This is a genomic window from Rahnella perminowiae (assembly GCF_019049695.1).
Lineage (GTDB): Bacteria > Pseudomonadota > Gammaproteobacteria > Enterobacterales > Enterobacteriaceae > Rahnella > Rahnella perminowiae.
On sequence record NZ_JAFMOT010000165.1, the window covers coordinates 1 to 57,671 of the forward strand.

At 52.1% G+C, this 57,671-nt stretch carries 53 protein-coding genes (1 of these 53 running past the window's edge); 23 read left to right on the forward strand and 30 right to left on the reverse strand.

Features of this window, described 5'->3' with window-relative positions; translation table 11 throughout:
- Positions 1 to 956: hypothetical protein (locus tag J1781_RS07215; RefSeq protein WP_217233393.1), on the forward strand; the 956-nt coding region annotated here is incomplete at its 5' end.
- Positions 957 to 1,021: 65 nt separating this feature from the next.
- Here J1781_RS07215 and glyS read toward each other — a convergent pair.
- The 5 genes from glyS to J1781_RS07240 form a co-directional block, all read right to left on the reverse strand.
- Positions 1,022 to 3,091, reverse strand: a complete 2,070-nt coding sequence (gene glyS, locus J1781_RS07220) for a glycine--tRNA ligase subunit beta (RefSeq protein WP_129954047.1) — start codon at positions 3,089 to 3,091, stop codon at positions 1,022 to 1,024.
- Positions 3,092 to 3,100: 9 nt separating this feature from the next.
- Positions 3,101 to 4,015 (reverse strand): glycine--tRNA ligase subunit alpha, encoded by a 915-nt coding sequence (gene glyQ / locus J1781_RS07225; protein WP_014333298.1) that lies wholly within the window; start codon positions 4,013 to 4,015, stop codon positions 3,101 to 3,103.
- 245 nt (positions 4,016 to 4,260) lie between these two features.
- Entirely contained in the window at positions 4,261 to 4,545 is a 285-nt protein-coding gene (locus J1781_RS07230) for a type II toxin-antitoxin system RelE family toxin (protein ID WP_129954049.1), read from the reverse strand.
- A complete protein-coding gene (locus tag J1781_RS07235; protein WP_129991539.1) occupies positions 4,535 to 4,783 on the reverse strand; it encodes a type II toxin-antitoxin system Phd/YefM family antitoxin in 249 nt (82 codons plus the stop codon). The genes J1781_RS07230 and J1781_RS07235 overlap by 11 nt, the downstream gene beginning before the upstream one ends.
- A 75-nt stretch (positions 4,784 to 4,858) precedes the next feature.
- Positions 4,859 to 6,865: an autotransporter outer membrane beta-barrel domain-containing protein gene (locus J1781_RS07240; protein WP_217233394.1), complete on the reverse strand. Its 2,007-nt coding sequence runs from the start codon at positions 6,863 to 6,865 to the stop codon at positions 4,859 to 4,861.
- Between the two features lie 191 nt (positions 6,866 to 7,056).
- Between J1781_RS07240 and J1781_RS07245 the strand changes: the two genes are divergently transcribed.
- The 10 genes from J1781_RS07245 (at position 7,057) to ghrB (ending at position 18,053) form a co-directional block, all read left to right on the forward strand.
- On the forward strand, positions 7,057 to 7,629 hold the full coding sequence (locus J1781_RS07245; protein WP_129954052.1) for a DNA-3-methyladenine glycosylase I: 573 nt from the start codon (positions 7,057 to 7,059) through the stop codon (positions 7,627 to 7,629).
- Entirely contained in the window at positions 7,626 to 8,069 is a 444-nt protein-coding gene (locus tag J1781_RS07250; RefSeq protein WP_129954054.1) for an N-acetyltransferase, read from the forward strand. Before J1781_RS07245 ends, J1781_RS07250 begins: the two co-directional genes overlap by 4 nt.
- A 221-nt stretch (positions 8,070 to 8,290) precedes the next feature.
- Positions 8,291 to 8,953, forward strand: a complete 663-nt coding sequence (locus J1781_RS07255; RefSeq protein ID WP_129991541.1) for an OmpA family lipoprotein — start codon at positions 8,291 to 8,293, stop codon at positions 8,951 to 8,953.
- Between the two features lie 103 nt (positions 8,954 to 9,056).
- Complete coding sequence (locus J1781_RS07260) at positions 9,057 to 10,064, forward strand: LacI family DNA-binding transcriptional regulator (RefSeq protein WP_129954058.1); 1,008 nt, start codon at positions 9,057 to 9,059, stop codon at positions 10,062 to 10,064.
- A gap of 141 nt (positions 10,065 to 10,205) precedes the next feature.
- Positions 10,206 to 12,332: an alpha-galactosidase gene (locus J1781_RS07265; RefSeq protein WP_217233395.1), complete on the forward strand. Its 2,127-nt coding sequence runs from the start codon at positions 10,206 to 10,208 to the stop codon at positions 12,330 to 12,332.
- Positions 12,333 to 12,391: 59 nt separating this feature from the next.
- Positions 12,392 to 13,678, forward strand: coding sequence for an MFS transporter (locus J1781_RS07270; protein WP_129954062.1), 1,287 nt, complete (start codon positions 12,392 to 12,394; stop codon positions 13,676 to 13,678).
- A gap of 67 nt (positions 13,679 to 13,745) precedes the next feature.
- On the forward strand, positions 13,746 to 14,780 hold the full coding sequence (locus tag J1781_RS07275; RefSeq protein ID WP_217138539.1) for a LacI family DNA-binding transcriptional regulator: 1,035 nt from the start codon (positions 13,746 to 13,748) through the stop codon (positions 14,778 to 14,780).
- Between the two features lie 213 nt (positions 14,781 to 14,993).
- Complete coding sequence (locus J1781_RS07280; RefSeq protein WP_217233396.1) at positions 14,994 to 15,743, forward strand: sugar phosphate isomerase/epimerase family protein; 750 nt, start codon at positions 14,994 to 14,996, stop codon at positions 15,741 to 15,743.
- A gap of 43 nt (positions 15,744 to 15,786) precedes the next feature.
- The gene (locus J1781_RS07285) at positions 15,787 to 17,079 is read left to right on the forward strand and encodes an MFS transporter (protein ID WP_129954068.1); all 1,293 of its coding nucleotides are present in this window, start codon (positions 15,787 to 15,789) and stop codon (positions 17,077 to 17,079) included.
- Positions 17,076 to 18,053, forward strand: a complete 978-nt coding sequence (gene ghrB / locus J1781_RS07290) for a glyoxylate/hydroxypyruvate reductase GhrB (protein WP_129991545.1) — start codon at positions 17,076 to 17,078, stop codon at positions 18,051 to 18,053. Before J1781_RS07285 ends, ghrB begins: the two co-directional genes overlap by 4 nt.
- Before the next feature lie 67 nt (positions 18,054 to 18,120).
- Here ghrB and J1781_RS07295 read toward each other — a convergent pair whose 3' ends face one another.
- Positions 18,121 to 19,332 carry a hypothetical protein gene (locus J1781_RS07295; RefSeq protein ID WP_217233397.1) on the reverse strand — a complete coding sequence of 404 codons (1,212 nt, stop codon included), beginning with the start codon at positions 19,330 to 19,332 and terminating at the stop codon, positions 18,121 to 18,123.
- 260 nt (positions 19,333 to 19,592) lie between these two features.
- Between J1781_RS07295 and J1781_RS07300 the strand changes: the two genes are divergently transcribed.
- On the forward strand, positions 19,593 to 20,846 hold the full coding sequence (locus J1781_RS07300; protein ID WP_129954074.1) for a valine--pyruvate transaminase: 1,254 nt from the start codon (positions 19,593 to 19,595) through the stop codon (positions 20,844 to 20,846).
- 89 nt (positions 20,847 to 20,935) lie between these two features.
- Here J1781_RS07300 and ibpB read toward each other — a convergent pair whose 3' ends face one another.
- Complete coding sequence (gene ibpB / locus J1781_RS07305; protein ID WP_129954076.1) at positions 20,936 to 21,370, reverse strand: small heat shock chaperone IbpB; 435 nt, start codon at positions 21,368 to 21,370, stop codon at positions 20,936 to 20,938.
- Between the two features lie 143 nt (positions 21,371 to 21,513).
- Positions 21,514 to 21,924 (reverse strand): small heat shock chaperone IbpA, encoded by a 411-nt coding sequence (gene ibpA / locus J1781_RS07310; RefSeq protein WP_014333282.1) that lies wholly within the window; start codon positions 21,922 to 21,924, stop codon positions 21,514 to 21,516.
- A gap of 380 nt (positions 21,925 to 22,304) precedes the next feature.
- Between ibpA and J1781_RS07315 the strand changes: the two genes are divergently transcribed.
- On the forward strand, positions 22,305 to 22,682 hold the full coding sequence (locus J1781_RS07315; protein WP_129954078.1) for a YceK/YidQ family lipoprotein: 378 nt from the start codon (positions 22,305 to 22,307) through the stop codon (positions 22,680 to 22,682).
- Positions 22,683 to 22,744: 62 nt separating this feature from the next.
- Here the strand turns inward: J1781_RS07315 and J1781_RS07320 are convergent, their stop codons facing one another.
- The 6 genes from J1781_RS07320 to dnaA all read right to left on the reverse strand — a co-directional run bounded on the left by J1781_RS07320 (position 22,745) and on the right by dnaA (position 31,145).
- On the reverse strand, positions 22,745 to 24,007 hold the full coding sequence (locus J1781_RS07320) for a YidR family protein (RefSeq protein WP_217233398.1): 1,263 nt from the start codon (positions 24,005 to 24,007) through the stop codon (positions 22,745 to 22,747).
- Positions 24,008 to 24,036: 29 nt separating this feature from the next.
- Positions 24,037 to 24,852 (reverse strand): sugar-phosphatase, encoded by an 816-nt coding sequence (gene yidA / locus J1781_RS07325; protein WP_129954082.1) that lies wholly within the window; start codon positions 24,850 to 24,852, stop codon positions 24,037 to 24,039.
- Between the two features lie 142 nt (positions 24,853 to 24,994).
- Positions 24,995 to 27,409: a DNA topoisomerase (ATP-hydrolyzing) subunit B gene (gene gyrB, locus J1781_RS07330; protein WP_129954084.1), complete on the reverse strand. Its 2,415-nt coding sequence runs from the start codon at positions 27,407 to 27,409 to the stop codon at positions 24,995 to 24,997.
- A gap of 19 nt (positions 27,410 to 27,428) precedes the next feature.
- Positions 27,429 to 28,517, reverse strand: coding sequence for a DNA replication/repair protein RecF (recF, locus tag J1781_RS07335; protein WP_129954086.1), 1,089 nt, complete (start codon positions 28,515 to 28,517; stop codon positions 27,429 to 27,431).
- 131 nt (positions 28,518 to 28,648) lie between these two features.
- On the reverse strand, positions 28,649 to 29,749 hold the full coding sequence (dnaN, locus tag J1781_RS07340; RefSeq protein ID WP_129954088.1) for a DNA polymerase III subunit beta: 1,101 nt from the start codon (positions 29,747 to 29,749) through the stop codon (positions 28,649 to 28,651).
- Positions 29,750 to 29,753: 4 nt separating this feature from the next.
- A complete protein-coding gene (dnaA, locus tag J1781_RS07345) occupies positions 29,754 to 31,145 on the reverse strand; it encodes a chromosomal replication initiator protein DnaA (RefSeq protein ID WP_129954089.1) in 1,392 nt (463 codons plus the stop codon).
- A 685-nt stretch (positions 31,146 to 31,830) separates the two neighbouring features.
- Between dnaA and rpmH the strand changes: the two genes are divergently transcribed.
- The 5 genes from rpmH (at position 31,831) to mnmE (ending at position 35,681) form a co-directional block, all read left to right on the forward strand.
- Positions 31,831 to 31,971, forward strand: a complete 141-nt coding sequence (gene rpmH, locus J1781_RS07350) for a 50S ribosomal protein L34 (protein WP_009637487.1) — start codon at positions 31,831 to 31,833, stop codon at positions 31,969 to 31,971.
- An 18-nt stretch (positions 31,972 to 31,989) separates the two neighbouring features.
- On the forward strand, positions 31,990 to 32,349 hold the full coding sequence (gene rnpA / locus J1781_RS07355) for a ribonuclease P protein component (protein WP_071823635.1): 360 nt from the start codon (positions 31,990 to 31,992) through the stop codon (positions 32,347 to 32,349).
- Positions 32,313 to 32,570: a membrane protein insertion efficiency factor YidD gene (yidD, locus tag J1781_RS07360; RefSeq protein ID WP_095924029.1), complete on the forward strand. Its 258-nt coding sequence runs from the start codon at positions 32,313 to 32,315 to the stop codon at positions 32,568 to 32,570. Before rnpA ends, yidD begins: the two co-directional genes overlap by 37 nt.
- 2 nt (positions 32,571 to 32,572) lie before the next feature.
- Entirely contained in the window at positions 32,573 to 34,207 is a 1,635-nt protein-coding gene (gene yidC, locus J1781_RS07365; RefSeq protein ID WP_129954093.1) for a membrane protein insertase YidC, read from the forward strand.
- A 109-nt stretch (positions 34,208 to 34,316) separates the two neighbouring features.
- Entirely contained in the window at positions 34,317 to 35,681 is a 1,365-nt protein-coding gene (gene mnmE / locus J1781_RS07370; RefSeq protein WP_129954095.1) for a tRNA uridine-5-carboxymethylaminomethyl(34) synthesis GTPase MnmE, read from the forward strand.
- Between the two features lie 67 nt (positions 35,682 to 35,748).
- On the opposite strand, the gene J1781_RS07375 is transcribed toward mnmE, so the two are convergent.
- Entirely contained in the window at positions 35,749 to 36,348 is a 600-nt protein-coding gene (locus J1781_RS07375; RefSeq protein WP_217233399.1) for a short chain dehydrogenase, read from the reverse strand.
- Between the two features lie 100 nt (positions 36,349 to 36,448).
- Between J1781_RS07375 and J1781_RS07380 the strand changes: the two genes are divergently transcribed.
- Complete coding sequence (locus J1781_RS07380) at positions 36,449 to 37,336, forward strand: LysR substrate-binding domain-containing protein (RefSeq protein ID WP_217138543.1); 888 nt, start codon at positions 36,449 to 36,451, stop codon at positions 37,334 to 37,336.
- A 74-nt stretch (positions 37,337 to 37,410) separates the two neighbouring features.
- Here the strand turns inward: J1781_RS07380 and J1781_RS07385 are convergent, their stop codons facing one another.
- The gene (locus J1781_RS07385) at positions 37,411 to 39,306 is read right to left on the reverse strand and encodes a methyl-accepting chemotaxis protein (RefSeq protein WP_217138544.1); all 1,896 of its coding nucleotides are present in this window, start codon (positions 39,304 to 39,306) and stop codon (positions 37,411 to 37,413) included.
- 323 nt (positions 39,307 to 39,629) lie between these two features.
- Here J1781_RS07385 and J1781_RS07390 point away from each other — a divergent pair, with 323 nt between their 5' ends.
- Together J1781_RS07390 and J1781_RS07395 are read left to right on the forward strand one after the other, a co-directional pair.
- Positions 39,630 to 40,355: a 4'-phosphopantetheinyl transferase family protein gene (locus J1781_RS07390; RefSeq protein ID WP_129954103.1), complete on the forward strand. Its 726-nt coding sequence runs from the start codon at positions 39,630 to 39,632 to the stop codon at positions 40,353 to 40,355.
- Positions 40,356 to 40,445: 90 nt separating this feature from the next.
- Complete coding sequence (locus tag J1781_RS07395) at positions 40,446 to 41,015, forward strand: NADPH-dependent FMN reductase (protein ID WP_217233400.1); 570 nt, start codon at positions 40,446 to 40,448, stop codon at positions 41,013 to 41,015.
- Between the two features lie 66 nt (positions 41,016 to 41,081).
- Here J1781_RS07395 and J1781_RS07400 read toward each other — a convergent pair whose 3' ends face one another.
- Complete coding sequence (locus tag J1781_RS07400; RefSeq protein WP_047609954.1) at positions 41,082 to 42,419, reverse strand: NCS2 family permease; 1,338 nt, start codon at positions 42,417 to 42,419, stop codon at positions 41,082 to 41,084.
- A gap of 151 nt (positions 42,420 to 42,570) precedes the next feature.
- Here J1781_RS07400 and yieH point away from each other — a divergent pair, with 151 nt between their 5' ends.
- The gene (gene yieH, locus J1781_RS07405) at positions 42,571 to 43,236 is read left to right on the forward strand and encodes a 6-phosphogluconate phosphatase (RefSeq protein ID WP_217220951.1); all 666 of its coding nucleotides are present in this window, start codon (positions 42,571 to 42,573) and stop codon (positions 43,234 to 43,236) included.
- Here the strand turns inward: yieH and J1781_RS07410 are convergent.
- The 5 genes from J1781_RS07410 to J1781_RS07430 form a co-directional block, all read right to left on the reverse strand.
- Complete coding sequence (locus tag J1781_RS07410) at positions 43,226 to 44,893, reverse strand: PTS sugar transporter subunit IIA (RefSeq protein ID WP_217233401.1); 1,668 nt, start codon at positions 44,891 to 44,893, stop codon at positions 43,226 to 43,228. The genes yieH and J1781_RS07410 overlap by 11 nt on opposite strands.
- Before the next feature lie 21 nt (positions 44,894 to 44,914).
- On the reverse strand, positions 44,915 to 45,994 hold the full coding sequence (locus J1781_RS07415; protein WP_129991551.1) for a zinc-binding metallopeptidase family protein: 1,080 nt from the start codon (positions 45,992 to 45,994) through the stop codon (positions 44,915 to 44,917).
- Positions 45,984 to 47,429, reverse strand: a complete 1,446-nt coding sequence (locus J1781_RS07420) for a PTS fructose-like transporter subunit IIBC (protein ID WP_217220954.1) — start codon at positions 47,427 to 47,429, stop codon at positions 45,984 to 45,986. The genes J1781_RS07415 and J1781_RS07420 overlap by 11 nt, the downstream gene beginning before the upstream one ends.
- Before the next feature lie 13 nt (positions 47,430 to 47,442).
- Entirely contained in the window at positions 47,443 to 47,886 is a 444-nt protein-coding gene (locus tag J1781_RS07425) for a fructose PTS transporter subunit IIA (protein WP_217220955.1), read from the reverse strand.
- A gap of 102 nt (positions 47,887 to 47,988) precedes the next feature.
- Positions 47,989 to 48,768: a sugar phosphate isomerase/epimerase family protein gene (locus tag J1781_RS07430; protein WP_238483487.1), complete on the reverse strand. Its 780-nt coding sequence runs from the start codon at positions 48,766 to 48,768 to the stop codon at positions 47,989 to 47,991.
- A gap of 164 nt (positions 48,769 to 48,932) precedes the next feature.
- Here J1781_RS07430 and J1781_RS07435 point away from each other — a divergent pair, with 164 nt between their 5' ends.
- Entirely contained in the window at positions 48,933 to 49,625 is a 693-nt protein-coding gene (locus J1781_RS07435; RefSeq protein ID WP_129954119.1) for a TetR/AcrR family transcriptional regulator, read from the forward strand.
- A gap of 84 nt (positions 49,626 to 49,709) precedes the next feature.
- Here the strand turns inward: J1781_RS07435 and phoU are convergent, their stop codons facing one another.
- The 8 genes from phoU to glmU form a co-directional block, all read right to left on the reverse strand.
- On the reverse strand, positions 49,710 to 50,441 hold the full coding sequence (phoU, locus tag J1781_RS07440; RefSeq protein WP_112290873.1) for a phosphate signaling complex protein PhoU: 732 nt from the start codon (positions 50,439 to 50,441) through the stop codon (positions 49,710 to 49,712).
- 10 nt (positions 50,442 to 50,451) lie between these two features.
- Positions 50,452 to 51,219, reverse strand: a complete 768-nt coding sequence (gene pstB / locus J1781_RS07445; protein WP_013577692.1) for a phosphate ABC transporter ATP-binding protein PstB — start codon at positions 51,217 to 51,219, stop codon at positions 50,452 to 50,454.
- Between the two features lie 99 nt (positions 51,220 to 51,318).
- Complete coding sequence (pstA, locus tag J1781_RS07450) at positions 51,319 to 52,206, reverse strand: phosphate ABC transporter permease PstA (RefSeq protein ID WP_129991556.1); 888 nt, start codon at positions 52,204 to 52,206, stop codon at positions 51,319 to 51,321.
- 1 nt (position 52,207) lies between these two features.
- The gene (gene pstC, locus J1781_RS07455; protein WP_129954123.1) at positions 52,208 to 53,164 is read right to left on the reverse strand and encodes a phosphate ABC transporter permease PstC; all 957 of its coding nucleotides are present in this window, start codon (positions 53,162 to 53,164) and stop codon (positions 52,208 to 52,210) included.
- Between the two features lie 192 nt (positions 53,165 to 53,356).
- Positions 53,357 to 54,397 carry a phosphate ABC transporter substrate-binding protein PstS gene (gene pstS, locus J1781_RS07460; RefSeq protein WP_129954125.1) on the reverse strand — a complete coding sequence of 347 codons (1,041 nt, stop codon included), beginning with the start codon at positions 54,395 to 54,397 and terminating at the stop codon, positions 53,357 to 53,359.
- Between the two features lie 216 nt (positions 54,398 to 54,613).
- Entirely contained in the window at positions 54,614 to 55,501 is an 888-nt protein-coding gene (gene rluF, locus J1781_RS07465) for a 23S rRNA pseudouridine(2604) synthase RluF (protein WP_217233402.1), read from the reverse strand.
- A 178-nt stretch (positions 55,502 to 55,679) separates the two neighbouring features.
- A complete protein-coding gene (glmS, locus tag J1781_RS07470) occupies positions 55,680 to 57,509 on the reverse strand; it encodes a glutamine--fructose-6-phosphate transaminase (isomerizing) (RefSeq protein WP_217220958.1) in 1,830 nt (609 codons plus the stop codon).
- Between the two features lie 132 nt (positions 57,510 to 57,641).
- Positions 57,642 to 57,671, reverse strand: the final stretch of a protein-coding gene (glmU, locus tag J1781_RS07475) for a bifunctional UDP-N-acetylglucosamine diphosphorylase/glucosamine-1-phosphate N-acetyltransferase GlmU (protein ID WP_129954131.1). Its footprint extends 1,341 nt past the window's final position; only the last 30 of its 1,371 coding nucleotides appear in the window; the start codon falls outside the window, past its right edge; the stop codon is at positions 57,642 to 57,644.

Below are 57,671 nucleotides of genomic sequence, written 5' to 3' on the forward strand. Positions count from 1 at the left end.
ATAAAAATGCAGAATTACGATTAAAAGGTCAAAAAATTAAAGCAAGTCAACCTAAAAGCGGGTTAAAAAAACTCTTTTACCAGGGGCGTTATGAGAGAGAAACTCAGGCATTGAATTATGCTTTATCTTGTTACGATATAAAACCTGCAGGCGAAAATTTCACACTCAATGACGCACATACTATTAATGAAAAAATAGATGATTTCCGCCATTTCAGCACACAACTTGATCAGCTTCATGAAGAAATAAAGAAATTCGGCTCAAAATATACACTTGCATTAATGAGTTTATCATCAGTAGCCAGATCTATTTCCGATAACCCTGCCTATTTAAAAATGAAAGAACTGTTCCTTGGATATAAAACTCTTTCCTGTATTTATTCAAGTAACAGAGGATCCAGCGAGATTAACAAAGCCCTTCGCGCAAAAAGAGATCCCCACCTCAGTGCAAATGATGTGATCGAAGGCATGCGTAAATTCAATCACGATATTGAACACCGAAGCCTGAAAGAAGAAAGAGACAAAATTAAGTTCTATTGCAAAAAAATGTCTTACGCCACACTGTGTAAGATGGAAAAATTTATGTATCAACCTAAAGGAGTTAAGGGGACTTATTATCGTGGACAGGATCTGAATTCCAAATTGGCAATTAGCCAGTTTCAAAGTTATATGGACAATGGCACCACCGTAAGCCCGACGTCATTTTTCTCCACTTCCGGCACCCGATCCGTTGCTGAAAAATTCGCCAGAGGTGGTGTTAAGGTACTCTTCAAAATATCCGGGTTCTCCTGCGTGAGGATGAGCGGGGAGTATGCAGATCCTTCAGAAAATGAATTCGTTTTTACCCGTCTGGCAAAATTTAGCGTTAAGGAAGTCAGCGAAGACAGCTCCGGCATGTATCACATCAGCCTCCAAGAAGTCACCGTAGGCAACAATAATAAAGAAATGCCTTATTAAGATCAGAAAACAAAAAGCCAGTTCAAATACGATTTTGAACTGGCTTTTTCATTACCGAACTACCCTTACTGAAGCAGCGAAATATCCGCGACCTGCAGGAACAGCTCACGCAGTTTGGACAGCAGTGTCAGACGGTTGATACGCACCGCTTCGTTCTCGTCCATCACCATGACGGTGTCAAAGAACGTATCGACGGTTTCACGCAATGCAGCCAGCTCCACCAGCGCTTCTTTGTACTGACCAGCCGCAAACAGCGGTTCCAGTTTGTCGCGCAACACCACCAGATGCGTTGCCAGTTTCAGCTCAGCAGGTTCTTTCAGCACCGATGCGTGGACGTGATCGAACAGGACATCCGTGGATTTGGCCAGAATGTTGGAGACACGCTTGTTGGCCGCAGCCAGCGTTGCCGCTTCGTCCAGCGTACGGAAGTAACTCACCGCTTTCACACGGGCATCGAAATCAGCCGGTTTGGTCGGACGGCGTGCCAGCACAGCCTGAATAGTATCGACCGCATGACCTTCTTCCTGATACCACGCACGGAAACGCCCGAGCATAAAATCAACCACATCATCAACAACCCTGGTGTTGGTCAGCTTGTCGCCATACAGACGCACCGCTTCTTCAGTCAGGGTTTGCAGATCGAGCGACAGGTTTTTTTCAACAAGAATACGCAGAACGCCCAGCGCGGCACGACGCAGCGCGAACGGGTCTTTGTCGCCTTTCGGATGTTGACCGATACCAAAGATACCGGCCAGAGTGTCCATCTTGTCAGCGATAGCCAGCGCGCATGCCACCTGCGAAGCCGGTAATTCGTCGCCCGCAAAGCGTGGCTGATACTGTTCGTTCAGCGCAACGGCGACTTCTTCCTGCTCGCCGTCGTGACGTGCATAGTGCATGCCCATCACGCCCTGCGTGTCGGTGAACTCGAAGACCATGTTGGTCATCAGGTCGCATTTTGACAGCAGACCGGCGCGTTTTGCGTTCTCAACGTTGGCACCGATTTTCTCAGCGATCCAGCCAGACAGCGCCTGAATACGGTCGGTTTTGTCGCGCAGCGTCCCCAGCTGTTTCTGGAACAGTACGGTTTCCAGACGCGGCAGGTTGTCTTCGAGACGTTTTTTACGGTCAGTATTGAAGAAAAACTCGGCATCAGCCAGGCGCGGGCGCACCACCTTCTCGTTACCGGAGATGATTTGCTGCGGATCTTTCGATTCGATGTTAGCCACGAAGATGAAGTTCGGCAGAAGTTTACCTGCGGCGTCATACACCGGGAAATACTTCTGGTCACCTTTCATGGTGTAAACCAGCGCTTCTGCCGGCACCGCCAGGAATTTCTCTTCGAATTTAGCCGTCAGTACCACCGGCCATTCCACCAGAGATGCGACTTCTTCCAGCAGGCTTTCGCTCAGATCAGCGATACCGCCAATCTCTTTCGCTGCTTTTTCAGCATCACGTTTGATCAGTGCTTTACGCTCTTCGTAATCAGCAATGACTTTGCCGCGTTCCAGCAGAATTTGCGGATACTGATCGGCATTATCAATCGTGAACTCCGGCTCACCCATGAAGCGGTGACCGCGAATAGTGCGGGCGGAATCAATACCGAGGATTTTCGCCGGGATCAGTTCATCGCCTAACAATAGGGTGACGGTATGCACCGGACGCACGAACTGCACGTCGGAATCGCCCCAGCGCATCAGTTTAGGGATCGGCAATTTGGACAATGAAGTTGCAATCATCGCAGGCAGCAGCTGTTGCGCGCTTTCGCCTTTGACGTGCGCACGGTAAACCAGCCATTCACCTTTGTCAGTGACCAGACGATCGGCCTGATCCACCGTGATACCGCAACCGCGAGCCCAGCCTTCAGCGGCTTTGCCCGGTTTGCCTTCAGCATCAAACGCCTGCGCCACAGCCGGACCGCGTTTTTCAACTTCGCGGTCAGCCTGTGATTCGTGCAGTCCGGAGACTTTCAGCGCCAGACGGCGCGGTGCTGCAAACCATTTTACATCGCCGTGTGGCAGATTCGCCGCATCCAGCTCCGCAGTCAGGTTGGCCGCAAATGATTCAGCAAGGCTGCGCAGAGCCTTCGGTGGCAGTTCTTCCGTGCCGATTTCCACCAGAAATGTTTTTTCAGTCATGGACTTATCTCACTTCTCGTTCTTTTTGCACATCGGGAAGCCCAGCACTTCGCGGGAAGCGTAATACGCCTCAGCTACCGCTTTAGTCAGGGTACGGATGCGCAGAATGTAGCGCTGACGTTCAGTCACAGAAATCGCTTTACGGGCGTCAAGCAGGTTGAAGCAATGTGCCGCTTTCAGGATGCGCTCGTAAGCAGGCAGCGCCAGTGGCTTTTCGAGAGCCAGCAGGGTTTGCGCTTCTTTCTCGTGCTGTTCAAAACAGGTGAAGAGGAAATCAACATCGGCGTATTCGAAGTTGTAAGTAGATTGTTCTACTTCATTCTGATGGAACACGTCACCGTACGTCGTTTTGCCCAGCGGACCGTTGCTCCACACCAGATCGTAAACGCTGTCCACGCCCTGGATATACATCGCCAGACGTTCCAGACCGTAAGTGATTTCACCGGTCACCGGTTTACATTCCAGGCCACCGACCTGCTGGAAGTAAGTGAACTGTGTCACTTCCATGCCGTTCAGCCACACTTCCCAGCCGAGGCCCCAGGCACCGAGCGTCGGGTTTTCCCAGTTGTCTTCAACAAAGCGAATATCGTGGATCAGCGGGTCGAGGCCCAGCTCTTTCAGCGAGCCGAGGTACAGCTCCTGAATGTTTTCCGGTGAAGGTTTGATCATCACCTGGAACTGATAATAGTGCTGCAGGCGGTTCGGGTTTTCGCCGTAGCGACCGTCAGTCGGACGGCGTGATGGCTGAACATAGGCTGCCGCAAAAGGCTCAGGGCCGAGTGCGCGCAGGCTGGTCATCGGGTGCGAGGTGCCCGCGCCGACTTCCATATCCAGTGGTTGAACAATGGTGCAGCCCTGCTGCGCCCAATAATCCTGCAGTGTCAGGATCAGGCCCTGAAATGTCTTGGTATCAAACTTTTGCATGTTGGTTTCGCACGCGAGAAAGTGGGTGTATACACAAAATACTTCGAGTTGCAGGAAGGCGACAAGCTCGTGAATCCCCGGGAGCTTAGATAACTAAGTGACCGGGGTGAGCGAGCGCAGTCAACGCATCTGCAACTTGAAATATGACGTGTATTAGAGAGTGCGACAGTATACCCGCTGAACGGAAGATAATCAGCCAGAATGACACATCCGTTCTGCCGGATTGGCTTTGGAGACGCAAGTATTTACCGCTTCTCAGCCAGTTTGTACGCTTCGTTGCCTTCGCGTTTACCCACGGCGACAACGGTCACCACGATTTCCTGCTCCTCTACCTGATAAACCAGCCGGTAACCAAGACTCTTTAATTTGATTTTATAGCGGTTGTTTTTAGGGCCGCATAAGCGGGCAGAAGCCACGTGGGGATTCTCCAGCCGCTCAGCCAGTTTCTTTTTAAATTGTTCCTTGATCGTTGGGGCAAGTGCTTTCCATTCTTTTAAAGCTGATTTGAAAAAGTTGAGTTTATAGGTCATCCAGTGTCAGCCCTATCCTTTCTTCACCCTGCCGCGCATCCATTATGCGGTTCAATTCGACGTCTTCTGCAAGACTCAGAAAATAGGCGTAAACATCGGGTGGAACACAATAAAAAGCGGGCTCGTTACGGTTAAGGATGGCCACCGCTTCGCCCTCACCTGCGCTAAACGTTCCCATCGGGTCACGTTTTAGCTCAGTGATACTTGCAGCTGAGGAAGTGAGTATTTCAAATGGCATCGTTTTTCTCCTTTCATGTTATGCCATCAGTATAGCTTTTAAAGACACCTTTTAAAGCACTCTTAAAGATATGTTTTAAAACCGTGCGCTCAGCCCGGCGTTGTAGGAGGTTTGTTCGCCGGAATCCAGTCCGGTAGTTTGTGAGATAGCGGCAAAGGCTGAAATGCTGTGGGTGATTTGCACGTTTAAGCCCGCCGTCATATCCACCCAGTCGTCATCCTGCTCGCCGGTGGTACGGCTGAACCGGGTGCGGGTGGATTTAATCGCGCCGGTGGTGGTGTAAGTATTATCCCCAAACTGGCGGTCATACGTGACCTGCGCATACGGATTGACGATGCCGAGTTCGGCATTGACACGCCAGCCGAGCGCACCGACTTGTGAATGGGAAGTCTGATCACCAAAACGCATTGATGTGCTGTTGTTACCCTTCTCGCTGTAGCCGTCGACGCTGCTGTAATCCCAGCTATATTGCGCCACCGGCCCGGTTTTCAGCACCGGCAAAACCGGGAAATCCCAGCCCGCCGTAACGCGCCCGCCGATCTGTTTGCCATCCGTTTCGCCACGCTCGGTACGGGTGGCGGGCCCGAGTGTAATGCGGCGTTTGATGTCGTCATAATTAAGCGAGCCGTAATGCACGTCCCCGTTGATCCAGCCATTTTCGGCGATTTTGATACCGGTGAATGCGGTCGCCATCCAGCCGCGCGTGCGGTAGCTGTAATGATCGGTCGGATCATCCTTATCATCGGAACCGGAAATCATCAGCCCCATCATCCAGCGATCGGTCATCTGATAATCCATGCCGATATTCAGCGAGTGAGACGTCAGATCGCCATCACCCAACCCCATCGACGGGCTGAATTTACTGTCCGCACTTTGTCCGGCATAACCGCCGAACATGCCGAATGTCCCGGCGTCGTTATCCTGGGTGCGCAGTTGCTGATAACGGCTGTCGAGCAATCCCTGAGTATTTCGTGCCAGCGACAGCGATCCCTGACTCAGTGCGGAGGCTTCGAGCGGACCATCGATAACCGACTGCATATACTGAGCCATCAGCGCGTGAGCCTGCGGGGTCGGGTGGAAATGGTCAGAAAACAGGAAGGCTTTGCTGCTGTCGAAACCCGGCAAATTCGAGGTGCATTCCGAGGCTGATGTGCCGACCGGGCAGGCCGTTCCGGCGGTATTGGCGAAACCGTACAACGCCGGATCAGCCACCACTTCGTTGAACAGTCCGTTGATATCCACACGCACAATGTTGCCGCCGGTTCTGGCCAGTGCGATATCTTCGGTGGTGTTATAGGTATCGGTCAGCCCGCCCGCCACGTCTTTCAGCGCGTCGTAAGCCGCTGCCAGTCCTTTAGCAAGAATGTCTTGCACCAGCGGAATATTCGAACCTTCTGCCGCAGCGGCCGCCAGCGCACTATGAATAGCCCCGGTGCGGGCGTCAGCGTTTGGCGTGTTTTGCGCATTCAGATACTGGTATGCGGCTTCCAGCGCCTGTTGCTGCACCGGCAGCAGTCCGACCTGAACAATACCTTCCATCAGCACAGGTGTCAGGCCAATGTTTGGCACCGTCGGTACCACCACTGTGCCGGCACCGGCTTTGAGTAAATCATTCACCTGTGAGGCAGCCTGCGTCGCGCTGTTCGTCGCAATCTCTGCCGCGGTGACCGGGTTCAGGCTGAGCGCTGCCGCCGCCAGATCATTGCCGCCAATCCAGTGAAGATACAGGCCGTTAGGATCGGCTTTACCGCCGGTCGAAGCCAGATAGCTTTTCACCTGATCCTGGGTGGTGTAATCGGAATCCAGCCCCGGCACCGCCACGCCACCGCCTTCGGCATAGTTCAGACCCCCTTTTGAAGACGGGGTTAACGTGGTGCCGATATTGTTCGCCAGGATCTCGTCATAGAGCTGATGGGAACTGCTGTCGAAGGTCCAGCGGCCGATGTTACCCGTGTCGCTCAGGCTGTCACCAAAAACATAAAGCTGATCAAACGCCTGCGCGGGCATCTGTAAGCCGAGACACAGCGCTACCGCGAGTGCCCCCCGGGAGAGTCGTAAAATGGATGTATTTCTGTCTGCCATAACGGTAATTTCCCTAAAATAATGGCGTTCAACGCAAGGATTAAACGTAAGGATTGCGTAATGATTGGCTTTAAATATTGTTCAGATCCGACCAGCGTCAAGGCGGGAGTTTAGAAATTGCGACGTTGCAGAGTTATCCGAGAAGCCACACACTGACGCCACACATTTAGGCCCCTTATAAGGACGACAGAATGGCAACCACCCGATGCAGCTGGGTTTCGAAAGAACCGATTTACCTCGAGTATCACGACAAAGAATGGGGCGTGCCGGTGAAAGACGGCCGTGAATTGTTTGAAATGTTGTGTCTGGAAGGTCAGCAGGCCGGGCTGTCGTGGATCACCGTGCTGAGAAAGCGCGACAACTATCGCCAGAATTTCCATCACTTTGACCCGGTACGCATTGCAAAAATGACCGATGATGACGTCGAGCAGTTGGTGCTCGACGCCGGCATCATCCGCCATCGCGGCAAAATCAAAGCCATTATCGTCAACGCACAGGCGTATCTGGCGATGCAGGCCAATGGTGAAGACTTCTCTGAATTCATCTGGAATTTTGTTGGCGGCCAACCGGTCATCAATAATCCGCTGGGCCCGGAAGGTATTCCGGCCACCACCGCCGTGTCAGACGCCATGTCCAGGGCACTGAAAAAGAAAGGCTTTAAGTTTACCGGCCCGACAATTTGTTATGCCTTTATGCAGGCGGCAGGGCTGGTGAACGATCATCAGTCCTATTGCTTCTGCCACCCTGCGAATCAGCCGTCATGATCCGCGCTGCGCGGCCCGCCGATACCGAAGCCATTCTGATGCTCTGGCTGCGCAGTTCATTGCTTTCCCACGCATTTATCGCCGAGTCCTACTGGATTGAAAGCCTGCAAATGGTCAGGGAAGATTTTCTGCCCAAAGCCAGAACCTGGGTTGATTGCGACGAAAATGATCAGGTTTGCGGCTTCATCAGTGTGCTGAATCAGCAGTTTATCGGCGCACTGTTTGTCGAAGCCTCACACTACGGAGATGGCACCGCCCGGCGTCTGATGGCGGCGGCAAAAGAGGCATATCCGGTGCTGTTACTGGAGGTTTACCAGCAGAATCATCGCGCCGTCTCGTTCTACCGTAAGGAAAATTTTGAGATAACTGCCAACACCCGCCATCCCGGGACTGATCTGCCAACGTATATTCTGCGCTGGTATTGTCCCCTTTCAGAATAAGTTCCTAAAATACGAAAAAATACAAAAACGGATATCCGGAATTCTCCTACTGCTTAACCTGCCAAAATTGCGCATAAAGAGCGCCGGAACGCCGCAGGACTGATGTCCTCCCGTTGCATTTGTTTATGTTTTGACACCTTTTTTTGTGCAACTTGTTGGAAAGCAGGTAGTCATAATGCAGCGGTAAAGTTCTAAATAATAAACATCCTGAAGGAAATAAGATGAGCAAAAGATTACTTGTGGTTGCGGGCGTACTTTGCGTCACCCTGGGCCTGTCAGCCTGTACCACTAACCCTTACACCGGCGAATCAGAAGCAGGGAAATCCGGCATTGGCGCAGGTCTTGGTGCCGCGCTTGGCGCCGGTGTCGGGATGCTGTCTTCCTCTAAACATGATCGCGGCAAAGGCGCCCTGATCGGTGCCGCAGCGGGTGCCGCACTGGGTGGCGGTGCAGGTTATTACATGGATGTGCAGGAAGCTAAACTGCGAGATAAAATGAAAGGCACTGGCGTCAGCGTGACGCGTCAGGGCGACAATATCGTGCTGAATATGCCGAATAATGTCACCTTCGACACCAACAGCAGTACGCTGAAACCGGCAGGCGCAAATACGCTGACCGGCGTGGCGATGGTACTGAAAGAGTATCCGAAAACCGCGGTTAACGTGATCGGTTACACCGACAGCACCGGTACCCGCGCACTCAACATGAAACTGTCGCAGCAACGTGCTGACGGCGTGGGCAGCGCACTGATCACCCAGGGCGTTGAAGGCAGCCGCGTACACACCACCGGCGCAGGCCCGGATAATCCGATCGCCAGCAACAGTACCGAAGCCGGCAAAGCGCAAAACCGTCGTGTAGAAATCACGCTGAGCCCGTTGCAATAAAGTTTGCAGACTCTCAGTCATCACGGGGCCAAATGGCCCCGTTTTGTTTGGCTTATGATATTCTCCCGCAACGTGCCTTCCAAACTGCGTTACGGGTGTCAGTATGTCTCTGAAAGCAATCGCGAAAGATCTCGGTATTTCCGTAACCACAGTCAGCCGTGCGCTGAACGGTTACGACGACGTTTCAGCAGAGACCAAAGCCCGGGTTCAGGCGGCGGCAAATGCGCGCGGATATCGTCCTAACACCCTCGCCCGCCGCTTAAAAATGGGTAAGATCGACGCCGTTGGCCTCATTTTCCCCTTCAGTTCCCATCCTTTAAGTAATTCTGCGTTTATCGAAATGGTCGGTTGTATCACGCGTGAGCTGGCCAAACATGAAATCGATCTGTTACTGGTGCCGGACGAACTGGGCACGTTTTCGTGGCAGCGTCTGATTGAAAGCAAACGCGTCGATGCGATGCTGGTAGCGCATACACTTGACAACGATCCCCGGCTGCTGGATTTGCAGCAACGTAATTTCCCGTTTCTGGCCCTCGGCCGCAGCGGGTGTCTGACACAGGATTATGCCTGGTTCGATTTCGATAACCGCGCCGGTATGCAGATGGCGGTGGATCACCTCGCCGCGCTCGGCCATCGGCGCATCGCGTTTCTCGGCGAAAATAATCAGCAATCTTTTATCGGCCAGCGCTATCAGGGATATCTTGACGGGTTGCGGATAAACGCGCTGCCGGTGAACACCGGCTATATGCATAAAATCAATCCAAGCCGTCGGGCCGGTTATCAGGCCACGCAGGCAATGCTGGCATTACCGGTGCCGCCTACGGCAATTGTCTGCGACTGCAATATGCACGGTGAAGGCGCAGCACTGGCGTTGCATGAAGCCGGTTTGTTGCTCAGCGGCGGTGTGTCGCTGATTATCTTTGACGGATTGCCGTACGACAGCGTGCCGGATGTGGCAGTGACCGCCGTCCGTCAGGGCACCCGCGAAGCGGTGGGGCTGCAAATCGCTAATATGACAATGTCGCTTATCCGCAATGAACCGCTGAAGGATTTACAGGTTCTGTGGCAGCCGGAATTACAGGCGGGCGTTACCGCACATCCACCACGCTGATACTTCCCCTTTCGATTATTTTTCCACCCTATATCACAAATCTGACGCTACACATTTCCCATCCGAAACGTTTCGGATCCATAGTAATCCGACTAACCCGCTTTTTTGCAGACACAATTTTTCTGACGGAGTCGTGAAACTATGGAAAACCAGTTCGTCCATTTAACCGCCGCGCACACCAGCCTGATCGTCCGCTGCACCCCGTTCGCCGAAATCCTTTACTGGGGTAACCGCCTCAGCCAGTTTTCAGCCGATGACATCATTTCCCTGAGCCGCGCGGTGCCCAATGGCCGGATTGATGTGGAAGCGCCGGTGAATGTCAGCGCAGATACCGGACGTGGTTCCTTTGGTGCGCCGGGCATGGAAGGCCATCGCGACGGGCTGGACTGGTCACCGGTGTTTAATACCACGCAGGTGGAGCACGACGGCAATCAGCTGATTCTCCTCACTGAAGATCCCATCGCCGGCCTGCAATTTCGCAGCGAATTGCGTCTGGATGACAGCGGCATTTTGCAGACGCGCAATGCCCTGACCAATCTTAAACCCGGCGCCTATCAGGTGACGCGACTGGCCGTCACGCTGCCGCTGCCGGAACGTGCCGCCGAAGTGATGGCTTTTCATGGCCGCTGGATCAGGGAATTTCAGCCACACCGTACCCTGCTCGATCACGGCGGCATCATTCAGGAAAACCGCCGGGGGAAAACCTCCTCCGAATATTTCCCGGCAATGATGATCGGTCATCCGGCTTTCAGCGAAGAACAGGGTGAGGTCTGGGGAATGCATCTGGGCTGGAGTGGCAACCACAGGCTGCGCGCTGACATTAAAGTCGACGGTCGCCGTCTGGTGCAAGCCGAAGCACTGTATTTTCCGGGTGAGCAAAAACTGGAACAAGGCGAAACGCTGGAAACCCCGTGGCTGTATGCCGGCTTTTCCAGGACTGGCCTGAATGGCATGAGCCAGCAATTCCACCGCTTTGTGCGCGAACAGATTCTGCGCTTCCCGGATCAAAAACCACGGCCTGTACACCTTAATACCTGGGAAGGGATTTATTTCAAACATGATCCTGACTACATCATGCAGATGGCCACCGAATCAGCGGCGTTAGGCGTTGAACGCTTCATTATCGACGACGGCTGGTTCCGGGGACGTGATCATGACCGTGCGGCCCTGGGTGACTGGTATCTCGACGAGAAAAAGTACCCGCACGGCCTGAAACCGGTGATCGACCATGTCAAAAAACTCGGCATGGAATTTGGTATCTGGGTCGAGCCGGAAATGATTAACCCGGATTCCGATTTATACCGTGCGCATCCTGACTGGCTACTGGCATTACCCGGCTATCCGCAACCCAGCGGACGACATCAGTATGTGCTTGATCTGAACAACCGGCAGGTCTTTGACTATCTGTTGGAACGCATGAGCTGGCTGCTCGGTGAGCACGATGTGGATTATGTGAAATGGGACATGAACCGCGAAATTGTGCAGCCGGGGCATGAAGGCCGCGCGGCGCTGACAACACAGACGCAGCAATTTTACCATCTGCTGGATGTACTGGGCGAACGCTTCCCGCACATTGAGTTTGAATCCTGCGCATCCGGCGGTGGCCGCATTGATTATGAAGTGCTTAAACGCAGCCACCGTTTCTGGACTTCCGACAATAATGACGCGCTGGAACGGCAGAAAATCCAGCGCGGTATGAGCTATTTTTTCCCACCGGAAGTCATGGGAGCACATATCGGCAACAAACTGTGCCACGCCACCTCGCGCCAGCACAGCATTGAATTTCGCGGACTGACGGCGCTGTTCGGACACATGGGTATTGAGCTGGATCCGGTGAAAGAAGGTGAGGCCGAACGCGCAGGTTTCGCGAAATACACCCGGCTTCATCAGCAGCTTCGGCCGTTATTGCACAGCGGAAACGTGTATCGGGTGGATACCCATGACAAGACGGTGCTGATTAACGGAGTGGTCAGTCAAAACGCCGATCACGCCGTATTCCTGATCAGCCAGCTGGCGATGCCCACCTGGTCATTGCCTGGTGCCTTGCGCGTGCCGGGGCTGAAACCCGCCGCACGTTATCGCGTGACGGTGCTGGACGAACCGCCATTGCTGGCAGGCGGCGGCAGCGGTCACACCATGCGTGCGCAACCGGCGTGGCTGCATGAATCTCCGGTATTGAGCGGCGAATGGCTGGCAAATGCCGGGCTGACGCTGCCGGTGCTGGATCCTGAAAGTGCCCTGCTTCTGGGCTTCGAAGAAGTCCGATAACAACAAAAATACGCCGGTACGACAGTGCCGGTTTTCATGGTTTCGGCAAGGAAATCACTATGACCCCTACACAAACCTCCGATCGTTGCTTCTATAAAAACAATACTAATTTCTGGATATTTGGCAGCTATTTCTTCCTCTATTTTTTCATCATGGCGACCTGTTATCCGTTTTTACCCATCTGGCTTTCTGACATTATCGGCCTGAGTAAAACGGAAACCGGCATTGTGTTTTCCAGCATGTCTTTGTTTGCCATTCTGTTTCAGCCGGTTTTCGGCATCATTTCTGACAAGCTCGGCCTGAAGAAACACCTTCTGTGGATCATCGCCGTACTGCTGTTTCTGTTCGCGCCGTTCTTTATTTACGTTTTCGCGCCCTTGTTAAAACTGAATATCGTGCTCGGCGCGATACTCGGCGGCGCCTATATCGGTTTCGTGTTTGCGGGCGGATCAGGTGCAACCGAGGCCTATATCGAAAGGGTCAGCCGCAACAGTTCGTTTGAATACGGCAAGGCGCGGATGTTCGGCTGTTTCGGCTGGGGGATTTGTGCTTCAACGGCAGGCGTGCTGTTTAACATCAACCCGGATATTGTGTTCTGGATGGGTTCCGGCGCAGCGGTGATCCTGATGATTCTGCTGTTGATTGCCCGTCCGCAGGAAAACAAAAACGCGCTGGTTTTGAATAAACTTGGCGCCAATCAGTCGCAATTCTCGCTGAAAACGGCAGCTTTATTGCTGAAAGAACGCAAGCTGTGGATGCTGATTTTATATGTGGTTGGCGTGGCCTGTGTCTATGACGTATTCGATCAACAATTCGCCACCTTCTTCAAAACCTTCTTCGCTTCCCCGCAGCAGGGCACCGAAATGTTCGGCTATGTCACCACGGCAGGCGAGCTGTGTAACGCACTGATTATGTTCTGTTCACCGTGGATCATTAACCGTATCGGCGCAAAAAACACCTTACTGCTGGCGGGTACGATTATGTCTATCCGCATTGTCGGTTCGTCGTTTGCCACCACGGCAATCGAAGTGATTTTACTGAAGATGCTGCACGCGCTGGAAGTGCCATTCCTGCTGGTTGGCGTATTCAAATACATCACACAGATTTTTGATGTCCGGTTCTCCGCGACCCTTTATCTGATCGGCTTTAACTTTGCCAAACAGCTGGCGGCGATTTTCCTTTCGGCCTTCGCGGGGAATTTGTATGACCGGATAGGATTCAGCGATACTTATCTGATCCTCGGCGGTATCGCCTTCGGGGTCACGATCATTTCGGCATTTACCCTGAGCAGCCGGCCAAAGGCAGAAGCCACGCCGCCAATACACACGGCAGAAAGTTTGCGCTGACTGGCGGGTGCAGCCTTTCGGCACTCTGTGCTAGTCTCCGTGGGATAAGCATGAGGGGAGAAAGGCTGTGAGTAAAAAACAGGAACCGGGCGTGACGGTCCGCGCCACGATACGTGATGTCGCCAGTGCTGCCAAAACCGGCAAAACCAGCGTGTCGCGTTATCTCAACGGCGAAAAACACCTGCTGTCTGATGCGCTGAAAGAGCGTATCGGACGGGCAATCTCCCTGCTGGATTATCAGCCCAGCCAGATGGCCCGCAGCCTGAAAAGCGGGCAAACGCGCCTGGTGGGGCTTATCCTTGCAGATATTACTAACCCGTATTCGGTTGAAGTGATGCGTGGCGTCGAAGCCGCCTGTCGTCAGGAGGGCCTGACTCTGCTGGTGTGTAACACCAATAATGAGCTGGATCAGGAAAAGCATTACCTGCAATTGCTCAGCAGCTATCGCGTCGATGGTATCGTGGTGAATGCCGTCGGGATGCGCGAGGCGGCAATTTCCACGCTGCAACAGGCTAATTTACCGATGGTCCTGATTGACCGCAAAGTCGCGAATTTCGCCTGCGATGTCATCGGGTTGAACAACATTGAAGCCACACAGATGATGACCGGTCATCTCCTGAAGCAGGGTTTCGAAGCCCTGCTTTTTATCAGTGAACCTGCCACCATTAATACCCGTTTTGACCGCTTACACGCCTTCCTGAAATGTATGCAGCAATACCCGCAGAACATTGCTGAACAGGGCGAAATTGAGCTGAACAATACCGAAGGGCTCGATAATCTGTTGAAAGATTTTGTGGCAAGGCATGCGGATAAACACAAAGCCGTGATGTGCGTGAATGGTGCACTGACGCTACAGGTCGCGCGTGCTATGCAGAGGCTGAATATCCGCTGGGGACCCGACATCGGTTTATCCGGTTTCGATGAGCTGGTCTGGGCTGATCTGGCGGGCGTGGGCATCACCACGCTCAGGCAACCCACCTATGATATGGGTGTTGCGGCACTCAGACAGCTGGTGACCCGGATTCAGGGCAATTCTGACCCTGTGGCTGAGCTGGAATTTTCCGGTGAGCTGGTTGTGCGTGGTTCAACAGCCGCGCGCTGATCCCTTTTCTTCTCCCGCTACCTGTCCGTTCTTCGTGAGCGGGATCATATTTTTGCGCTTTTGTTCTGTCGATTGGAACCGGTTCCAATTAGGTTGTATAAAACGAAACAAAACGTTAACAACAGCTCGACCTGTCATTTGTTCCACTAAAATGAGGTTTCGGAAATGATTGTCTGCACCGGTTTTACCGGGTGCTTTACAGGATAAATATTCATGAAAAGAGAAATCGTCATTGTCACCGCCGCCTACGGCAACAGTGTGGTAAAAGCCCGTGGCGGCCAGACAGCGCTGCTTTCAGTGATTGCTGATGCAAAGGCCGACGGCGTGGAAATTCGCCGCGAATTATTCTCTGCCGGAGAGCTGGATTCGCTGCCAACGCTGGCAGAAAAAATCCAAAATCATGGATTGTTTGCTGTGTACTCCGTGCCTTTTCCGCTGTTTTCACCAGGTGGCAAGCTTAACCCTGATGCACCACAATATTTTGAAGAGGCGCGGATTCTCAATGCACGCACAGTTAAGTTTTCTCTCGGCGAATTTGAGCCGGGCCAGGATCTGACGCCGTTGAAAGTCGTGCTGGCATCAAGCCCGGTGAAACTGGTGGTTGAGAATGACCAGTCACCGGATTGTGGCATTCTGTCGCGCATTAACGCCTTTATGTTTGCTGCTGAGTCGCTGCATCTGCCGTTAAGCATGACGTTCGACATGGCCAACTGGCTGTGGGTCGGACGGGATCCGGCGGTTGCTGCTGAACGTCTGGCGCGTCACGTGGGTTATGTGCATGTCAAAGCAGCCCAAAAACGTAGCGGGAAATGGCATGCCGTTGCACTCGATGACAGCGACGGCAGCTGGGAACCTTTATTAAAAATTCTGCCTCAGGATGTTCCGCGCGGTATCGAATTCCCGCTTGAAGGGGATGATCTGACCGCGGTGACGCGCTATTACGTAGAACTGTTACGTCAGTAAGCGGAGACGGGAACGTGCTGATGCACTATCAGGAGAACGCGTTATGAATCAGTCCAGGATCGCCACCCGCCGCTGGTGGTACATCATGCCTGTCGTGTTCATCACTTACAGTCTGGCGTATGTTGACCGCTCGAACTTCAGTTTTGCTTCGGCGGCCGGTATCAACGACGATTTGGGCATCACCAAAGGAATGTCGTCCCTGCTCGGGGCACTGTTTTTTCTGGGTTATTTCTTCTTCCAGATCCCCGGCACGATTTATGCTGAGCGCCGCAGTGTTAAGAAACTGATTTTCTGGTGTTTATTGTTGTGGGGGGGATTTGCCTCTTTAACCGGCGTGGTGACCAACATTCCTATGCTGGCGGTGATCCGATTCGCACTCGGCGTGGTTGAAGCCGCCGTCATGCCCGCTATGTTGGTGTATATCAGCAACTGGTTCACAAAATCCGAACGTTCCCGTGCCAACACTTTTCTGATCCTCGGTAATCCGGTGACAGTATTGTGGATGTCAGTACTTTCCGGCTATCTGATCAAATCGTTTGGCTGGCGAGAGATGTTTATCTTCGAAGGTATTCCGGCGATTATCTGGGCGGTTATCTGGTGGTTTACCGTCAAAGATAAACCCGAAGAAGTCAGCTGGCTGAGCGATCGGGAGAAACAGGCGCTGGCCGCGCAACTGGAAAAAGAGCAGAAAAATATTCAGGCGGTCGGCGGTTACCGCGAAGCCTTCCGCTCGCGCAATGTGGTGCTGCTTTGTCTGCAATATTTCTTCTGGAGCATTGGCGTGTATGGTTTTGTGCTCTGGCTGCCGTCGATTTTACGCGACGGCAAATCAATGGGCATGGTCGAAGCGGGCTGGTTATCCTCCGCCCCTTATCTGGCCGCCACGCTCGCGATGATTCTGGTGTCCTGGGCATCGGACAAAATGCAAAACCGTAAGTTGTTTGTCTGGCCGTTATTGCTGGTGGGCGCGCTGGCGTTCTTTGGTTCATGGGCCGCGGGCACAAATAATTTCTGGCTTTCGTACAGTTTACTGGTGGTCGCTGCTGCGGCAATGTATGCCCCGTACGGCCCCTTCTTTGCCATCATTCCTGAAATGCTGCCGAAAAATGTTTCCGGTGGCGCAATGGCATTAATCAACAGTCTCGGTGCGCTGGGCTCGTTCTTTGGTTCCTGGTTTGTCGGTTATCTCAACGGGAATACGGGCAGCCCGGCAGCATCCTTCATTTTCATGGCCGTGTCGTTACTGGTTTCCGCAGGCCTGACCCTGCTGGTGAGACCACGACAGGCCAACATTCAGCCGAAAGAAGTTTCCTTAACCCAAGGGAGTAAGTCATGAAGCCGTCTATTGTTCTATATAAAAAATTACCCGCAGATTTGCATCAGCGTCTGGAAGAGCATTTCACCATCACTGAATTTGATGGCATCACGGATAAAAATCGCGCTCAGGTTTTTGATGCGCTGCAAAACGCGGAAGGATTACTGGGTTCTGGCGGGAAAGTGGATAAGGAATTGTTTGACCATGCGCCGCGCCTGCGGGCTGTCTCAACAATTTCAGTGGGTTATGATAATTTCGATGTAAAAGAACTGACCCGTCGCCAGATCCCGATGATGCATACTCCGACGGCGCTGACCGATACCGTAGCCGATACGGTGATGGCGCTGGTGCTTGCCACCGCCCGTCGTGTGGTGAATGTGGCCGAGCGTGTAAAGGCCGGTGAATGGAATGAAAACATTGGCGAAGACTGGTTCGGCACCGACGTGCATCATAAAACCATGGGTATCGTCGGCATGGGCCGTATCGGCCTGGCGCTGGCACAACGTGCCCACTTTGGCTTCGATATGCCCATTCTGTACAACGCGCGCAGTCAACATAAAGAAGCCGAAGAGCGTTTTGGCGCCCGTAAATGTGAGCTGGATGAACTGCTGGAAGCATCAGATTTCGTTTGTGTTCTGCTGCCAATGACGGAGCAGACTTTCCATCTGATTGGCAAAGAGCAACTGGCAAAAATGAAATCCAGCGCCATTTTGATTAGCGCTGGCCGTGGCCCTGTGATTGATGAGCCGGCACTGATTGATGCGCTGAAAGCCAAAACCATTTATGGCGCAGGTCTGGATGTATTTGAAACGGAACCGCTGCCAAAAGACTCACCGCTTCTGAGCCTGCCGAACGTGGTTGCCCTGCCCCACATCGGATCTGCAACTCATGAAACCCGTTATGACATGGCTGCCTGTGCCGTAGATAACCTGATTGCGGCGCTGAAAGGCGACGTCAAACAATTCTGCGTTAACCCGGAAGTTCTGCAGAAATAGGTGAGGGCAATGAAGCGGACCGGCCCGGGCCATGACCTGATGGCCGGTCTGTTAAGTTGGCGAAGGGTCAGAGGTATTTCATTAATATCTCTCTGATCTGCCTGTCAGCTTTTCTCGCATACACTTCTTGGTTAAATGCCAGAAGACTATTTTTCAGCGCCGGGGCGGGGACATCATCGGGTGTCAAAAGTTTGTAGGCGATACTGCCATCATAGGGGTTTCTGCCAGCGACCATCGACTCGAATTTGTTGAGCAATTCTTCTCCCCCCAGCGCGTTGGCACGTTTATTTAAACCTTCGATAAGAGGCTCTTTCCAGGGTTGCTTGTCGTAATACGGTAAGCTCTTTTTCAATGACAGATAGTCGGAAAGACTTTGGTCGCCGGACATCATGCCGGTTTTACTGATACTGGTAAGATTTTTGAACATCGTTGAAGGAAGCGTTTTAGTAATACAAATATGAATTTTTTTATTACCGGCCCCCCGGTTGTAACCGTGATTGATGACTTTACTTTCATCGGTTATTGAAGAGAGATGAAACTCCGAAAACAAGTCATTATGAGGAGGGCTTAAAAAAGAGCCTTTGAGTTTTATCAGTAAGCGATGAATGACATGTTCTTCCCGGCAGACAAAAACATACGCTGAATTACCCGGGATATTTCTGTCTTCGATCAGTGTATTGATAATAAAAATCTGGGCACAAGTGTAAACGGTATCAGAGCTTAAATATGCAAAATAGAGCGCGCAATCTTCTGGTAAAGATAAATTATAACTATCCAGCAATTTAATAATATCCTGCTTGGCGGATTTTTGTATGCTGATAACCTCTTGCTCCGGCATAGACAAATAACCCAGAGATTTTTTACTGAACCCAAGGCTATGAACACTGATGTTTTTTAAGCCTAAGCTGGAGAGAGCGGCTTTATAGTCACGATCTGATGAACAAAAATCACGGGTGATATCCATCTCATCAATCAGAATAACAGTATCACAGTTTATTATGCCCAACTGAAAGAATAAATCCGCCAACACGGAAGCTAAAGGCACGGGAGACTTAATGCTATAGGGCGTCACAACAATCACACAATCCCTGTAATTCATTTTTTTGCCTTGATTGAATTTTTCCTCCCCCTCGATTTTAAAAGATTTTGATTCTGAACTAACCGTAAATAACACCCCCTCTGCCTGAGTGCTGCGCGCGATATCTTTTATTTTCTTTCCCAGGGCATAATCCCCGCCACCCGCCATAACTAAATTCAAAATAATTATACTTTTTTTCATTGTATTAACCTGGCTTATGTATTTTCGAATAATAATTATGCCATTCGTAAAAATGAAAACACAGGCGAGTTTTATTACTCTGTCAGTAAGCAAATCATAATAAGGTCAGGGGTATATATAATTTCCTGACATAATTTATCCCACTCATTCCTATAACACTCTGAAAGGAAATGCTGCGTTAAACCCCGGTGGTCGGATTGCACTGCCCGGCCGCAGACGTTATGGTGGTCATCACATTTCGATAACATACAAAGCTTTCTATGACGTTTTCTGCTTTCGGTGACAAATTTACTCGTTTTTCAGGTATCACACGTCTGATGGGCGATATGAATGACGGTTTACGCACCCCTGGCGCGGTGATGCTGGGCGGCGGAAATCCGGCGCAAATTCCTGAGATGCAGGATTATTTCCAGACGCTGCTGACAGATATGCTGGCCGCAGGCAAGCTGACCGAAGCGCTGTGCAATTACGACGGGCCGCAGGGCAAAGATGTGTTGCGACATGCGCTGGCAGAAATGTTACAGAAAGAACTGGGCTGGCAGCTTGATGCGCAAAATATTGCGCTGACCAACGGCAGCCAGAGTGCTTTCTTTTATTTGTTCAACCTGTTCGCCGGACGTCGCGCCGACGGCAGTATGTCAAAAGTGTTGTTCCCGCTGGCACCGGAATATCTCGGTTATGCCGACGCCGGTCTGGATGAAAATCTGTTTGTGTCGGCCAAGCCTAACATCGAATTGCTGCCGGAAGGCCAGTTCAAATATCACGTCGATTTCGATCACCTGAATATCACCGATGACATCGGCCTGATCTGTGTTTCCCGCCCGACCAACCCGACCGGTAACGTCATTACTGACGAAGAACTGATCCGGCTCGATGCACTGGCGCAGCAGAAAGATATTCCGTTATTAATCGATAATGCCTATGGTGTACCGTTCCCCGGCATTGTATTTACCGACGCCACGCCACTGTGGAACCCGAATATTATCCTGTGCATGAGCCTGTCAAAACTCGGCCTGCCGGGTTCCCGTTGCGGTATCGTGATTGCCGATGAGAAAATCATCAAAGCGATTAGCAATATGAACGGCATTATCAGCCTGTCGCCGGGCAGCGTCGGCCCGGCCATCGCCCATGAGATGATTGTACGCGGCGATTTATTGCGCCTCTCTGAAGAGGTGATCAAACCGTTCTACTATCAGCGCGTACAGGAAACCATTGCCACGCTGCGCCGTTACCTGCCGGAAGAACGTTGTCTGATCCACAAACCGGAAGGCGCGATTTTCCTGTGGCTGTGGTTTAAGGATTTGCCGATCACCACAGAAGTGTTGTATCAGCGGCTGAAACAACGCGGCGTACTGATGGTGCCGGGCGATTACTTCTTCCCGGGGCTGGAACACCCGTGGCCACATACCCATCAGTGTATGCGAATGAACTACGTCCCTGACGCCGAGCAGATCGAGCGCGGCGTGCAAATTTTGGCCGAAGAAGTGGAAAAAGCACACGCCGAAAATCAGTAACTGAGCGCGATTTATTGAGAACGGGTCGGCACAAAGAAAAAGGGAGGACATATTAATGTCCTCCCTTTCTTTATTGGGCTGAAACCGTCTTATTCAGACTGGTTTTCCAGCGCTGGTTTCTCAGTGCCGATCGCGATTTTTTGTGGTTGCAGCGCTTCCGGTACTTCGCGCACCAGATTGATATGCAGCAGGCCATGGGTAAATTCAGCGGCCGAAACGTGCATATGCTCTGCCAGCGTGAAACTCAGGGTGAAAGGCTTAATCACTAACCCCTGATGCAGATATTCCACCTGCGTTTCCGGCTGAGCCGGTGTGCCGCTGACCGTTAATCGTGGCCCTTCGACTTCAATATTCAGTTCACTTTGCTGGAAACCCGCCAGCGCCAGTGAAATGCGGTAATGGTTGTCATCCGACTTTTCAATATTGTAAGGAGGGAAAACCTGATCGGCCCCCTGCATTGAACTGGCTAATTTATCGAAACCAATCCACTGACGCAGCAATGGGGAAATATCATAATTACGCATAATGTAACTCCTTCTTTGAAGCGAGATGATTAATGCCATCATCCGTTTTGGATGTGACGGTACAGCCCCCTGACGGCGAGCCTAAACTTTTTCATTTTCTGGCGGTCAGTAAAGATAGCCGCTGGTGATTTATTGCCGCTAAATCAGCGGATTTCGATACGCCGTGGTTTGGACGATTCAGGAACGACACGTTCCAGATCGATATACAGCAAACCGTTCGACAAATTGGCGGCTTTTATTTGAATATGCTCCGCCAGCTGAAATTTGCGTTCGAAATTACGTTCGGCAATGCCCTGATATAAATAGGTCCGCCCGGTGTCGGCGGGTGCATGCGCACCTTTGACCAGCAGCATGTTGTCATGCGCAGTAATGTCCAGCTCTGATTCGGCAAAACCTGCAACTGCGATAGCAATCCGGTAATGGTTTTCGTCAACCAGCTCGACATTATATGGGGGATAGCCGCCACCCTGATTCTGACCCGATTCGATAAGATTAAACAAACGGTCAAAACCAATGGCAGAACGGTATAACGGGGATAAATCAAAATTACGCATGACAACTTCTCCTGATATTCAGCGAGTATTGTTGAGTCGTCCTCCTGGCGGACCGACCCGCGACACAGTGATGACTGAAAAACCCTTCCGGCGTTTCTCCTCCTGCGTCGTACAGTAAAAATGGAGACGAAAGGAAAATTTTCAAGCCAGAAAAAACAAAAAATTTGGCTGTGGTTTATATGATGAAGGCCAAAATACATAACGGACCGGAGCGAAAAGACAGAGAGAGCAGGCAGATTCCTGCAATATTTCAAATAGTAATTACACTTAATGGGATCGCAGCCACAGAGCTACAGCTTGCTTTGTTAATTTTTTGTGCTGAGTGGTATAAGTCACCTTGACGTACAAGCTCAGCCTGACAGCATAAGATGAGTTCTAACATGATGAAATTTGCATTAACGCCGCTGATGACAGGATGTGTTTTTTTAGCGACGAGCGGTTGCTCCAGCGTAATGAGCCATACAGGTGGCGATACCGGATATTATTCAGGCGCACGCGCTGATGTAAATATGATAAAAAGTGATGAAACCAGCTGGGCGATGACGCCGCTGCTGTTAATTGATTTGCCGTTCAGCGCAGTACTGGATACGGTATTGTTGCCTTATGATTATTTTCGTAGCGGAAAAGTGACGACGCGGGATCGCGTCAAAGCCAGTGAAGAACACAATATTGCGTTGAGCAACGGTGTCGATATTGATCACATCCCGCCCATGACCACCACCGATCGCGGTCACAAGTCTTCGGCGCATAAAAAATAAGCGTAAAAAAACCGGCCAACATTATGGGACCGTTTCAAACCCTGGCCGGTTTACTAAAAGAGCTACTGAGCGTCGGTAACAAAAATCTGAGCGAATTCCCCACACTGGCGCATAAACGCCACTTTGCTGCCATCCGGTGAATACACGACCGCATCGGCGCAAGGCGTAATCTCCGTTCTCTGCGTTAACCGCTGCATTTCTCCGCTTTTAACATCAAGACGCATCACGCTGTTATCGCATACCAGTGCCAGCGATTTTCCATCAGGACTCCAGCTGAACGCTGACTGAACCCCCTGCCCGGTATGGCTGATTTGCACCGGTTCGCCCCCGTTCGGTGAAACCGTCCAGACCTGCACGACCCCGTTTTGGTCTTTCATCAGAAACGCAATCTGTTCGCCATCCGGCGATGTGCGTAGCCAGTGGCGTGGCTGGGTAGCGATGCCATTTTCAGTAAAGGTGATGCGCCTTTGCTTTACGCCTGAAGGGGGCGCGGGCAGCGTTTCCGGTGTGCCCTGCAAAGGTTTATCACCCGACTGACGGTAATCCTGATCATGGTGTGGCAAATCCACCACATAGACTTCAGGATGCTTTTCGCCGCGGGCGGAAAGAGTATCGCCGATAAAGGCCAGTGCCCATCGCTGACGGCTGCCATCCGGTTTCAGATAGCCTTCATGCCCGATCCAGCCCTCTTCATAAGCCCGGTTGATTTCATCGCTGCCGGGCTGAGGACAGGGCGTAGTTTCGCTAACCAGAACGCTGAAATGGCTTCCATCGTATTCACGCGGGTGATGTTTTGGAGAAACTACCGGATAACCTGAAACAGCGACGCCAACATTACGCAGGTCGAGTGCCGGCGCACGTTCATGCAACACATGGTCATTATAGGTAAAACTCAGACGCGAACCGTCCGGGCTGAATACGTGAACATGTGAGCCACCGCGCAGGGCTCCGGCGGTAAAAGGGGCTGTGATGTCCATCGCATCCAGCGTCACGGCCTTTTCGCCTGCAGGCTCTGAAACGATGACACCGCGACGGTGATGAAAATCATACTGCCAGCTTTCATCCGGATTTTCCGGGCCATGAATAAACGCATAACGGGCAGGCAGATCCGGGCTGACGGTTACCACACCCACGTGTGCGCCGTGATGTGCCTGATAAAGCACTTGTACCTCAGCCGTTTCGACATTCACCCGCTCAATGGTTGAGCCGGTAAAAGAACCACCATGCGGGCGCACGTCATACGCCAGCCACTGGCTGTCCGGCGTCCAGACGTTAATGTTAGTCAGCTGATGCCCGCGGGCATCAGAAGTTAATTGTTTTTCCATGGCCGGGTGGCTCCTTCTGCCTTACAGGTTCAGACGTTCAGAACGAACTTCTCGATTGCAAACGCCACACCGTCTTCAGTGTTCGTTTTGGTGACGAACTGGCTGACGGCTTTTACGCTGTCCAGCGCATTTCCCATCGCAACGCCAATCCCGGCATATTCCAGCATCGCAATGTCATTTTCCTGGTCGCCGAGCGTCATCACACTCGCACGCGCAATACCCAGTTTTTCTGCCAGTGCCTTCACGCCTTCGCCTTTATTCACGCGCTTATCAAGGATTTCAAGGAAATACGGCGAGCTTTTCATGATGGTGTAGCGTTCTTTTGCCTCAGCAGGAAGCTGGCTGATAGCGCGGTCCAGCAGTTGCGGATCATCAATCATCATCACTTTCGGGAACGTGAGCGCCGGATCCATTTCCTCTGCCGGACAGAATTGCAGCGGAATGCCGGTGGTGTAGGATTCATGTACGCTGTATTTGCTGATATGACGGTTAGCGGTAAACAGATCATTTTTTGTCAGGGCATGGAAATGCACACCAAGCTGACGGGCGAGTTGTTCGAAGTAATGATAATCATCAATTCTGAGGGCTATTTCGGCGATCACGCTGCCATCTTTGGCATTATGCACCAGCGCGCCATTATTGGTGATGCAATAACAACCGTCCTGCTGTAAATCCAGTTCCATCAGATAGCGCTGTACACCGATAAAAGGACGGCCGGTCGCCAGAACGATTTGCACACCTTTCGCCCGTGCTTCTGACAACGCTTTTTTAACGGCGGGTGTCACTTCATGCTGCGGATTGAGCAACGTCCCGTCCATATCAATTGCAATTAATTCAATAGCCATAGCATCCTCAGAGTTTAAGAAATCTTGCTCAATGCTAACGCGATTACCCGCTGTAAAGCCAGCCGGAATGCGGGGTGCGTCAGACGAAAAAAAAGTCCGAAACGGTTTCCCGGTTCGGACTTTTTATCAGCTCATGCCTTGATCAGATATCAATATTGGCCGCTTTCAGGGCGTTCTCTTCGATAAAGGCGCGACGCGGTTCAACCGCATCGCCCATCAGCGTGGTGAACAACTGGTCAGCCGCGATGGCATCTTTCACCGTCACACGTAACATGCGACGTTGCTCAGGATCCATGGTGGTTTCCCACAGCTGATCAGGGTTCATCTCGCCCAGACCTTTGTATCGCTGAATCGACAGGCCACGACGGGACTCTTTCACCAGCCATTCCAGGGCCTGCTCGAAGCTGGTCACTGGCTGACGGCGTTCGCCACGTTCGATGAAGGCATCTTCTTCGATCAGGCCGCGAAGCTGTTCGCCCAGTGCACAGATTTTGCGGTATTCGCCGCCCTGGATGAAGTCAGCATCCAGATCGTAATCCGTATCGACACCGTGCGTACGGATACGCAGAACCGGTTCGAACAGCTGATGTTCGCGGTTTTCACGCACGATCGCGCTGTAAGAACTGCCGTGCTGTTCTTTCTCATTGAGACGCGCGACCAGCGATTCCATCCAGGCCTGAACTTTCGCCTGATCAGTCAGATCAGACCCCGGCAGCGTTGGCTGATAGATCAGGTTATTCAGCAAAGCACGCGGATAACGACGTTCCATACGGCCAATCATTTTCTGCACGCTGTGATGTTCAGCCACCAGTTTCTCCAGCGGTTCACCCGCCAGGGCCGGTGCATGGGCGTTGGCATGTAACGTTGCCCCGTCCATCGCGATGGAAATCTGATACTGATCCATGGCTTCGTCATCTTTAATATACTGTTCCTGCTTACCTTTTTTCACTTTGTACAACGGCGGTTGTGCGATAAACACATGGCCACGTTCTACAATTTCAGGCATCTGACGGTAGAAGAAAGTCAGCAGCAGAGTACGGATGTGTGAACCATCGACGTCGGCATCGGTCATGATGATGATGCTGTGATAGCGCAGTTTGTCCGGATTGTATTCGTCACGACCAATGCCGCAACCGAGCGCAGTAATCAGTGTCGCGACTTCCTGCGAAGAGAGCATTTTGTCGAAGCGCGCTTTCTCTACGTTGAGGATTTTACCTTTCAACGGCAGAATCGCTTGGTTCTTACGGTTACGGCCTTGTTTTGCAGAGCCGCCCGCAGAGTCCCCTTCCACTAAGTACAGTTCGGAATGAGCCGGGTCACGTTCCTGACAATCCGCCAGTTTGCCTGGCAAGCCAGCCAGATCCAGCGCGCCTTTACGGCGGGTCATTTCACGCGCTTTGCGGGCCGCTTCACGGGCGCGCGCCGCATCAATGATTTTACCGACAACGATTTTGGCGTCTGACGGGTTTTCCATCAGGTAATCCACCAGCTTTTCGTTCATCAGCGTTTCAACAGCCGTTTTCACTTCTGAAGAAACCAGTTTGTCTTTGGTCTGTGAAGAGAACTTAGGATCAGGCACCTTAACAGAAACAACAGCAATCAGGCCTTCACGGGCATCGTCACCGGTGGCACTGATTTTGGATTTCTTGCTGTAACCTTCTTTATCCATGTAGGCGTTCAGGGTACGGGTCATCGCCGAACGGAAACCGGCTAAGTGAGTCCCGCCATCACGCTGTGGAATATTGTTGGTGAAGCAGTAAATGTTTTCCTGGAAACCGTCATTCCACTGCAATGCAATCTCAACACCAATATCGTCCTTAACCGTAGAGAAATAGAATACGGTCGGGTGGATTGGGGTTTTGTTCTTGTTCAGGTATTCCACGAAGGCTTTGATACCGCCCTCATAATGGAAATGATCATTCTTACCATCACGTTTATCCAGCAAACGGATTGCCACACCGGAGTTCAGGAATGACAGTTCACGCAGGCGTTTTGCCAGGATGTCATACTCGAATTCAGTGTGATTCGTGAAGGTCTGGAAACTCGGCCAGAAACGTACCGTGGTACCGGTTACGTCAGTATCGCCAATGACTTTCAGCGGATCCTGAGGCTCGCCATGCACATAAGTCTGGGTGTGCACTTTGCCTTCACGGCGGATAACCAGTTCCAGTTTTTCTGACAAGGCGTTAACGACGGAAACACCCACGCCATGCAGGCCGCCGGAGACTTTATACGAGTTATCGTCGAATTTACCGCCAGCATGAAGCACGGTCATGATGACCTGAGCAGCAGAAACGCCCTCTTCTTCATGAATGCCGGTCGGAATACCACGACCATCATCCTGTACGGAAACAGAGTTATCCGCATGGATCGTGACCTGAATCTCTTTACAGTGGCCCGCGAGGGCTTCGTCGATAGCGTTGTCCACAACCTCGAATACCATGTGGTGCAGACCAGTGCCGTCATCGGTATCGCCGATATACATGCCGGGGCGCTTACGCACCGCGTCCAGCCCTTTTAATACCTTGATACTTGAGGAGTCATAAGAATTCGACATCAACGTTTCTCGCTCATTTTTAGTCCTGTGATAGAACGGCTATTTTACCTTGTTCCACGCGGAACATCTTGCCCTTTTCACCCATCATATCGGTCACTTGCTCAGCGCTTATCGCACTGACAAAAACCTGTGCCCGGGTGGCTTTCAGGCGATCGGCCAGCAACCGACGTCGGTCGGCGTCCAGCTCGGAGGCAAAATCGTCAAGAAGATACAGGCAACGCCGCCCGCTCTGTCGGGTGAGGAACTCACCCTGCGCCAGTCTCAGCGCACACATCAGTAATTTCAGCTGCCCGCGGGACAGTAAATCTTCCACCGGCGTGCCGTCGGCACGAATGCGGAAATCCGCTTTATGCGGGCCTGATGCGGTATAGGTTAAGGCTCTGTCGCGTTCAAAATTACGCTCCAGCAACTCGCCGTACTCAGTTTCCTTGTCCCATCCACGCTGGAAAGAAAAACTGAGGGCAAATTCAGGCAGGAATTGCGCGCAGGTCGCGCTGATATCAGCTGCGATCGCGTCGCTGTAAGCCGCCCGCCATTCGCTAATGCGTTCGGCTAACGGGATCAGTTCCTGATCCCAGGCACGAATTTGCGCATAACGACTCACCTGTCGCAGCGCGGCGTTGCGCTGCTTGAGTAACCGTCGCAGGTTGCTCCAGGCGATAAAAAAACCGGGGTCGTGATGAAAACAACCCCAGTCAATAAACGCCCGCCGGTACTTCGGCCCGCCATTAAGCAGGGTAAAGCCTTCGGGTGTGATAAGTTGCATGGGCAGCATCTGGGCCAGTTCCGACACTTTGTGGCCGTCACTGCCATCAATGCGCACTTTACTGTCGCCCTGACGACTTTTGCTCAGGCCAATCGACAATTCGCGATCACCGCCGTCATCCACACGCGCATGGAGCACAAACTCCGGCTGCTCGTGACGGATAACACGTCCTGCCTGCAAACTGCGAAAAGCGCGGCCATGCCCCAGCGTATATACCGCTTCGAGCACACTGGTTTTACCGCTGCCATTGGGACCAACCAGAAAGTTAAAACCGGACGACGGATCCAAATCCGCCGCCTCGATGTTGCGGAAATCTTTTATCAGTAAGCGCGTTAAGGCCATCTACATCCATTCCAGGGCGTCATCGTCGCTGTCAGTTTGCGTGCGGACAGCGCACAGCAAGCGGAGCGTACTCAGGTACGTGAGCATTGCGAGCACTGCCCAAGCGCAAAATGACAAGTAAGACAGCCCGATCAGAGCCTCATTGGCATGACGACGTAGGCGGCCGACTGGCTCGCAGCGTCTTCGATCTGCACGCTGGAGACAGAGTCCGTCAGCAGCAGATTCACATCTTCGCACTTGAGGGCGTTGAGCACATCCAGTACGTAACTGACGTTGAAACCGATTTCCATTTCGGTGCCTTCATAGCCGACATCCAGAATTTCTTCTGCTTCTTCCTGTTCCGGGTTATTCGCGGTGATTTTCAGCTGGTTATGGCTGACATACAAACGCACGCCACGGAATTTTTCATTAGAAAGAATCGCTGCGCGGGCAAACGCCTGTTTCAGTAAATCACAGCCGGCTTGCAGCGTTTTGTCCGGATTCTTCGGCAATACGCGGCGATAATCCGGGAAGCGACCGTCAACCAGCTTAGAGGTAAAGATAAAATCGCCAACGTGAGCACGGATATTATTGCTGCCGATTTGCAGCTGCAATGTGGTGTCACCGCCGTCAAGCAGACGCACCAGTTCCATCACGCCTTTACGAGGCACGATCACCGAATGCGACGGCAGGGACTGGCCGATTGACATAGAACACACCGCCAGACGGTGACCGTCGGTCGCAACAGTACGCAGCTCTTCACCTTCGGTTTCAAACAGCATGCCGTTTAAATAATAACGAACGTCCTGATGTGCCATGGAGAACTGCGTGGCTTCGATCAGGCGTTTCAGCGTAGCCTGCGGCAGGGTGAATTCTACTTCGCTTTGCCAGTCATCCAGATTTGGGAAATCTGTGGCTGGCAGAGTCGACAGCGAGAAACGGCTGCGGCCTGATTTTACCAGCATGCGATCGCCGTCGAGAGCGACGGAAATTTCCGCGCCTTCCGGCAATCCACGGCAAATATCAAAGAATTTACGTGCCGGCACCGTGGTGGCGCCCGCTTCATGTGGCTGAGACAGCGCGACTTTCGCCACCATCTCCATTTCCAAATCCGTCCCGGTCAGCGACAGCGCGCCATCCGTTACCTGTAATAACAGGTTACCCAGAATAGGCAACGTTGGTCGTCCACCCAGCGGGCTACTGACCTGTTGCAGTGGTTTCAGCAAATGCTCACGTTCAACAATAAATTTCATAGCGCTAGGAAGATAATGTTCTGATTAAGTTGGAGAAATCTTCTTTGATGTCGTGACTTTCTTCACGCAACTGCTCGATTTTACGGCAGGCGTGCAACACCGTGGTATGGTCCCGACCACCGAACGCATCGCCGATTTCTGGCAGGCTGTGGTTGGTCAGCTCTTTCGCCAGCGCCATCGCCATCTGGCGTGGGCGGGCTACCGAACGGGAACGCCGTTTGGAAAGCAGGTCAGCGACCTTGATTTTATAATATTCGGCCACTGTTTTCTGAATATTATCGATAGTGACCAGCTTCTCCTGAAGCGCTAACAAATCGCGCAACGCTTCACGGACGAAGTCGATAGTGATCGCACGGCCGGTAAAGTTGGCGTTGGCGATCACGCGGTTCAGTGCGCCTTCAAGCTCACGCACATTAGAGCGCAGACGTTTAGCAATAAAGAAGGCGACTTCACCCGGCAGCCGGATATCGTTCTCGTCCGCCTTTTTCATCAGGATCGCCACGCGGGTCTCTAATTCCGGCGGCTCGATCGCCACCGTCAGTCCCCAGCCGAAACGCGATTTCAGACGATCTTCAACCCCGTTGATCTCTTTCGGATAACGATCCGAGGTCAGGATGATCTGCTGATTGCCTTCCAGCAGGGCATTAAAGGTGTGAAAAAACTCTTCCTGAGAACGTTCTTTATTAGCAAAGAACTGAATGTCATCGATGAGCAACGCATCGACAGAACGGTAGTACCGTTTGAACTCTTCGATGGCGTTGTTTTGCAGGGCTTTGACCATGTCCTGTACAAAACGCTCGGAATGCATGTACACCACTTTAGCATTGGCTTTACGCGCCATGATGCCGTTACCGACCGCATGCAATAAGTGGGTTTTACCCAGACCGGTGCCACCATAAAGGAAGAGCGGGTTGTACGCGCCTCCCGGATTATCTGCCACCTGACGCGCCGCCGCGCGGGCCAGCTGGTTAGATTTACCTTCTACGAAGTTATCAAAGGTATGTTTCGGGTTGACGTTAGAACGATAGGACAGCTCGGGCTGAGCCGGTGAGCTATCCCAGCTTGGACGGGAAGGTGCCAGACGCGGAATGGCAGGCGCAGCCTGGGAACTGACACTGGCGGCGACAGGCTGACTGACACGCTGGATCACCGGCTTGCTGCCGACTTCAAAACGCAGCAACGGTGCATCCGGGCCACAGAAATCATTAAGCAAGCCGTTAATATTGTTTAGGTATTTGTCACGAACCCAATCCAGGACAAAACGATTCGGGGCATACAGCGCCAACGTATTGTCGTTGAGTTCCGCCTGCAGGGGGCGTATCCACATACTGAATTCTGTGGCAGGTAGTTCATCCTGCAAACGGGCAAGACATTGCTGCCAAAGCGAAAGTGACACGGCGGACTCCACTCGAACAAGTATCAAAAAAGAAAAGGATCAGGATGTTTTTTAAATCATGATTTTTGGCACACGTTCCGCCCGTCAATGGGGGAAATTTCTCTTACCACCCTGTCAGTGGCGTAAAGTCACGTGCGAACCGCTTTTTGCGATTTTTGTCGAAAGCATCCCAGCCGGGATCGCGATCGGAATGGCGGATCATAACGCAATCCGGCACAGAGATCCTCCCCTTCCTGACAGTTTAGATCCTTTTTATCCACAGGCAGCAATCGGCAAGTGGGTAAGCTTAGCCGATCCTTTTTAAATTAGGCGATGTAATCATCACTCTGCTGAAAAAATAGGAGTCCGCTGAGCTAAATTTCAACACTCTGCGAGGAAGATCTCACGCCTGTGGATAAGGATCAGCCGAGGATCCTTGCGATTTATGGCAGAGTCCGTATAATCCTCAGCCCTACGTGTGAAGCCTGTGTTCCTGATGGTCATAACCAGATGGATATTGCGGTGTGACCACGGGCAATTCTGGTAAACACTTGAACCATTTCTGGCAATGTAAATTGACTCAGGACTGTACAGTTATTACAATCCCGCTTCTTTATATGTTGCGACAAAGGCACCGGTCGTTTTTTCGCCGAAATGTCTTCGCGTTTACTGATCAGTAATAATTTAAGTTTAGGTAGAAATCGCCATGAAACGCACTTTCCAACCGTCCGTATTGAAGCGCAACCGTAGCCACGGCTTCCGTGCTCGTATGGCCACCAAAAATGGTCGTCAGGTTCTGGCTCGCCGTCGTGCGAAAGGCCGTACCCGTCTGTCAGCTTCTAAGTAATAAAAGCTAACCTATTTAGTGGTTAAGCTCGCTTTTCCCAGGGAGTTACGTTTGTTAACTCCCCGTCATTTCACTTTCGTCTTCCAGCAGCCACAACGGGCTGGCACGCCGCAAATCACGATACTCGGCCGCCTGAACGAGCTGGGGCATCCCCGCATCGGTCTCACCGTCGCAAAAAAACACGTCAAACGCGCACATGAACGCAATCGGATCAAACGCCTCACCCGCGAAAGTTTCCGCTTGAATCAGCATACGCTGCCGTCGATGGATTTTGTGGTAGTAGCCAAAAAGGGTGTCGCCGATTTAGATAATCGCGCGCTGACGGAAGCGTTGGAGAAATTATGGCGTCGACATTGCCGACAGGCTCCCGCATCCTGATAAAGCTGATACGTGGTTATCAGTTATTCATCAGTCCGTTGCTCGGGCCACATTGCCGCTTTCGACCAACCTGCTCTCAATACGGTATTGAAGCAATTGGTCGTTTTGGCATGTTAAAAGGCAGTTGGTTGACTTTGAAACGCGTATTAAAATGCCATCCTTTGAACCCAGGTGGTGATGACCCCGTACCGCCGAAAACCGACAATAACAGAGAACACTAACGATGGATTCGCAACGCAATCTTTTCCTCATCGCTCTGCTGTTCGTGTCTTTCATGATCTGGCAGGCATGGCAAACGGACCACGCTCCGCAACCGGCCAACCAGACCACGCAACAGACTGCGAACACTGCAAACGGTGATGCTGCTAATCAGGCTGTTCCTGATAGCGGACAGGGCAAATTAATTACAGTTAACAGTGATGTGCTGTCATTAACGATCAACACCCGTGGTGGCGACATTGAGCAGGCTCTGCTGAAGGCTTACCCGACGTCTTTGGGTTCTGACCAGCCTTTCCAGTTATTAGAAACGACTCCTAATTTCCTCTATCAGGCACAAAGTGGCCTGACAGGCAAAAACGGTCCTGACAATCCGGCTAACGGCGAACGCCCTCTGTTCCAGGCGAGCTCCGATACCTTCACGATGGCTGAAGGTCAGTCTGAACTGCGCATTCCGATGACTTACACGGCGGCAAACGGTGCAATTTATACCAAAACCTTCGTGATCAAACGTGGCTCTTACGCGGTAAACGTTGAATACAATATCAACAACACCACGGCAACCCCGCTTGACCTGACTATGTTCGGTCAGCTGAAACAAACCACCGAATTGCCTAAGCACCGTGATACCGGCAGTAATAACTTTGCCCTTCACACTTTCCGCGGCGCGGCATATTCCTCAAGCGATGACAAATATCAGAAGTATGCGTTCGATAAGAGCGATGCACTGAATGTCACGACTCAGGGCGGTTGGGTTGCAATGTTGCAGCAGTACTTTGCAACGGCGTGGATCCCATCAGCGAAAGACACCAACACTTTCTTCACGACTACCAATAACGGTATTTCAACGATTGGCTTTAAAGGCACACCGTTTACCGTTGCACCGGGCGCACAGCAACAAGTTGCTTCGATCCTGTGGGTTGGCCCGGAAATTCAGGACAAGATGGCTGCAATCGCGCCACACCTTGACCTGACGGTTGACTACGGTTGGTTGTGGTTCATCTCTCAGCCACTGTTCAAACTGTTGAAATTCATTCAAGGGTTTGTCGGTAACTGGGGCTTCTCGATCATCGTTATCACCTTTATTGTCCGCGGTATCATGTATCCCCTGACCCGCGCACAGTACACGTCGATGGCGAAAATGCGTATGTTGCAGCCTAAACTGGCCGCCATGCGTGAGCGTATCGGGGATGACAAACAGCGCATGAGTCAGGAAATGATGGCGCTGTATAAGTCCGAGAAAGTGAACCCGCTGGGGGGCTGTCTGCCGCTGGTTATTCAGATGCCAATCTTCCTGGCACTGTATTACATGCTGTCTGGTTCCATTGAATTGCGTCATGCGCCATTCATCCTGTGGATCCATGACCTGTCAGCACAAGACCCGTACTACATTCTGCCGGTTCTGATGGGTATCACGATGTTCTTCATCCAGAAGATGTCGCCGACCACCGTAACCGACCCGATGCAGCAGAAGATCATGACCTTCATGCCGGTCATCTTCACCGTGTTCTTCCTGTGGTTCCCGTCCGGTCTGGTGGTGTACTACATCGTCAGTAACCTGGTAACCATTCTCCAGCAACAGCTGATTTATCGCGGGCTGGAAAAACGTGGCCTGCATAGCCGCGACAAGAAAAAGTCATAAGTGAAAGTCAGGACGGGTTTCGTCCTGACAGCTAAACTTGATGATAAAAAACAAAGGCGATCATTTGATCGCCTTTTGCATATCCGTAAAAAGACCAAAAGAGATGAATATGAGCACCTCAGATACCATCATTGCCCAGGCAACGCCCCCCGGCCGCGGTGGTGTAGGCATTTTACGCGTTTCCGGCCGCGCGGCGCGTGATGTGGCACAGGCTGTCTTAGGCAAACTGCCCAAGCCGCGTTATGCCGATTATCTGCCGTTTCAGGATGCCGATGGCAGTACGCTGGATCAGGGCATCGCGCTGTGGTTCCCCGGCCCGAATTCCTTTACCGGTGAAGACGTACTTGAGCTGCAAGGTCACGGCGGGCCGGTGATCCTGGATTTGCTGCTTAAACGCATCATTGCGCTTGAAAATGTACGTATTGCGCGTCCGGGCGAATTCTCTGAACGTGCATTCCTCAATGATAAACTCGATCTGGCGCAGGCTGAGGCCATTGCTGACCTGATTGATGCCAGTTCTGAGCAGGCGGCACGTTCAGCCGTTAATTCATTACAGGGCGCTTTCTCGAACCGTATTCATCATCTGGTGGAAGCACTCACTCACCTGCGGATCTTTGTCGAAGCGGCTATTGACTTCCCCGACGAGGAAATCGACTTCCTGTCTGACGGCAAAATCGAAGCCAAACTCAATACGGTGATGGGCGATCTTGATGCGGTGCGTGCTGAAGCGCGTCAGGGCAGTCTGCTGCGTGAAGGAATGAAAGTGGTGATTGCCGGGCGTCCGAATGCCGGGAAATCCAGCCTGCTGAATGCACTGGCAGGTCGTGAAGCCGCGATCGTGACCGATATTGCCGGCACTACCCGTGACGTTTTACGCGAACACATTCACTTAGACGGCATGCCTTTGCATATTATCGACACCGCCGGGTTGCGCGAAGCCAGCGACGAAGTTGAGCGTATCGGTATCGAACGTGCATGGAATGAGATCGAACAAGCTGATTTGGTACTGTTTATGGTCGACGGCACCACAACGGCCGCCACGGAACCTGCACAAATCTGGCCTGAATTTATGGCCCGCCTGCCAGCCTCTTTGCCTATCGTGGTTGTGCGTAATAAAGCCGATATCACAGGCGAAGCGCTGGGGCAGACACAAGTGAATGGTCACTCACTTATTCGCCTTTCCGCCCGTACCGGTGACGGCGTTGACCTGCTGCGCGATCATCTGAAACAGGTGATGGGCTTTAATCACAATATGGAAGGTGGATTCCTTGCCCGTCGCCGTCACTTACAGGCGCTGGAACAGGCTGCACAGCATCTGGTTCAGGGTAAAGATCAGCTGCTTGGTGCATGGGCGGGGGAATTACTGGCAGAAGAACTGCGTCTGGCACAGCAATCGCTGAGTGAAATCACCGGTGAATTTACATCCGATGATTTGCTGGGCCGTATTTTCTCCAGTTTCTGCATCGGCAAATAATCTGTCATGCGCAATAAAAACCCGCATTTTAACATGCGGGTTTTTATTGGCTTCAGAACGTCGGGCCTTACCAGACTTTATAAACCCGCCCGTTCTGTGCACCTTCCACACTGCGGCGGTACGCTTTTGCCACACGTGCTGCCGGGGCCGCTTCAAAGCCAGGGAAGAACGGGCCATAGCCTGCAAGGGATTCTTCTACCACTGTCGGGCTGACGGCATTAATACGCATCCCGCGTGGTAACTCAATCGATGCACCACGTACAAAGCCCTCGACTGCCGCATTCACCGTGGTGGCGTTGGCCCCCTGACGGATGGGCTCATCAGCAATAATCCCGCTGGTCAGCGTGATGGAACCACCATCATTGAGAAATTCCTGACCGATCAGCGCAATGCGTACCTGCCCGAGCAGTTTATCCTGTAAACCAATATTGAATTGTTCTGCAGTCATTTCTGTCAGCGGGCCGAAGTGCAGGCTCCCTGTGGTTGTGATAATCGCATCGAGTTTACCCGTACGTTGGAAAAGCGTTTTTACGCTGTTTTCGTCGGTGATATCTACCTGAAAATCCCCCTGTGTTTTACCTGCCGTGATCACCTCATGATCACCGGCAAACTCACGCACTACGGCTTTACCCAATGTACCCGTCCCGCCAATCACTAAAATTTTCATCACAGACTCCTCAATAATGTTTGTGGGTTCATCTTTCACCAAACTGAGGGTTAGATATAGACTCGAATTATTCGTTCTGTTCTAACTCAGGGTTTGTAATATGGATAAGCTGCGGAATATCGAAGTCTTTGTCAGCGTAGTAGAAACCGGAAATTTCAGCACCGCGGCAGAAAAACTGGGGATCTCCGCAGTGATGGTTGGCAAGCACATTCAGCAGTTAGAAAAGTATCTGAATGCCCGCCTGTTGCAACGCACCACCCGCAGGCAAAGCCTGACCGATGCCGGTGAAGTATTTTATGAGAATGGAAAACGGGTGCTGGAACAGATGAAATTTACGGAAAGCGCGATGGAAAGCCTGCAAAGCGTACCGACCGGGCTGCTGCGGGTCAGCGCGCCGGTGTCACTCGGCTCCAGCGTGGTAGCGCCGATGCTGGCCCGTTATCTGCAAAAACACCCTAAAATCAATGTGGAGCTGATACTGAGCAATGCCCGGGTGGATTTGCTCGCAGAGGGTTTTGACGCGGCGATTCGCATTGGCGAAACAGGTGATGACCGGCTGGTCGCGAAGCCGCTGGCCCCCTATGAAATGGTGATCTGTGCTTCTCCGGAATATTTGCAGCGTTTTGGTATGCCCGCTTCGCCTGAAGATTTGAAAACGCACCCGTGTCTGGTGCATACCGTCTGGAATCAGAGCGAAGGCTGGCATCTGGCGAATGCAGAGCACACCACGTCAGCGTGGCCTGTCCATAGCCGTTATGTATCAAACGACGGCCATGCATTACGCGCCGCTGCGCTGGAAGGCGCCGGTTTGCTGTTGCAGCCCAAAGTTCTTCTGGCCAGTGATATTGCCAGCGGAAAACTGATCCCTGTGCTTGAGTCTTTTATCCCGAAGCCACGTCCGGTACATCTGGTGTATCTGCCCGATTTCAGACCACGCGCCAAACTCACCAGCCTGATTAATTTTATGACTGAACACACCTTTTACTGAGGCACTGTTCAAAATAAAAAACGGTGAGTGATCGCTCACTCACCGCCTGATTTAACTTTCTGTAGCAAACGTGATCAGAGCTTAAAGCCTGCAACCACGGTCTCCAGTTGAACGGTCTGATCCTGCATCGCCTGTGCGGCAGCCGAAACCTGCTCAACCAGCGCGGCATTCTGCTGCGTCGCATTATCCAGCTGAGTGATCGCGACGTTAACCTGCTCAATGCCCAGACTTTGTTCCTGACTGGAAGACATGATTTCGTTCATCAGTGTCGCAACATTATTTACGCCGCCCATGACTTCATCCATCGTCGTCCCGGCGGTCGCCACCAGTTCGCTGCCGGTGGAGATATCTGCCACCGAATCCTCGATCAGTTTTTTGATTTCACGCGCCGAAGTGGCCGAGCGCTGTGCCAGACTGCGTACCTCGGATGCCACAACGGCGAAGCCACGCCCCTGTTCACCGGCACGCGCCGCTTCAACCGCCGCATTCAGCGCCAGAATGTTAGTCTGGAAAGCGATGCCGTCGATCACGCTGATGATATCGACGATTTTATGAGAAGAACGGGTGATCGAACCCATGGTCTCAACCACTTGTTTCACCACCTCCGAGCCCTTCTCAGCAACAGCAGAGGCATCACGCGCCAGCTGGTTAGCCCCTTCCGCATTGGCAGCGTTCTGTTTCACGGTGCTGGTCAGTTGCTCCATTGAGGCTGCCGTTTCGACAATCGAACTGGCCTGCTCTTCGGTTCGTGCTGACAAGTCCAGGTTACCGCTGGCAATCTGACGCGAGGCCGAGGTGATCGCCAGACTACTGTCGCCGACCTGACGCAGAATCGACTGCAGGAAAGACAGGAAGCCGTTGAAATTCTGGTTGATCTGATTGAACTCAGGGCTTCGGCTTTCCGGCAAACGACGGGTTAAGTCGGCACCGCCGGCGGAAAGCTGGGCGATATTTCTATTCAGTGCTGCCAGCTGGCGCATGAAAATTTTAATTGCGGCGATCAGAACGATCAGTAACAACAAGACCATCGGGATTTGAACCAGTCCGAGGCTCGCCAGAATGCTGTGGCTGCGCGCCAGTAACTGGCTGGTCGGCATATCAGTGGCGATAAACCAGGGTCCCTGAATGTTACTCATGAATAGGGTGTGCGACGTGCCGTCATTGTCGTAGTCAGCGATCAGACTCGCCTGTCCGTTGATCTGATCCAGACTTTTGCGGATCTGCATCGCCAGGGGAGAAGTCTCACCCAGTGAAGCCAGTTTCGGCAATTTTTCATCGGTAGAATGGCTGGTACCGACAATTGTGCCGTCTTTTTCCACGATATAAATTTTCGCATGAACCTTTTTCTCCATCTCCGTCACCAGTTGGTTAAAGAAACCCAGTGTGACGTCAATGGTTGCGACACCCCATTGTTTATCGCCTTTGTAAATCGGCATCGCACAGTTAGTCCGCGGCTGCGTGCTGGCGTCATCGAAATAAGCAGGCGCCCAGACACACTGGCCCTTTTCACCTTTTGAAGCCGCCAGATACCACGACTGATCGAAATAGTTGGGAGATTCAGCGCTGTTCCAGAAGGTATTGACCGTCAGCTGATTATTATTATTACGGGCAAAGAAAGTGCTGAATTTGATTTTGGCCGGATCGCGTTGATTCGGCAGTGGCCAGATCCCGCCGCCAAATACCGCAGCGTCACCGTACTGATCAACCAGTGCCGGAAGTAAACGATCGATACTGTCGCTGTCCATTTGTGCGACAGTCTGGGTAATGGTCCGTACCTGAGACTCAACTTTATTCAAGCGGTCATTAATTGCCACTGCAACGTCATCCACCTGATTAGCCACCAGATTACTTTCTGTCTGCTTCAGCTGGGGAGCGATATACACCTGGATCACGATAAGCGTAACGATGACCAGCGCAATAAAAAACAAGCTGATCAATGCGATAAAGCGGGATTGCGTTGTTTTTAACATTTTTGGGCACTCACAGGCAAAGCAGCGAGATCGCTGCTTAATTAGTAACGGCATTTTCTGACGTTTCTTTATGTTGCTATAGTAGATATATCTGGCGTGAGAAGGGTATGCGTAAAAAACCAGAACATCATTCCAATGATATTCTTTCTCAATAAGGGACTTAGGCTGTGATGGCTTTCACTTTATGATGATGAAATATTGTCGGAAAAGGGAAAAAAGTGTGCAGTGCTGCGGGTTTTAAGCGGTTTTTAATGATTTCTCTTAATGTTATTCTTTAGCACAATTGAGAAAATGCGGTCGAACCATTAATCATGGAGTGAACAATGGCGTGCCATTTTGCAAGATGGGCAATGACGGATGCAGAACCGGATACACACCGGTTGCCCAAAGAGATCATATTATTCGCCAGACACCTTTCCGAAAAACAGCGCAAGCGTTTCTTAAACGGCCGCGTTCTGCTGGCTGAAATGATTTTCTATCTTTACGGCATCGCTGAGCTTCCCAACGTTATTACGCTGCCGAGCGGTCGTCCAAGTTTTGAATCCCCTGATCTGCCGGATTTCAGTCTGGCGTATGCCGGAAGTACCGTCGGTGTTTTAATCAGCAGCGAAGGAAAAGTCGGCCTCGATCTCGAAATCATTCATGCCCGCAGTGCGCTGGTGAATCCGCAACAGCAATTACAGCTTTCTGCCGTGGAGAAAACCTGGATTGCCATGCAATCGGATCCGGTGGAATCCTCGCTTCAACTGTGGTGTATCCGCCAGAGTATGCTGAAAATGTCCGGCCTGAACGATCAGAGCCCGCTTACGCTCAGCCTGAATCCTGCTTCGGGTCGTTTGCGGTCTACCATAACGCCCGAGGCGCAGGTGATGAGTGACATTGAAGGCTCAATTACCTGGGCCTGTGCGCAATCTCCCTCAATTATCCGTTTGCAATGCTGGCGTTATGAACCTGAAAACGGCTTTACCCGCACGCAAACCCTGTCAGTCGATCAGCAATCTGAATCACCACACTTCATGAAGTTCATCAGCCTGCCACCCGCTAAATAAAACTACACGTTTGTTTACGCCAGTTGTGATGTTTTCGTTTATGGTTACAGGCAATTCCTTTCGAAAAGTCACCCATAACAGGAGTTACCCATGTCAGCTCAACCACTGAAGTTTGTCACACTGTTAGGCAGTCTTCGTAAAGCGTCTTATAACGGAATGGTCGCCCGTACTTTGCCGAAAGTGGCACCAGAGGGCATCAGTATTGAGGCGTTGCCTTCCATCGGTACACTGCCGCTTTATGATGCAGATATTCAGCAGGAAGAGGGTTTTCCGGCCGATATAGAAGCCATAGCAGAGCAAATCCGTCAGGCTGACGGCCTGATCATTGTGACGCCGGAATATAACTATTCTGTGCCAGGCGGCCTTAAAAATGCCATCGACTGGATTTCCCGTTTGCCGAATCAGCCACTGGCGGGTAAACCGGTGCTGATCCAGACCAGCTCAATGGGCCCGGTCGGCGGCGCACGTTGCCAGTATCACCTGCGTCAGATTCTGGTGTTCCTGGATGCGATGGTGATGAATAAACCTGAATTTATGGGCGGCGTGATCCAGAACAAAGTGGATGAGCAGATTGGTGAAGTGATTGATCAGGGCACGCTCGATTTCCTGCGCGGTCAGCTTACGGCATTTGCCGACTATACGCGTCGCGTCAGCAAGTAATCTACAGCCTCAGAAATGCAAACAGCCCGCAAAATTGCAGGCTGTTTTTTTTTGCCGTCACGAAAATCAATGTCCGTCAACAAATGCGATTTTCAGCACAAACAGCAGGGCGACAACGACCACACACGGACTGATTTCTTTCCAGCGACCGGTACCCAGTTTCATTACCACGTAAGAGATGAAACCCAGCGCGATACCTTCGGTGATCGAGAAGCTGAACGGCATCATCACCGCCGTCACGAATGCCGGAACGGCTTCGGTCAGATCATCCCATGAAACGCGTGCGAGACTGGAGGTCATCAGCACGCCCACATAAATCAGGGCACCGGCAGCCGCGTATTCCGGCACCATACCTGCGAGCGGAGAAATGAAGATAACCAGCAGGAACAGCAAACCGGTGACGACTGCCGTCAGACCGGTACGCCCCCCGACAGAAACGCCGGAAGTGCTTTCAATGTAAGCGCCAACCGAAGAGGTGCCGATAAAAGCGCCTGCGACAGACGAGATGCTGTCGACATACAAGGCCTGTTTCATCTGCGGGAATTTACCTTGCGCATCCGCCAGACCCGCTTTGTCCGTCACACCGATGAGCGTGCCGGAGGAGTCAAACAGGTTCACCAGCATGAAGGAGAAAATGACGCCTGCCAGTCCGATATTCAGCGCACCTTTCAAATCCACCTGGCCGACGACCGTAGTGATGCTCGGCGGCATCGACCAGAAACCGGTGTAATGCACGTCGCCGATCATCAGACCAATGACTGTCGTGACAATAATCGACACCAGTACCGAGGCGTGAAAATTGCGCGATGCCAGCACGGCAATAATGAAGAAGCCCAACACGCCGAGCAGCACGTTGTGTGAGGTCAGGTTTCCGATGGTCACGATGGTGTCAGGGTTCGGGACGATAATACCGGCGTTTTTCAGCCCCATCATGCCAATAAACAGCCCGATACCGGCGGTGATACCCACGCGCAGACTGACCGGGATGTTTGCAATCATCCAGTAACGGATGCGGAAAATGGTCAGCAGCAGCAAACCCACGGCACCCCAGAAAATCGCGCCCATCCCGATCTGCCAGGAAACGCCCATCGCGCCCACCACCACAAAAGCAAAGAACGCATTCAGACCCATCGCCGGTGCCAGAGCGACCGGAAGGTTGGCGATCACGCCCATCAGGATGCTGCCGAACGCGGCAATCAGACAGGTGGTCACGAACACGGCCTGTTTATCCATGCCCGCGACGCCGAGAATTTGCGGGTTCACGAAAACAATGTAGACCATGGTCAGAAAGGTGGTTAAACCGGCGATAGTTTCGGTGCGTACGGTGGTGCCGTGCTGCGTCAGTTTAAACAGACGTTCGGCCAGTCCTTTACCCGCAGTCGCATTGCTCTGTGGTGTGCTCATTGGTGAGTTCCAAAATAGGGGAAAACAATCGGGGGGTATCCTAAGGATTTTAGCCCTAAAGCGCCAGCACTGGATGTATGGGATTAAATCTATCGTTGGGGTAGAGTGCCTGAATGCTTACCAATAGATGAAGTGTTCACAGGGAGAAAGTATGTCACAGGTTGAATGCGTCTTTTTTGATTGCGACGGTACGCTGGTAGACAGTGAATTATTGTGCTGCGAAGCCTATGTTGAGATGTTCGCGCATTTTGGCGTGACGGTTTCATTCGACGAAATGTATAGGAAATACAAGGGCGTTAAACTTTACGAAATCGTGGCTATCGTCAATAAAGAACACGGTATCGATGTGCCGAAAGAAGAGATGGAAGTGGTGTTCCGCCAGCATGTTGCGCGGCTTTTCGACAGCAAACTTGAGCCGGTTGTCGGCGCGCATGAGTTACTCGAACAAATTACCGTGCCGATGTGCGTTGTCTCCAACGGCCCGGTCACCAAAATGCAGCACTCTCTCGGGCTGACCGGCCTGCTCCCTTTTATGGGTGATAAACTGTTCAGTGGCTACGATTTGCAGCGCTGGAAACCTGATCCTGCCGTATTGTACAAAGCCGCCGAGGTCATGAATGTGCCGGTGGAAAACTGCATTCTGGTTGAAGATTCCGTGGCGGGTGCCCAGGCCGGGATCACTGCCGGTATTCCGGTCTTTTATTACTGCGCCGATCCGCATAATCCTCCGCTCGATCACCCGCTGGTCATCACTTTTCACGACATGAACGAACTGCCGGAGATCTGGCGTCAGATGGGATATAAGATCACGCGCTGAAAGGCTTATTCAGACATTGCATAAAGCTTGCGTGGGTGGTCAGTCCGAGCAGTTGCGCACTCTCGCAACCGTTCAGTGCATCAGCAAGATGGCTGAACATTTTTAATTCCTGCCGCCCTCTTGCATTCACACATACCACCAGGACGTTCTGTACCCGCTGACTTTCAATCAGCAGCGGGTTTTCCAGATGGACAAAAATACCGATAAAAGGCTGATCGCGCTGCCCGGAACAATGCGGCACAGCCAGATGATTAATGATCAGGTTTTCGCCCTGCGCTTCCCGCGCCACAATAAGCTCCGCCTCAGCGACGGTCAGCGCATCGCACAGGACAAGATGCTGGCAAATTCCGCTGATCACCTTTTGCCAATTATCCTGCGGCGCATTCGCGTAAGTAAAAGACAGACTCTCCGGGAAACAGACAGCGCTGTGCTGATACAACATCAGTCCGGCCAGCCTGATGCGCAGTTGCTCCAGTTCACGTTGTCCCACCAGTTCACTGACCGACCATACCGCCGTCGCATTCTCCATCGCCGGATATTGACGGTGATTATTGAGTACCAGCGCAACAGGCTGATGAAGCAGGCTGGCAAGTAGCTGTTCCGGATGCGTGGCGATAATCACATTCACACCGCTGATCTCCCGCTCGATAATTTCTTTATTAAGCGTCGCCATAGACAAATATTCACTGTAAACCACCAGATTCAGCACGGCAGATTGCGTCCGTTCCAGCGCACAGGCGAAATATAATCCTGCCCAGTCGTCGTCATAAAACTCGATCTTCAGGCTCTGATTCAATTCGCGTACAAAAGACAAACTGAGGTCAAATGCCTGAGGATAGGTCGTTTTGATTTTACGAAAATCATGCAACGGCGCGACAGGCAGAATCGTCGGGCAGGCCACCGAGCGCTTAATATGGTCGGTCAGCTGACCAACCAGTTCCTCATCGATAAGCCCCGGCAACGGCGTTGCGACGCGCGTTAACACCGTGCGGATAGCCTCGGGTGTAATGCCGGAAAGCTTGTGCCGCAAGGGTTGCAGAATCTTCACCACCGAAAGGTGGGTTGCGGGCAGATATTCCACCGCCAGCCCCAGCGCCGCCAGAAAGAGCGGCGTACCGAAAGGATAATCCAGTGTGGTTAACAGTGAGCGGGCAGACACAATGCGCGCACTGAAGGCATGCGCGCAATGTTCGCCACAACAGGCGGGGTTGCGGATAATCAGGTTCGCCAGCAATAAAACTTTTTGCCGGTCGTCGAGCAGAAGCGAATGACCATGTTTTGGCCGTGAGCCTATCAGCGGCTGCGTTCGGGATTTCTTGCGCACTGCGCTGATGAGATCGATGACGGCAGATTTACTCAGACGGAGTTTATCAGCCAGTGCTCCCAGTGGCAGACAGGCATTAAAGATCAGAGCCAGAAAGAGCGCGTCCTCCGCATTCCCCAGCAGACGCTCTATGTCACGCCCTTCTTCGACTAAAAGCTGATAACCCTCTGCGCCGGAGATAATTTTACCGGCTGCGCCCAGCCGGTAATTAATGTAGTCAATATCCCGCAACAGGGTACGCACGGAAATACGTGCGCACCTTGCCAGTGCCTGACCGCTGATCCGCTGGTGGCTGAGCGCGGATAAAATCTCTTTCTGTCGTGGATTCAACATCCCTGAGTTCTCCACAGCCCGTCAGCCGATAAATTGCGTCACCTGCTGATGAACATCCTGTCCGTAATGATTTACCAGTGAAACGACCAGACGGATCAGCATGTTATAATCCGCAGCACAAATCACTGAGGCGTTTGCATGCAGATAGCGTGTCGGCAGACACAATGCAATCACCGGCCTTCCGCCGCCCATAACGTTATAACGCCCGCCATCCGTTGCGCCGGTTTTGAGTGTGCAAAACTGCAAATCAATACCCATTTCTGCTGCGGTATTCTTCACAAGCTGCGTTAATTTACGGTGAGCAATGTAACGCTTATCGAATAAAGAAATGGCTGGCCCTGCGCCGAGTTTCAGGGGAAAGGCGACAGGACAGAGGCCCGGTGTATCACCCGCCACCAGGGTGTCTATCACAATCGCGATATCAGGTTTCACGGCTTCCGCTGACGTCTGCGCACCGCGCAACCCAACTTCCTCCTGCACCGTCGCCACGGCATAAAGCTGGATATCCGGGTTCTGGCACTGGCGGAAAATCTCCGCCACTACGGCGCAGCCCGCACGGTTATCCAATGCTTTTGCCATAATGCCGTCATCACCAAACGTGCTGAAGAAGGGCTCAGGGCAAATAAAATCTCCCACCGCCACGCCACGCTCTCTGACCTGTTCTGCCGACGCCGCGCCAATATCAATGAACATTTTTTCTATTTTCACGGGATGGCATTTATCTTCCTCCGTCAGTGCATGAGGTGAGACCGAGCCGATAATGCCGGGGATTTTTTCCCCGCTGGCGGTTTTTATTTCCACACGCTGATTGAGCATACTCTGGTTCCACCACGAACCGACGGTATCAAAGTAAATGAAGCCTTCCGCATTGATATGCTTAACAATAAATCCCACTTCGTCCATATGCGCGATCAACGCGACCTTCGGCCCGCGCGTACCTTTACGGGCGATAAAACTTCCCAGGCCGTCAAAAGTAATTTCCCCTGCGTGAGGTTTGACGGCCTGATACAGGATTTCACGGATTTCCTGTTCATCACCGCTGACGCCGGAGGCCAGTGCCAGTTTTTCCAGTAAACCGTCTTTTAAAATGTCAGATCGCATCTGTTGCTGTCCTTAACGTCTGGCGCTTCATCCACCAGTTTTTGAAAATAACGATGAAGGCCACGTTGAGCAGCAGCCCGATACCTAGCACCAGATAAAAGCTGTACCACGGCGACATCAGACCAATCAGCGGATCGAAAACCCCAAGTCCGGGTGCCAGCCGCCGGAGACCAAAGACCATCACCAGCATTCCGGCAATGCCGCCGCTCAGCGTGTTGGCAGTGATCATCGGCAGAGGAGCCGCAAGTGCATAGGGAATAGCCGGTTCGGTGGCTACCGTGGCGCCTACCACCAGCGTGCTGACCGCAGCACCCCGCTCCTGTTCGGTAAACAGACGAGGGGCGAGAAATGTCGCCAGTGCGGCAGACATCGGCGGCATCAGCGCGACCACACCGACAATGGCATACCAGTCATAAATGCCTTTATCGAGCAGTGAAAAACAGAAAAACCACGCTGTTTTGTTGACCGGCCCGCCCATGTCAAACGCCAGCATCGCGCCGACCAGACAGGCTGCGCCGAGTTTCATCGACATCGGGATGGTATTGAGCAGATGCAGCAGGAGTTCCATCATGCCGGCCATGACGGGCCCGATCAGGTAATAAGTCAGCAGGCCAAACAGCGCCAATGTCACGAACGGGATCAGCATTGAGCCGAGCAATGGCTGAAGTGAATTTCCAAGTCGGACTTTACGCAATGCACGGACGAAATAGCCGATGCTTAACCCGAGGACCACCGCGCCGAGAAAACCTGCGCCGGAACTGGTGCCCAGAATCGCGCTGTCATTGGCCAGATAACTGACCAGGAAGGCCGGGGCAAACGCCGGTTTATCGCCTACCGAACTGGCAATGTACGCACCCATTACCGGGATCATGAATTTGAACCCCAGATAACCGATGGATTCCACAATCCAGGTAAAGGATGGCGAAACGTCATTGCCCTGCGCAATATATGGCAACCCCATCTGCACCAGCATATTGGCCAGCGCCACCAGCAATCCCCCGCCGATCACAAACGGTAAAGCTGCTGAGACACCCGCCATCAGATGATTCATGATGCTGTCGGCTTTCACCGGCTGCTGACCAAGCCTGACGCCGGATGCCTCCTTCATTAACATTGCTTTTTCTTCCAGCGTGTTGAAGACAAGCGGAATGTTTTTCAGCGCGTCAGAAATTTTCATTTCCAGTACGCGTTTTCCGGCAAAGCGACGGCGATCGTCTTCACTGAGGGTTCTGCCCAGCGCCAGAATGACAAAATCTGCGGCCTCAATCTCCTGCGCGGTCAGTGTATTTTCCACGCCGCTGGCGCCCTGCGTTTCAACTTTAATATCGTGTCCCAGCGAACGGGCTTTTCTTTCCAGTGCCTCAGCCACCATATAAGTATGCGCAATACCCGCCGGGCAGTTGGTCACGGCGACCAGTCTCCAATTGTTTTCCATTGCCGACGTCCTGTCAGGAAATAGCGTTGAAAATCAGCTCAACAATGCCGTGTTCATCACGGGTTTTGAGTGCTGCGATAAAATCTGGATTGACCATTTTCCGACACAGTTTAGACAGTAACAACGTGTCGGCGTCTGAACCATTTTCGGGGATCATCAGACACAGCCAGCAGGAAACCGGCTCATCATCTGAGGCATTCCATGTGACCGGATGCGCAGTTCTGGCTACCAGAATACCGGGGGATGTGACACAGGCAGAACGGGTATGCGGCAGCGCGACGCCGTCACCAAATCCAGTAGAGCCATGTAATTCACGCACGGTGAGTGCCTGCGCAAAAATTTTAGGATTGTTAATTTTTCCAAGGCCAGCGGCCATTTCGGCCAGCTCATGGAGGATTTCAGCCTGTGTACGGCCGCGAAGGGAAAGGTTTATCGCCTGAGAAGAGAAAAGCGTCATGATGAAAACATCCATGTGAGAACAGGGTTTTCAGTATAAACAAAGCGCAGTGGGCGAATGATCGCCAATATGTCACGTCAGGAATGACATATTGGCAATGAATCAGTTTTCAGAGGCGGACGGATCGTAAGCCTGCATCCGCTTTTCCAGCTCAGTCAGGGAGCGCAGGCCATCGGCCAGTGGCAAGGTTTTATCATTAAAGATTTCCAGTGACCACGGGCCCGTGAAACCTTTACGGTTCAGCGTGCTGACGAAATCTACCAGCGGTAAATCGCCCTGGCCGGGATAACAGCGGTAACTGCGGCTCCACTGCTGCACGTTCATGTCTTTAAACGGCGCATCGGCCAGTTGCAGGAAACTGATTTTTTCCAGCGGCACTTCATCCAGACGGTCCAGATTGTCACCCACCGCTAAGATATGAAAACTGTCGAGCACGATACCCAGCGCCGGGCTATTCACCTCGCGCACCCGATCCCACGCCTGACGGTAGCGGTTGATATGCTTCCCCCATGCCAGTGCTTCATAGCCAATGCGGATAGCATACGGCTGCGCCATTGCGGCCAGCGCCGCGAGATCGGCAATCTGTACCTCGCGCTCCGGCGAACTGGCGGGATCAGTATTGCTGCACACCAGTAAATGGTCGCATCCCAGTTCGCTCATCAGATCGAACTGACGGCGTGCGCTGGCAAGTTTTTCAACCCGCTTCTCCGCAGGCACCCCTTCGAAATCACGGAAAGGTTGCAGCAGGAAAATGCGCAGGCCGAGGGAATCGGCCAGGTTACGGATAGCCGCCGGTTTGACCGGACTTTTAAGTAAATCATCTTCGAATATCTCTACACCATCAAACCCTGCCGCCGCAATAGCAGTGAGTTTTTCTGGCAAAGTTCCTGGTACTGAAACTGTCGCAATAGAATGTAACCGGGTTGTTGCAGGCAAAATGGCGTCCTTTAATTCAGGCTTCGATACTTACAGTAGTGAACCCTCATGCCACGTTCGTCAAGTGCGGCGAAGTTGTATGAACGCACAGATTGTATCTGGACGAAGCAATGGTTAATCTCTGTGGCGAGAATGGGGTTAATGAAGAGGATAAGACGCTGAGCAGCCAAAATTCCCCGGCGCCGGGACGTAAAAATGATCCGATAGGGCTCAGGCAGCGCATTTTCGACAGTGCTCTGGCTGAATTCGCTGAATCCGGTCTGATGGGCGCGCGCATGGAAAACATTGCCTCCAATGCCCGTACCACGAAACGTATGGTGGTCTATCACTATAAGACCAAAGAAGCCCTGTATATGCTGGTGCTGGAGCACGTTTATCGCGGTATTCGTCAGCATGAACTGGAACTGGACTTATCTTCCCTGCCACCGGCGGAAGCGATCGTTAAACTGGTGGAAGCCAGCTTTGATTTCCATGTCTCTCATCCGGAATTCATCCGTATTGTGTCCACGGAAAACATGCTGCGTGGCCGGTTTATCCGCCAGTCCACCAGCATCCGTGAAATTAACAAAACGGCATTAACGCTGCTGGAAGATATCCTTGAACGTGGTAAACAAAGCCATCTGTTTAAGGATGATGCGCAGGCGCGTGACGTTCACCGCCTCATCAGCAGCCTGTGTGTGCACCAGGTCGCTAACCAATATACGTTCGGCGCTTTGTTTGAAAATCCGGATGAAGGGGATTTACAGACCGCCCATTATCGCCAGCTGGCTGTCATGGTTGCCCTGCGATATGTGATGAAATAATTGTGTTGATCGGACGCTGGTATCGATCTGAAAGCAAAAAGGCCTCGTCTGAGGCCTTTTTTGTGCGGCAATCTCAGCAAACCGTTATTCTTTCGGCGCGTCTTTGCCGTCTGTCAGTAATTTATCCAGTGCGTCGCCGCCGACATGACGGAAATCCTGACCTTTCACGAAGTAGAAAATGAACTCGCAAATGTTCTGGCAGCGGTCACCGATACGCTCGATAGAACGGGCGCAGAACAGCGCGGTCAGCACGCTTGGAATCGTCCGCGGATCTTCCATCATGTAAGTCATCAGCTGGCGCACGATGCCTTCATATTCCTGATCCACTTTTTTGTCTTCACGGTAAATACGCACCGCTTCGTCAAGATCCATACGTGCAAAAGCATCCAGCACATCATGCAGCATCTCTACGGTATGACGCCCCAGCGATTCCAGGCTGACCAGCAACGGCTGGTGCAAATGTGAGAATTTTTCCAGCGCCGTGCGGCAGATTTTATCGGCCACATCACCGATACGCTCGAGTTCAGAAATGGTTTTGATAATCGCCATCACCAGACGTAAATCGCTGGCGGTTGGCTGGCGCTTGGCAATGATGCGCACACAAGCTTCGTCGATCGCCACTTCCATCAGGTTAACTTTGTCATCGCCTTTGATAACGCGTTGCGCCAGTTCGGCATCCTGATTGTGCATCGCAGTGATGGCATCAGTCAGTTGTTGCTCAACCAGGCCACCCATCGCCAGAACCTGTGTGCGGATGTGCTCAAGCTCTGCATTAAACTGGCCAGAAATGTGTTTGTTTAAGTTCAGGTTATCCATTCTTTTTACCTCAACCGTAGCGGCCAGTAATGTAATCTTCAGTCTGTTTGCGCGCTGGTGAAGTGAACAGCGAGTCAGTGTCGCTGTATTCGATCAGTTCGCCCAGATACATAAACGCAGTGCGATCTGAACAACGCGCAGCCTGCTGCATGTTGTGGGTCACAATCACCACGGTGTAATCAGATTTTAGCTCGGTGATCAGTTCTTCGATACGACCGGTAGAAATCGGATCGAGCGCGGAGCAAGGTTCATCGAGCAATAAAACGTCAGGGCGGATCGCAATACCACGCGCGATACACAGACGCTGTTGCTGACCGCCGGACAGGCTATAACCGCTCTGGTGCAGCTTGTCTTTGGATTCATTCCACAGCGCGGCTTTAGTCAGCGCCCATTGCACGCGCTCATCCATGTCCGTGCGGGACAACTTCTCAAACAGGCGGACACCAAACGCAATGTTGTCATAAATTGACATCGGAAACGGCGTCGGTTTCTGGAAGACCATGCCAACTTTGGCACGCAGCAGCGCGATATCTTGCTTATCAACCAGTATGTTTTCGCCATCAAGCAGGATTTCACCTTCAGCATGCTGTTCCGGATACAACTGGTACATTTTGTTAAACGTACGCAGCAGCGTGGATTTGCCACAACCTGAAGGGCCGATGAATGCCGTGACTTCGTTCTTAGCAATATCCAGGGAAATATTTTTCAGCGCGTGGAATTTGCCGTAATAAAAGTTCAGATCACGAACCTGAATTTTGCTGTTGGATGCGTCAGTCATTCGACTCATTAAGACATCTCTCTTTTTCGTGCGCCGCGTGGCGACGCCGGGTAAACAGTGACAGCAGCCGTTATCGCCTGCCATCAATAATGAATTAACTTATTGCTTTTTCGGGGCAAAAATCACACGCGCCAGGATGTTCAGTAACAGCACACAAACCGTAATCAGCAGCACGCCCGCCCAGGCCAGTTGTTGCCATTCGCCGAACGGGCTCATCGCAAACTTAAAGATGGTGACCGGCAGGTTAGCAATCGGCTGCATCATGTCGGTGCTCCAGAACTGATTGGAGAGCGAGGTGAACAGCAGCGGCGCGGTTTCACCGGCAATACGGGCAATCGCCAACAGTATCCCGGTAATAATGCCGGAAACAGAGGCTTTCAGCGTGATGGCTGAGATCATTTTCCACTTCGGCGTACCCAGCGCATAAGCCGCTTCACGCAGGCTGTCCGGCACCAGTTTCAGCATATTTTCCGTGGTGCGGATAACAATCGGGATCTGTAACAGCGCCAGCGCCAGCACACCCGCCCATCCGGAGAAATGCCCCATTTTTGCCACCATGATGGTGTACACAAACAAGCCCACCACAATCGATGGCGCGGAGAGCAGGATGTCGTTAATAAAACGGATGAATTCCGCCAGCCAGGATTTACGACCATATTCGGCGAGATAAATCCCGGCCATGACGCCCAGTGGCGTACCAATCAACGTGGCCCATAAAATCAGTAATCCGCTGCCCGCAATGGCATTAGCCAGACCACCGCCTGCCGTATTCGGTGGCGGGGTGTTCTGCGTGAACAGCGCCAGCGACATTCCGTCTACACCTTTAACGATAGTGGTGAACAGGATCCACACCAGCCAGAACAGGCCAAACGCCATGGTCAGCATGGAGATCATCAGTGCCAGACGGTTTTTCTGACGGCGCCACGCCTGACGTTTTCGACGCGATTCCAGCAGCGCCGGGGTACTTTGCATGTCGAGTGTCGTCATCTTAACGGCCCTCTTTCTTAGCCAGACGCAGGATCATCATTTTCGACAGCGCCAGAACAATAAAGGTAATGACGAACAGGATCAGTCCCAGTTCCATCAGTGCAGAGGTGTGCAATCCGGCTTCCGCTTCGGCAAATTCGTTCGCCAGTGCGGAGGTAATACTGTTGCCCGGCGCGTACAGCGATGCGCTGTCGAGCTGGTAGGTGTTACCGATAATGAAGGTCACCGCCATGGTCTCGCCAAGTGCGCGTCCCAGGCCTAACATCACGCCACCAATCACACCATTTTTGGTGAATGGCAGCACGATGCGCCAGATCACCTCCCATGTGGTGCAACCAATGCCGTAAGCAGATTCTTTCATCATCACCGGCGTTTGTTCGAATACATCACGCATAACGGAAGCTATATACGGGATGATCATAATGGCGAGAATGACACCTGCCGCCAGAATACCGATACCGAAACCCGGGCCGGCAAACAGTTCGCCAACAATCGGGATACCGGAAAGCACGTCGCCCACCGGCGTCTGGAAATATTGCGCAAACAGCGGGGCGAAAACGAACAGACCCCACATGCCATAAACAATACTGGGGATAGCCGCCAGCAGTTCAATAGCAATCCCCAGCGGGCGCTTCATCCAGTTAGGTGCAAGCTCGGTGAGAAATAATGCGATGCCAAAGCTCACCGGAACAGCAATCAGCAGGGCAATAATGGAGGTTACAACCGTGCCATAAATCGGCACCAGTGCACCAAATTGTTGGTTCGGCGCATCCCAGGTTTTCGTCCACAGGAAGGATAATCCGAACTTTTCAATGCTCGGCAGAGAAGCAATAAACAGCGAGACGATAATGCCGCCCAGCATAAATAGCACTATCAGCGCTGCCAGTTTAACCAGCGCGCCGAAGATGATGTCACCGTTTTTGCCAGGTGCCTTGATAGCCGGCTTGTATTCAGCCATACCACTCTCTTTTAATTCAGATTTAATTCCCTCCCCGGCCGGAGAGGGAATGAAGCAGAGTTACTATACCCAAAATAATTGGAGTTGCACCAAGGCAGCAAGCAAGTGAATCCCGATGAGCTTACTCAAGTAAGTGATTCGGGTGAACGAGCGCAGCTAACGCCGGTGCAGCTTCAGGTATGACGGGTATTCCTAGTACAGTGCTTTACCGCTGCTGTCTTTGATGTTGGTCTTCCAGGCTGCACGGATCTGCTCTACAACAGAGGCTGGCAGTGCGGCATAGTCCAAATCAGTTGTCAGTTTGGTGCCATTTTTGTAGGCCCAGTCGAAGAACTTCAGCACTTCTGCGCCCTTCGCTGCATCTTGCTGATCTTTGTAAACCAGGATGAAAGTGGTGGAGCTGATTGGCCACGCATTATCACCTTTCTGATTGGTCAGGTCCTGAGCGAAGGTTTTGCTCCAGTCAGCGCCTTTAGCAGCTGCACTGAAGGAGGCTTCCGTCGGGCTGATAGCTTTGCCGTCTGCATCGACCAACTTGGTATAAGCCAGGTTATTTTGCTTAGCATAAGCATATTCAACGTAACCGATTGAACCTGGCAGACGCTGTACGAATGCGGCCACACCGTCATTGCCTTTGCCACCGAGACCCGTTGGCCAGTTCACCGTTGAACCTGCACCGATTTTGTCTTTCCACTCGCTGTTGACTTTCGCCAGATAGCTGGTGAATACGAACGAAGTACCGGAACCGTCAGCACGACGCACCACTGCGATGTTGGTGTCTGGCAATTTCACACCCGGGTTCAGCTTAGTGATCGCTGCGTCGTTCCACTTTTTGATTTTACCGAGGTAAATGTCACCCAGCGTTGCGCCATCGAGTGTCAGCTGACCAGATTTGATGCCAGGGATGTTAACAGCCAGCACCACGCCACCGATCACGGTAGGGAACTGGAACAGGCCATTTTTATTCAGATCTTCTTCTTTCATCGGTGCATCAGATGCGCCGAAATCAACGGTCTTGGCGATGATTTGTTTTACGCCGCCGGAAGAACCGATGCCCTGGTAGTTCACCTGAGTACCGGTTGCTTTCTGATATGCGTCAGCCCACTTAGCGTAGACAGGTGCGGGGAAGGTGCCGCCAGCGCCAGTCAGGTTAGTGGCAGCGAAAGCAGACATTGCTGTGAGGGAGAAAGTCGCTGCTACAAGACCGGCGACGGTGTTACGCATCAATTTCATGTTCCACTCCTGGTGGTTTTAAACTTCCCGACTGATGTCGACGTTAATTAAAGTGTTTGGCACAGGAGGAAAATAGGACAGTTTAGTGACAGTAAAATGTACGTTATATGACAGTTTTATGACACCGTTCACAATTCGAACCACCCGGGCAATATGAAGGTGTTTTAAGCGGGAAAAGCCGGTTATTACACCGGCAGATAATGAAAAACAGGTAAATTAACGCCCTTTTTTCTTACGACCAGGCTGGGCAAAACGCTTGCGGGATGCAGAATTAGCTTCAGGTTTTTCGGTATTTTTTGTTTTTGTGGCAGCCGGTTTTGTGACAACCGCTTTTTTAGCCTGAGTATGCTTTGCCTGCGTTTTTTTCGCCGGTTTATCTTCAGACGAGGAGTTTTCAATCAGCTTAAACAACTCAATCAGTTCATCATCGGTCAGATCGCGCCATTCGCCCAGCGGCAATCCTTTCAGATTGATGTTCATGATGCGCACGCGTTCGAGCTTAGTGACCTCAAAACCAAAATGCTTGGTCATGCGACGGATCTGACGGTTAAGGCCCTGCACCAGCGTAATACGAAACACCATCGGCGCTTCTTTCTTCACTTTGCACTTTTTGGTCACGGTACCGAGCATCGGCACGCCCGCGCCCATACCGGCAATAAACTCGTCTGTGATCGGCTTGTTGACGGTGACGATGTATTCTTTTTCGTGGTCGTTACCGGCACGCAGGATTTTGTTGACCAGATCACCGTGATTGGTCAGTAAAATCAGGCCCTGGGAATCTTTATCCAGACGGCCAATCGGGAAGACGCGTTTGCTGTGGTTAACGAAATCACGGATGTTGTCCCGCTCACCTTCTTCCATCGTGGTGATGATGCCGACAGGTTTGTTCAGCGCGATCAGTACCAGATCTTCTTCATCTCGCGGTTCGATAACCTGACCATTCACTTTCACCACATCGCCGGCAAATACCTGAGCGCCTACCGCGGCACGCCTGCCGTTAATAAAAACATTTCCCTGTTCGATGTAACGATCGGCATCGCGGCGCGAGCAAATTCCGCTCTCGCTGATGTATTTGTTAAGACGAATGGAGGAATTGGTCAGCATTCAGCGGGGTACCTTCAGAAAAACGCGAACTATACCTTATCCGGGGCGGGTTACGAAGCCTGAGAGGGGAGAATCGTGATCGGCTGCCGGGAAAGTGGGGAATCAGGCAAAAACATTCTGAAAATAGAAAAGCGCCCCGGGAGGCGCTTATATATCGCATAGCTGAAACCGGACAGTCTTATTCGACAGTCACAGATTTCGCCAGGTTACGTGGCTGGTCAACGTCGGTACCTTTAATCAGGGCAACGTAGTAGGACAGCAACTGTAGCGGAACGGTATAGAAAATAGGTGCGACAATTTCCTCAACGTGTGGCAGCTGGATAATCTTCATGCCTTCACTGTCGGTAAAACCGGCATCCTGATCGGCAAAGACATACAGCAAACCGCCACGGGCGCGCACTTCTTCGATATTCGATTTCAGTTTTTCCAGCAATTCGTTATTTGGTGCCACCACGATCACCGGCATATCTGCGTCAATCAGCGCCAGCGGACCATGCTTCAGCTCACCCGCCGCATAGGCTTCCGCGTGAATATAAGAAATCTCTTTCAGCTTCAGCGCACCTTCCATCGCAATCGGATACTGATCACCACGGCCGAGGAACAGAGCGTGATGTTTATCAGAAAAACCTTCGGCCAGCGTTTCGATGGTTTTATCCAGCGACAACATTTGTTCGATACGCGCAGGCAACGCCTGGAGCGCGTGAACAATATCGTGCTCAACTTGCGGATTCATCCCTTTCAGGCGCCCCATACGCGCCACCAGCATCAGCAGAACGGTCAGTTGTGTGGTGAACGCTTTGGTTGATGCCACGCCGATTTCGGTGCCTGCTTTGGTCATCAGCGCCAGATCGGATTCACGCACCAGTGAAGAACCGGCTACGTTACACACTGCCAGAGAACCGAGATAACCCAGCTCTTTTGACAAACGCAGCGCGGCCAGCGTATCTGCCGTTTCACCAGACTGAGAAAGCGTGATGATCAGGCTGCCCGGACGAACGGCAGATTTGCGATAGCGAAACTCTGAAGCGATCTCAACATCACAAGGCATGCCAGCCAGTGACTCAAACCAGTAACGCGCCACCATTCCCGAGTTATATGACGTGCCACAGGCGATAATCTGCACATGTTGAACACGCGATAAGATTTCGTCCGCTTTTTCGCCCAGCTCGCTGAGGTTCACTTCACCGTGGCTGAAACGCCCTTCCAGGGTGTTTTTGATTGCCAGCGGCTGTTCGTAGATCTCTTTTTGCATATAGTGACGGTATACGCCTTTATCACCAGCGTCGTACTGCACTTTAGATTCAATTTCTTCACGCTCAACGGCATGGCCGGTTTTATCATAAACGCTGACAGAACGGCGTTTAATTTCAGCCACATCCCCTTCTTCAAGGAACAGGAAGCGACGGGTCACAGGTAACAGTGCCAACTGGTCGGAAGCAATGAAGTTTTCCCCAACGCCACGACCAATCACCAGCGGGCTACCGGAACGGGCGGCCACCAGGACAGACGGGTCGCGCCTGTCCATCACCACAGTACCGTAAGCGCCACGCAGTTGCGGGATCACACGCTGTACGACTTCCAGCAGCGTACCGCCCTGAAGTTGTTCCCAATGCACCAGATGTGCGATCACTTCAGTATCCGTTTCAGAATCAAAACGGTAGCCGCGTTCAGTCAGTAATTCACGCAGAGGTTCGTGGTTTTCGATAATACCGTTATGCACGACGGCAATGTAATCAGATACATGCGGGTGAGCATTCGCTTCAGAAGGTTCGCCATGAGTGGCCCATCGCGTGTGAGCAATACCGGTGCCGCCCTGCAAAGGATGTTCGTCCAGTGCATCAGCCAGCATCTGGACTTTACCCAGACGACGTAAGCGGCCCATTTTTCCCGCAGCATCAATGACAGCCAGCCCGGCGGAGTCATAACCGCGGTATTCGAGACGACGTAAACCTTCCAACAGAATTTCAGCAATATCGCGTTGCGCTACTGCGCCTACAATTCCACACATCAGTTTTATTCCTAATGAAGGTCCTTTCGGGACCTTTTTTGATGCCTGACCTGATTTATCCACAAGCCCCGTTTTCCGGTGTACTTGCGGTTCCCCGAGCCTTGTAGAGAGTGGGGAATTATTATGAACAGCTTATTTTTTCTTTACCGGTTTCTGCCAGTC

Excerpts from the sequence above, each read along its gene's own strand:
- glyS (WP_129954047.1), bottom strand. The coding sequence starts at position 3,091 with ATGACTGAAAAAACATTTCTGGTGGAAATCGGCACGGAAGAACTGCCA.
- glyQ (WP_014333298.1), bottom strand. The coding sequence starts at position 4,015 with ATGCAAAAGTTTGATACCAAGACATTTCAGGGCCTGATCCTGACACTG.
- J1781_RS07230 (WP_129954049.1), bottom strand. The coding sequence starts at position 4,545 with ATGACCTATAAACTCAACTTTTTCAAATCAGCTTTAAAAGAATGGAAA.
- J1781_RS07235 (WP_129991539.1), bottom strand. The coding sequence starts at position 4,783 with ATGCCATTTGAAATACTCACTTCCTCAGCTGCAAGTATCACTGAGCTA.
- J1781_RS07240 (WP_217233394.1), bottom strand. The coding sequence starts at position 6,865 with ATGGCAGACAGAAATACATCCATTTTACGACTCTCCCGGGGGGCACTC.
- J1781_RS07245 (WP_129954052.1), top strand. The coding sequence starts at position 7,057 with ATGGCAACCACCCGATGCAGCTGGGTTTCGAAAGAACCGATTTACCTC.
- J1781_RS07250 (WP_129954054.1), top strand. The coding sequence starts at position 7,626 with ATGATCCGCGCTGCGCGGCCCGCCGATACCGAAGCCATTCTGATGCTC.
- J1781_RS07255 (WP_129991541.1), top strand. The coding sequence starts at position 8,291 with ATGAGCAAAAGATTACTTGTGGTTGCGGGCGTACTTTGCGTCACCCTG.
- J1781_RS07260 (WP_129954058.1), top strand. The coding sequence starts at position 9,057 with ATGTCTCTGAAAGCAATCGCGAAAGATCTCGGTATTTCCGTAACCACA.
- J1781_RS07265 (WP_217233395.1), top strand. The coding sequence starts at position 10,206 with ATGGAAAACCAGTTCGTCCATTTAACCGCCGCGCACACCAGCCTGATC.
- J1781_RS07270 (WP_129954062.1), top strand. The coding sequence starts at position 12,392 with ATGACCCCTACACAAACCTCCGATCGTTGCTTCTATAAAAACAATACT.
- J1781_RS07280 (WP_217233396.1), top strand. The coding sequence starts at position 14,994 with ATGAAAAGAGAAATCGTCATTGTCACCGCCGCCTACGGCAACAGTGTG.
- J1781_RS07285 (WP_129954068.1), top strand. The coding sequence starts at position 15,787 with ATGAATCAGTCCAGGATCGCCACCCGCCGCTGGTGGTACATCATGCCT.
- ghrB (WP_129991545.1), top strand. The coding sequence starts at position 17,076 with ATGAAGCCGTCTATTGTTCTATATAAAAAATTACCCGCAGATTTGCAT.
- J1781_RS07295 (WP_217233397.1), bottom strand. The coding sequence starts at position 19,332 with ATGAAAAAAAGTATAATTATTTTGAATTTAGTTATGGCGGGTGGCGGG.
- J1781_RS07300 (WP_129954074.1), top strand. The coding sequence starts at position 19,593 with ATGACGTTTTCTGCTTTCGGTGACAAATTTACTCGTTTTTCAGGTATC.
- ibpB (WP_129954076.1), bottom strand. The coding sequence starts at position 21,370 with ATGCGTAATTATGATATTTCCCCATTGCTGCGTCAGTGGATTGGTTTC.
- ibpA (WP_014333282.1), bottom strand. The coding sequence starts at position 21,924 with ATGCGTAATTTTGATTTATCCCCGTTATACCGTTCTGCCATTGGTTTT.
- J1781_RS07315 (WP_129954078.1), top strand. The coding sequence starts at position 22,305 with ATGATGAAATTTGCATTAACGCCGCTGATGACAGGATGTGTTTTTTTA.
- J1781_RS07320 (WP_217233398.1), bottom strand. The coding sequence starts at position 24,007 with ATGGAAAAACAATTAACTTCTGATGCCCGCGGGCATCAGCTGACTAAC.
- yidA (WP_129954082.1), bottom strand. The coding sequence starts at position 24,852 with ATGGCTATTGAATTAATTGCAATTGATATGGACGGGACGTTGCTCAAT.
- gyrB (WP_129954084.1), bottom strand. The coding sequence starts at position 27,409 with ATGTCGAATTCTTATGACTCCTCAAGTATCAAGGTATTAAAAGGGCTG.
- recF (WP_129954086.1), bottom strand. The coding sequence starts at position 28,517 with ATGGCCTTAACGCGCTTACTGATAAAAGATTTCCGCAACATCGAGGCG.
- dnaN (WP_129954088.1), bottom strand. The coding sequence starts at position 29,749 with ATGAAATTTATTGTTGAACGTGAGCATTTGCTGAAACCACTGCAACAG.
- rpmH (WP_009637487.1), top strand. The coding sequence starts at position 31,831 with ATGAAACGCACTTTCCAACCGTCCGTATTGAAGCGCAACCGTAGCCAC.
- yidD (WP_095924029.1), top strand. The coding sequence starts at position 32,313 with ATGGCGTCGACATTGCCGACAGGCTCCCGCATCCTGATAAAGCTGATA.
- yidC (WP_129954093.1), top strand. The coding sequence starts at position 32,573 with ATGGATTCGCAACGCAATCTTTTCCTCATCGCTCTGCTGTTCGTGTCT.
- mnmE (WP_129954095.1), top strand. The coding sequence starts at position 34,317 with ATGAGCACCTCAGATACCATCATTGCCCAGGCAACGCCCCCCGGCCGC.
- J1781_RS07375 (WP_217233399.1), bottom strand. The coding sequence starts at position 36,348 with ATGAAAATTTTAGTGATTGGCGGGACGGGTACATTGGGTAAAGCCGTA.
- J1781_RS07380 (WP_217138543.1), top strand. The coding sequence starts at position 36,449 with ATGGATAAGCTGCGGAATATCGAAGTCTTTGTCAGCGTAGTAGAAACC.
- J1781_RS07385 (WP_217138544.1), bottom strand. The coding sequence starts at position 39,306 with ATGTTAAAAACAACGCAATCCCGCTTTATCGCATTGATCAGCTTGTTT.
- J1781_RS07390 (WP_129954103.1), top strand. The coding sequence starts at position 39,630 with ATGGCGTGCCATTTTGCAAGATGGGCAATGACGGATGCAGAACCGGAT.
- J1781_RS07395 (WP_217233400.1), top strand. The coding sequence starts at position 40,446 with ATGTCAGCTCAACCACTGAAGTTTGTCACACTGTTAGGCAGTCTTCGT.
- J1781_RS07400 (WP_047609954.1), bottom strand. The coding sequence starts at position 42,419 with ATGAGCACACCACAGAGCAATGCGACTGCGGGTAAAGGACTGGCCGAA.
- yieH (WP_217220951.1), top strand. The coding sequence starts at position 42,571 with ATGTCACAGGTTGAATGCGTCTTTTTTGATTGCGACGGTACGCTGGTA.
- J1781_RS07410 (WP_217233401.1), bottom strand. The coding sequence starts at position 44,893 with ATGTTGAATCCACGACAGAAAGAGATTTTATCCGCGCTCAGCCACCAG.
- J1781_RS07415 (WP_129991551.1), bottom strand. The coding sequence starts at position 45,994 with ATGCGATCTGACATTTTAAAAGACGGTTTACTGGAAAAACTGGCACTG.
- J1781_RS07420 (WP_217220954.1), bottom strand. The coding sequence starts at position 47,429 with ATGGAAAACAATTGGAGACTGGTCGCCGTGACCAACTGCCCGGCGGGT.
- J1781_RS07425 (WP_217220955.1), bottom strand. The coding sequence starts at position 47,886 with ATGACGCTTTTCTCTTCTCAGGCGATAAACCTTTCCCTTCGCGGCCGT.
- J1781_RS07435 (WP_129954119.1), top strand. The coding sequence starts at position 48,933 with ATGGTTAATCTCTGTGGCGAGAATGGGGTTAATGAAGAGGATAAGACG.
- phoU (WP_112290873.1), bottom strand. The coding sequence starts at position 50,441 with ATGGATAACCTGAACTTAAACAAACACATTTCTGGCCAGTTTAATGCA.
- pstB (WP_013577692.1), bottom strand. The coding sequence starts at position 51,219 with ATGACTGACGCATCCAACAGCAAAATTCAGGTTCGTGATCTGAACTTT.
- pstA (WP_129991556.1), bottom strand. The coding sequence starts at position 52,206 with ATGACGACACTCGACATGCAAAGTACCCCGGCGCTGCTGGAATCGCGT.
- pstC (WP_129954123.1), bottom strand. The coding sequence starts at position 53,164 with ATGGCTGAATACAAGCCGGCTATCAAGGCACCTGGCAAAAACGGTGAC.
- pstS (WP_129954125.1), bottom strand. The coding sequence starts at position 54,397 with ATGAAATTGATGCGTAACACCGTCGCCGGTCTTGTAGCAGCGACTTTC.
- rluF (WP_217233402.1), bottom strand. The coding sequence starts at position 55,501 with ATGCTGACCAATTCCTCCATTCGTCTTAACAAATACATCAGCGAGAGC.
- glmS (WP_217220958.1), bottom strand. The coding sequence starts at position 57,509 with ATGTGTGGAATTGTAGGCGCAGTAGCGCAACGCGATATTGCTGAAATT.